48 protein-coding genes and 1 pseudogene (2 of these 49 cut by a window edge) are annotated in these 57671 nt (G+C 42.4%); 21 read left to right on the plus strand and 28 right to left on the minus strand.

The features are described 5' to 3' along the window. The 5 genes and pseudogenes from J8Z24_RS20630 to J8Z24_RS20650 all read left to right on the plus strand — a co-directional run. A protein-coding gene (locus J8Z24_RS20630) for an ABC transporter permease (protein WP_252095765.1) crosses the window boundary here: on the plus strand, nt 1–2433 show its 3' portion. 69 nt of this gene lie to the left of the window's left edge; the window shows 2433 of its 2502 coding nt (coding positions 70–2502); its start codon lies beyond the left edge, outside the window; it ends in the stop codon at nt 2431–2433. Nucleotides 2434–2583: 150 nt separating this feature from the next. Beyond that, a complete protein-coding gene (locus J8Z24_RS20635; protein ID WP_128732372.1) occupies nt 2584–3201 on the plus strand; it encodes an HAD family hydrolase in 618 nt (205 codons plus the stop codon). Nucleotides 3202–3681: 480 nt separating this feature from the next. Further along, the gene (locus J8Z24_RS20640) at nt 3682–4188 is read left to right on the plus strand and encodes a hypothetical protein (protein ID WP_128732371.1); all 507 of its coding nucleotides are present in this window, start codon (nt 3682–3684) and stop codon (nt 4186–4188) included. A 168-nt stretch (nt 4189–4356) separates the two neighbouring features. Then, nucleotides 4357–4512: pseudogene (locus J8Z24_RS20645) on the plus strand (NAD-dependent epimerase/dehydratase family protein); the annotation flags it as partial. Nucleotides 4513–4762: 250 nt separating this feature from the next. After that, the gene (locus J8Z24_RS20650) at nt 4763–7447 is read left to right on the plus strand and encodes a hypothetical protein (protein WP_252095766.1); all 2685 of its coding nucleotides are present in this window, start codon (nt 4763–4765) and stop codon (nt 7445–7447) included. A gap of 380 nt (nt 7448–7827) precedes the next feature. On the opposite strand, the gene J8Z24_RS20655 is transcribed toward J8Z24_RS20650, so the two are convergent. Continuing rightward, nucleotides 7828–8319, minus strand: a complete 492-nt coding sequence (locus J8Z24_RS20655; protein ID WP_252095767.1) for a VOC family protein — start codon at nt 8317–8319, stop codon at nt 7828–7830. Nucleotides 8320–8440: 121 nt separating this feature from the next. On the opposite strand from J8Z24_RS20655, the gene J8Z24_RS20660 reads away from it, so the two are divergent. Continuing rightward, nucleotides 8441–9334, plus strand: coding sequence for a LysR family transcriptional regulator (locus tag J8Z24_RS20660; protein ID WP_176032628.1), 894 nt, complete (start codon nt 8441–8443; stop codon nt 9332–9334). Nucleotides 9335–9477: 143 nt separating this feature from the next. Here the strand turns inward: J8Z24_RS20660 and J8Z24_RS20665 are convergent, their stop codons facing one another. The 7 genes from J8Z24_RS20665 to J8Z24_RS20695 form a co-directional block, all read right to left on the minus strand. Continuing rightward, complete coding sequence (locus tag J8Z24_RS20665) at nt 9478–10335, minus strand: YDG/SRA domain-containing protein (protein WP_176032627.1); 858 nt, start codon at nt 10333–10335, stop codon at nt 9478–9480. 896 nt (nt 10336–11231) lie between these two features. Continuing rightward, nucleotides 11232–11660 (minus strand): nuclear transport factor 2 family protein, encoded by a 429-nt coding sequence (locus J8Z24_RS20670; RefSeq protein ID WP_128732368.1) that lies wholly within the window; start codon nt 11658–11660, stop codon nt 11232–11234. 287 nt (nt 11661–11947) lie between these two features. Continuing rightward, entirely contained in the window at nt 11948–12760 is an 813-nt protein-coding gene (locus tag J8Z24_RS20675; RefSeq protein WP_176032626.1) for a hypothetical protein, read from the minus strand. A 210-nt stretch (nt 12761–12970) separates the two neighbouring features. Continuing rightward, nucleotides 12971–16132, minus strand: a complete 3162-nt coding sequence (locus J8Z24_RS20680) for an EAL domain-containing protein (protein ID WP_252095768.1) — start codon at nt 16130–16132, stop codon at nt 12971–12973. Next, complete coding sequence (locus J8Z24_RS20685) at nt 16122–17078, minus strand: cytochrome-c peroxidase (protein ID WP_147391304.1); 957 nt, start codon at nt 17076–17078, stop codon at nt 16122–16124. The genes J8Z24_RS20680 and J8Z24_RS20685 overlap by 11 nt, the downstream gene beginning before the upstream one ends. A gap of 102 nt (nt 17079–17180) precedes the next feature. Beyond that, nucleotides 17181–17753: an NAD(P)H-dependent oxidoreductase gene (locus J8Z24_RS20690; RefSeq protein WP_147391303.1), complete on the minus strand. Its 573-nt coding sequence runs from the start codon at nt 17751–17753 to the stop codon at nt 17181–17183. 64 nt (nt 17754–17817) lie between these two features. After that, complete coding sequence (locus J8Z24_RS20695; protein WP_252095769.1) at nt 17818–18192, minus strand: MerR family transcriptional regulator; 375 nt, start codon at nt 18190–18192, stop codon at nt 17818–17820. A gap of 277 nt (nt 18193–18469) precedes the next feature. Here J8Z24_RS20695 and J8Z24_RS20705 point away from each other — a divergent pair, with 277 nt between their 5' ends. The 3 genes from J8Z24_RS20705 (at nt 18470) to J8Z24_RS20715 (ending at nt 20231) form a co-directional block, all read left to right on the plus strand. Beyond that, a complete protein-coding gene (locus J8Z24_RS20705) occupies nt 18470–19111 on the plus strand; it encodes a glutathione S-transferase family protein (RefSeq protein WP_286037155.1) in 642 nt (213 codons plus the stop codon). A 30-nt stretch (nt 19112–19141) separates the two neighbouring features. Beyond that, nucleotides 19142–19510: a nuclear transport factor 2 family protein gene (locus J8Z24_RS20710; RefSeq protein ID WP_125251248.1), complete on the plus strand. Its 369-nt coding sequence runs from the start codon at nt 19142–19144 to the stop codon at nt 19508–19510. Between the two features lie 346 nt (nt 19511–19856). Beyond that, nucleotides 19857–20231, plus strand: coding sequence for a PH domain-containing protein (locus tag J8Z24_RS20715; protein ID WP_125251249.1), 375 nt, complete (start codon nt 19857–19859; stop codon nt 20229–20231). A gap of 55 nt (nt 20232–20286) precedes the next feature. On the opposite strand, the gene J8Z24_RS20720 is transcribed toward J8Z24_RS20715, so the two are convergent. From J8Z24_RS20720 to J8Z24_RS20730, 4 genes are all read right to left on the minus strand, one after another. Then, nucleotides 20287–20514 carry a hypothetical protein gene (locus J8Z24_RS20720; RefSeq protein WP_252095771.1) on the minus strand — a complete coding sequence of 76 codons (228 nt, stop codon included), beginning with the start codon at nt 20512–20514 and terminating at the stop codon, nt 20287–20289. Nucleotides 20515–20647: 133 nt separating this feature from the next. Then, the gene (locus tag J8Z24_RS20725; RefSeq protein ID WP_211091672.1) at nt 20648–21013 is read right to left on the minus strand and encodes a nuclear transport factor 2 family protein; all 366 of its coding nucleotides are present in this window, start codon (nt 21011–21013) and stop codon (nt 20648–20650) included. A gap of 30 nt (nt 21014–21043) precedes the next feature. Next, complete coding sequence (locus tag J8Z24_RS21880) at nt 21044–21166, minus strand: hypothetical protein (RefSeq protein WP_263972643.1); 123 nt, start codon at nt 21164–21166, stop codon at nt 21044–21046. Between the two features lie 11 nt (nt 21167–21177). Then, a complete protein-coding gene (locus tag J8Z24_RS20730) occupies nt 21178–21738 on the minus strand; it encodes a UCP032817 domain-containing protein (protein WP_125251251.1) in 561 nt (186 codons plus the stop codon). A 420-nt stretch (nt 21739–22158) separates the two neighbouring features. On the opposite strand from J8Z24_RS20730, the gene J8Z24_RS20735 reads away from it, so the two are divergent. After that, nucleotides 22159–23691 (plus strand): ATP-binding cassette domain-containing protein, encoded by a 1533-nt coding sequence (locus J8Z24_RS20735; protein WP_176032620.1) that lies wholly within the window; start codon nt 22159–22161, stop codon nt 23689–23691. A 129-nt stretch (nt 23692–23820) separates the two neighbouring features. Here J8Z24_RS20735 and J8Z24_RS20740 read toward each other — a convergent pair whose 3' ends face one another. From J8Z24_RS20740 to J8Z24_RS20750, 3 genes are read right to left on the minus strand one after another with little or no spacing between them, the layout of a single operon-like run. Beyond that, nucleotides 23821–24648 carry a DUF4198 domain-containing protein gene (locus J8Z24_RS20740; RefSeq protein WP_252095772.1) on the minus strand — a complete coding sequence of 276 codons (828 nt, stop codon included), beginning with the start codon at nt 24646–24648 and terminating at the stop codon, nt 23821–23823. Between the two features lie 2 nt (nt 24649–24650). Then, nucleotides 24651–25742: a PepSY-associated TM helix domain-containing protein gene (locus J8Z24_RS20745; protein WP_176032619.1), complete on the minus strand. Its 1092-nt coding sequence runs from the start codon at nt 25740–25742 to the stop codon at nt 24651–24653. Then, complete coding sequence (locus J8Z24_RS20750) at nt 25742–27736, minus strand: ligand-gated channel protein (protein ID WP_252096024.1); 1995 nt, start codon at nt 27734–27736, stop codon at nt 25742–25744. The genes J8Z24_RS20745 and J8Z24_RS20750 overlap by 1 nt, the downstream gene beginning before the upstream one ends. A 122-nt stretch (nt 27737–27858) precedes the next feature. Here J8Z24_RS20750 and J8Z24_RS20755 point away from each other — a divergent pair, with 122 nt between their 5' ends. Continuing rightward, a complete protein-coding gene (locus J8Z24_RS20755) occupies nt 27859–28794 on the plus strand; it encodes a LysR family transcriptional regulator (RefSeq protein WP_176032617.1) in 936 nt (311 codons plus the stop codon). Between the two features lie 23 nt (nt 28795–28817). On the opposite strand, the gene J8Z24_RS20760 is transcribed toward J8Z24_RS20755, so the two are convergent. From J8Z24_RS20760 to betI, 6 genes are all read right to left on the minus strand, one after another. Further along, nucleotides 28818–29126: a cupin domain-containing protein gene (locus J8Z24_RS20760; RefSeq protein WP_252095773.1), complete on the minus strand. Its 309-nt coding sequence runs from the start codon at nt 29124–29126 to the stop codon at nt 28818–28820. A 605-nt stretch (nt 29127–29731) separates the two neighbouring features. Then, nucleotides 29732–30433, minus strand: a complete 702-nt coding sequence (locus tag J8Z24_RS20765; protein WP_176032615.1) for a TorF family putative porin — start codon at nt 30431–30433, stop codon at nt 29732–29734. Between the two features lie 12 nt (nt 30434–30445). After that, a complete protein-coding gene (locus J8Z24_RS20770) occupies nt 30446–31663 on the minus strand; it encodes a BCCT family transporter (RefSeq protein WP_252095774.1) in 1218 nt (405 codons plus the stop codon). Between the two features lie 152 nt (nt 31664–31815). Beyond that, on the minus strand, nt 31816–33480 hold the full coding sequence (betA, locus tag J8Z24_RS20775) for a choline dehydrogenase (RefSeq protein WP_176032614.1): 1665 nt from the start codon (nt 33478–33480) through the stop codon (nt 31816–31818). Between the two features lie 12 nt (nt 33481–33492). Then, nucleotides 33493–34956, minus strand: a complete 1464-nt coding sequence (gene betB / locus J8Z24_RS20780; RefSeq protein WP_176032613.1) for a betaine-aldehyde dehydrogenase — start codon at nt 34954–34956, stop codon at nt 33493–33495. A gap of 1 nt (nt 34957) precedes the next feature. Continuing rightward, on the minus strand, nt 34958–35548 hold the full coding sequence (gene betI / locus J8Z24_RS20785; RefSeq protein WP_147389166.1) for a transcriptional regulator BetI: 591 nt from the start codon (nt 35546–35548) through the stop codon (nt 34958–34960). Between the two features lie 404 nt (nt 35549–35952). On the opposite strand from betI, the gene J8Z24_RS20790 reads away from it, so the two are divergent. Beyond that, nucleotides 35953–38076, plus strand: coding sequence for a TonB-dependent siderophore receptor (locus J8Z24_RS20790; protein ID WP_252095775.1), 2124 nt, complete (start codon nt 35953–35955; stop codon nt 38074–38076). A gap of 142 nt (nt 38077–38218) precedes the next feature. Here the strand turns inward: J8Z24_RS20790 and J8Z24_RS20795 are convergent, their stop codons facing one another. Next, nucleotides 38219–41323 carry an efflux RND transporter permease subunit gene (locus J8Z24_RS20795; RefSeq protein ID WP_252095776.1) on the minus strand — a complete coding sequence of 1035 codons (3105 nt, stop codon included), beginning with the start codon at nt 41321–41323 and terminating at the stop codon, nt 38219–38221. After that, on the minus strand, nt 41323–42492 hold the full coding sequence (locus J8Z24_RS20800) for an efflux RND transporter periplasmic adaptor subunit (protein ID WP_176032610.1): 1170 nt from the start codon (nt 42490–42492) through the stop codon (nt 41323–41325). The genes J8Z24_RS20795 and J8Z24_RS20800 overlap by 1 nt, the downstream gene beginning before the upstream one ends. Before the next feature lie 165 nt (nt 42493–42657). On the opposite strand from J8Z24_RS20800, the gene J8Z24_RS20805 reads away from it, so the two are divergent. The 6 genes from J8Z24_RS20805 to J8Z24_RS20830 all read left to right on the plus strand — a co-directional run bounded on the left by J8Z24_RS20805 (nt 42658) and on the right by J8Z24_RS20830 (nt 48895). Continuing rightward, nucleotides 42658–43479 (plus strand): nicotianamine synthase family protein, encoded by an 822-nt coding sequence (locus J8Z24_RS20805; protein WP_147389162.1) that lies wholly within the window; start codon nt 42658–42660, stop codon nt 43477–43479. 11 nt (nt 43480–43490) lie between these two features. Next, nucleotides 43491–44750, plus strand: coding sequence for an MDR family MFS transporter (locus J8Z24_RS20810; protein ID WP_225740825.1), 1260 nt, complete (start codon nt 43491–43493; stop codon nt 44748–44750). A 9-nt stretch (nt 44751–44759) separates the two neighbouring features. Beyond that, nucleotides 44760–45212, plus strand: a complete 453-nt coding sequence (locus J8Z24_RS20815) for a hypothetical protein (RefSeq protein ID WP_176032609.1) — start codon at nt 44760–44762, stop codon at nt 45210–45212. A gap of 150 nt (nt 45213–45362) precedes the next feature. Next, on the plus strand, nt 45363–46085 hold the full coding sequence (locus J8Z24_RS20820) for an ABC transporter ATP-binding protein (protein ID WP_125251268.1): 723 nt from the start codon (nt 45363–45365) through the stop codon (nt 46083–46085). Between the two features lie 25 nt (nt 46086–46110). Continuing rightward, nucleotides 46111–47550 (plus strand): ABC transporter permease, encoded by a 1440-nt coding sequence (locus J8Z24_RS20825; protein WP_128730439.1) that lies wholly within the window; start codon nt 46111–46113, stop codon nt 47548–47550. Then, nucleotides 47537–48895: a DUF3526 domain-containing protein gene (locus tag J8Z24_RS20830; RefSeq protein WP_128730440.1), complete on the plus strand. Its 1359-nt coding sequence runs from the start codon at nt 47537–47539 to the stop codon at nt 48893–48895. Before J8Z24_RS20825 ends, J8Z24_RS20830 begins: the two co-directional genes overlap by 14 nt. A 172-nt stretch (nt 48896–49067) precedes the next feature. Here the strand turns inward: J8Z24_RS20830 and J8Z24_RS20835 are convergent, their stop codons facing one another. The 4 genes from J8Z24_RS20835 to J8Z24_RS20845 form a co-directional block, all read right to left on the minus strand. Next, nucleotides 49068–49910 carry a substrate-binding periplasmic protein gene (locus J8Z24_RS20835; protein WP_176032607.1) on the minus strand — a complete coding sequence of 281 codons (843 nt, stop codon included), beginning with the start codon at nt 49908–49910 and terminating at the stop codon, nt 49068–49070. Nucleotides 49911–50374: 464 nt separating this feature from the next. Continuing rightward, a complete protein-coding gene (locus J8Z24_RS21885) occupies nt 50375–50503 on the minus strand; it encodes a hypothetical protein (RefSeq protein WP_263972642.1) in 129 nt (42 codons plus the stop codon). Between the two features lie 47 nt (nt 50504–50550). After that, nucleotides 50551–50805 (minus strand): hypothetical protein, encoded by a 255-nt coding sequence (locus J8Z24_RS20840; RefSeq protein ID WP_252095777.1) that lies wholly within the window; start codon nt 50803–50805, stop codon nt 50551–50553. Between the two features lie 56 nt (nt 50806–50861). Continuing rightward, the gene (locus tag J8Z24_RS20845; RefSeq protein WP_176032606.1) at nt 50862–51773 is read right to left on the minus strand and encodes a GlxA family transcriptional regulator; all 912 of its coding nucleotides are present in this window, start codon (nt 51771–51773) and stop codon (nt 50862–50864) included. Nucleotides 51774–51876: 103 nt separating this feature from the next. Between J8Z24_RS20845 and J8Z24_RS20850 the strand changes: the two genes are divergently transcribed. Further along, on the plus strand, nt 51877–52392 hold the full coding sequence (locus J8Z24_RS20850; RefSeq protein WP_147389156.1) for a cysteine hydrolase family protein: 516 nt from the start codon (nt 51877–51879) through the stop codon (nt 52390–52392). A 152-nt stretch (nt 52393–52544) separates the two neighbouring features. Here the strand turns inward: J8Z24_RS20850 and J8Z24_RS20855 are convergent, their stop codons facing one another. Further along, nucleotides 52545–54722: a malate synthase G gene (locus J8Z24_RS20855; RefSeq protein WP_147389155.1), complete on the minus strand. Its 2178-nt coding sequence runs from the start codon at nt 54720–54722 to the stop codon at nt 52545–52547. Nucleotides 54723–54969: 247 nt separating this feature from the next. Between J8Z24_RS20855 and J8Z24_RS20860 the strand changes: the two genes are divergently transcribed. Both J8Z24_RS20860 and J8Z24_RS20865 read left to right on the plus strand, forming a co-directional pair. Beyond that, nucleotides 54970–56574: an isocitrate lyase gene (locus tag J8Z24_RS20860; protein WP_128730442.1), complete on the plus strand. Its 1605-nt coding sequence runs from the start codon at nt 54970–54972 to the stop codon at nt 56572–56574. A 481-nt stretch (nt 56575–57055) separates the two neighbouring features. Further along, nucleotides 57056–57671, plus strand: partial view of an ATP-binding protein gene (locus tag J8Z24_RS20865; protein WP_252095778.1) — the 5' end (the start) only. It continues 1436 nt past the right edge of the window; the window shows 616 of its 2052 coding nt (coding positions 1–616); the start codon lies at nt 57056–57058; its stop codon lies beyond the right edge, outside the window.

Raw genomic sequence — 57671 nt, forward strand, 5'->3', positions numbered from 1 at the left:
GCAGCGATTGCGCTTGCTGTACTGACGGTGTTTAGCTTATCTTCGATTACCGAGCGGATCCGCTTGAATATAGAGCAAAAATCCGCAGATTTTATCGCAGCCGATAGAAGGCTATCGAGTAACCATGACTTTGATGACAGAGTCTTGACCACCGCACAAGATTTTGGCTTAAACACCGCAAAACAGGTCTACTTTGACTCTATGTTATTTGCCAATGACGAGCTCGTTTTAGGCTCGCTCAAAGCAGTGACAGATACTTATCCACTCAGAGGCGAGCTAACATTAAGAGATCAACTTGATGGAGAGAATTACCAAGCTCAAGCTGCGCCCAAAAAAGGCAATGTATGGCTCAGTGAAGGCTTATTTTACTCACTTGGTCTCAAAATTGGTGATGAGGTAGAAATAGGAGCTGGACAGTTTACTGTGAGTAAAGTACTCATTAACGAACCCGATGCCCCCTTCTTCTCACTCGCGGGGAATAAACGTGTACTTATTAATTATGACGATATCCCTGTGACTAAGGCTATTCAGCCAGGAAGTCGCGTATTTTATCGATTACTGTTTTCAGGCTCCGAGCAGCAGTTGGCAGACTACTACACATGGCTCAAACCACAACTCAAAAACAACCAGTCTTGGCAGGGAATAAAAGATAGACAGTCCCCTCTTGGAGAGAACTTAGCCCGATCAGAGAGCTTTTTACTCCTAGCGGGGTTATTCGGGATCATGCTCGCAGCGGTAGCAATGGCGGTTTCTGCAAAGCGCTACTGCGAACGTCAGTATGACCCAGTAGCCATGATGAAAACCTTAGGTGGAAGCAGAAAAACTATTCGCCGTATTTATCTGCTACACCTATCTTTGGTTACGTTTTTTTCTGTTATTTTGGGTCTTGCAATTGGCTATGTATTACAAAGCGTAGGAGCATCTTATCTAGTAACCTTTATGGATACCACCTTGCCGAAAGCTAGCTTTAGACCTTGGCTTCTGAGTATTGCGGTGGGAGTCGTCTGCGCCATGATGTTCTCGTTAAAGCCGTTATTAGATTTATTTGACATTCCGCCGCTACGCGTCCTTAGGCGCAACCTGGGAGACACCATTGCAGTTAGCCGGATCCATATGGCGCTCTCAGTGTTCACTATTTTTGGCTTAATGTGGCTATTTAGTCGTGATATTAAGATCACTGCGATTTTGTTCGGTGCAACTTCACTACTCATGGCGGTATTGTTCGTTATCTCACGACTGCTGTTTTCAGCAGGTCGAAAACTTGGACTAAGCCCGGGCTCAAGCTGGTCTTTGGCTATTGCTACCTTGCAAAAACGCGCTAATGCAAACGCGATACAGCTTATAAGCTTTGCTCTGGCTATCAAACTAATGCTGTTTTTAGTGGTGCTTAAAAACGACATGATCTCAGATTGGCAAATGCAAGTGCCACAAGACGCGCCAAATGCGTTCTTTATCAATATCTCGGAACAAGAAATTCAGCCAATGCAACAACAGCTGGATGACAGTGGTATTAAACATGAACATTTTTATCCCGTCTTTTTAGGTCGAGTCAATGCCCTAAACGGAGAAGTGTTTGCACGTCGAGTGTCACTTCAAGAAGGTGAAGAGAAAGACGATGAAGCGCGAGAAGGGGTAGGGCGAGAACTCAACCTAACATGGCTTAATACACTACCAGAGGGCAATGAAGTTGTTGACGGCCAATGGTTTGATGACTCTGATACACTTCAAGTTTCGGTTGCACAAGGACTTGCTGAACGTGTAGGAATTAAGGTCGGCGATACGCTTAGCTTTTTGATTAATAGTCAGACGCTTGACGCTAAAGTAACAAGTTTACGTAGTGTCAACTGGGGGTCGTTAAAGCCAAACTTTGTGATGATATTTAACGATCAAATTGCTGGCCAATTTCCAGTGACCTATTTTACTGCTGCTAAGTTAAAAGAAACAGACACGAAAGTAATCAGCCAATTTTTGAAAGATTACCCGACTATCAGCATGATAGATATTCAAAGTAGACTCAAACAAGCGCAGTCTATGATTTCTCAAGTCTCTTTGGCTATCAGTTTTGTCTTGAGTATTGTACTGATAAGTGGTGCTTTAGTTCTTATATCGCAAGTTCAAGCGAGCCTTGCAGAGCGGATGCAAGAGATTGTTATCTTGCGTACTCTTGGCGCCAAAGGGCGGCTCATTAAATTAGCAACACTTTACGAGTTTTTGCTACTCGGAGCACTCGCAGGACTCGTTGCAGCCGTTGTAAGCGACGTTACTCTGTTGGTGATCCAGATCCAAACCTTTGATGTTGATGGTCGATTGCATCCATATATATGGGTACTTGGACCTGCCACAGGTGCAACATTTGTAGCAACTATCGGCTATTTTATGGTTGCAAAGACCATGAAGCAAAACACCCAAGGCCTCTTACGCAAACTGGCTTAATACCGTTAACCAGAATCTAGACTCACCCATGTAAAGGTGAGTCTAAATAATGGGCCAAAACTCTCTCACCTTGATCTTTACAAACCCCAATTACGTACCTACCTTTAACTAGGGCTGCGCAGTACTAATGCAAAACCAAAGGATATCAAAATGGATAGGATACCGGTTAAAGGCATCATATTTGACTTAGATGGCACATTAGTGACATCGGAACTTGATTTTTCTCTTATTCGGGCACAGATTGGGTGTCCGTCAGGACATGATTTACTCAGTTATATCAACTCATTGCCATCTCCATATATGCGAGAAGAAGCAATGAATATAGTGCACCAACATGAGCTTTGCGACGCACAACATTGTGAAGTGATACCTGGGGTGAAGCCAGTGCTAACGCAGCTTTCTCAGATGGGTGTACCACTTGCTGTGGTCACCAGAAACTTTGCTAAAGCGGCACATTTAAAATTAAAAGCGACGGGACTCCCTATACCTCTGACACTCACCAGAGATGATGCCCCCGCCAAGCCAGATCCAACGGCACTCCTGCGAGTCGCCCAAACATGGCAAGTTCCTTCTTATCAATGTGTATATGTCGGAGATTACTTATATGATATACAGGCCGCACACAATGCTCAGATGCCTTCATGTCTATTTGCTCCTAACAATATACCGCATTACGCGGAGCAAGCAGATATTGTCATTAGGGACTTTTCACAACTTGTAGATGCGTTATGCACACTCGATATTAACAGGTGTCGAGATTTGGCTTGATACAAGTAGCAAGTTTTATATTGACTGTGCGCTTGTATCCTCTTTTAAAGCACCTCTATTGCTAACGTGTTTATTGGAGGTGTAGCACTCTATCTCTGTATTGTGAGGTAAGCGTAATCACTCAGATCCAACATTATACCAATTTGACTTAATACTTGCTCAGTTTGAAGGAGTAAATCTGACGCGAACAGCGTTAAAAATTTCTTATTTAGAACAACTAAATAGCAAAATTTTTGCCAGGTTATCGACAAGATTTTCTCGCCTCAAAGTAGACCACTTAATTAAGAAAATTGGTATTACCTAGCTACTGCATAATACCACTTTCTTTGTCACGAAAAGTGGTAAAAGTTCATACAGGTGTAGTAAAGTGGTGTGACGCTTTTTTGGCAAAAATAGGAAAGTCCGTCTTACTCATTTACTTTGGATGACTCATACTCTATCCAAATCTTAGATTACGTAAGGCAGTAGTTAGGATACATAATGATAAATAAAAACACGCTAATTGCAGTATATGAAAGTGTATTAATTACACTGCTTAACGAGCGCAAAAGCGCACTACATTTTTATATTAATCAAAACGCTTTTTCACATATGTCTCTCTCGGTTGAATTTTGGCACTATGATATTAATTGGCAAATTCACAGTCATCCAGAAACGCATTTTTCTCCTCACCAGCACTTTTTAGCTGCCCCATTTATTACCTTGTCTGACTTTGAGGAAGATCACTCTCACGTCTATGAATTAAGAGATATAATGGAGAGTTGGGAAAAGCTAGAGCAAGATGGTGATGGTACCTTAGAGGATATGTTATGTTTACTCTCACATGAAGCACTCGCTGAAGCATTAAATAAAAACACGGTTAAGTCGTTACTATTGACTCTTTTTTCAGAAAACCCAGCTTTACAAACAAAGTCACTGCATGAACTGGTCATCGTAAAGGATCCTGATGGCCGCTTTGATAAAAATTTCATGAATGTTGCTGCATAGCCGCCAACATTCATAAGGCACATCAATTTACCGTAAAATCTAGAGTCACGAAAAAGTGTAAGCCCCCTTTGTAAAGGGGCTTTACATAAACCAAAGCCCTTCCTTTGTATTGTAGCCTGACACTGAGGCGAATAGATTTAGGATTCACCTGATTGTTACCTGTGAGCAAGGAGGTGGTCGTTGCCATCAAGCTTAGACCGTGTATATGACTCCTCGGCAGGACAAGAAAAATTAAGTTGGTTACCCAAGCATAGTTTTGCTAGCGTGTTGGATATGTTAGATAGCGAAATAGCGGAGGTATTACCTGTTACAAAGAGCAGCTAGGAAGCTATTTACTTATGGCAGCTGCCATATGGGTTTCTTCAATTCATCGAGTTCAGAGTAAAATCGTTGAATAACTTTTAGGAAACCTACAAATTTAAAGGGGTTATCAGCGACGTTGCTTAGTCGTTTCACTTTGCTATTTCGTTGCCATATATCATAGTGTTTATTTAAGTATAAAATCCAACACAAATACCATATTGATAATTCAGTTCTGAATTAAGATAATTACTCAGGTCATAAGGAGATTAATATGAGAACCCATTTACTTTCTATTGTATTGGCTAATAGCATAAGTATGCACGCATTGGCCGATCAGTCGCATTTAGTCAATGCGGATTTTGAACAAGGCTATAACGAATTTACGGCCTCTAACCCACAAACAGCGCAATTAACTTTAAACCAAATTGAACCTATCTCTGGGCTACAAAGTTTGCAGCTCTCGTTAACTAACTGGAGTAGCGGTAGCTACAGCTATTTCTATCCTTGGGGGCAAGCACCAACGCTTTTAGGCGTGACGCTCAGGGCAAAAGTGAAGCTACTTAACCCAGTTCAAGGTGGAACATTACAGCTTCGCAGTTTAGTGAAGGTGAACAGTGGTCAACATATTCAAGACAGTATCAATTTGAATCCGTTCACAGAGCAAATTCAAACAATTTGTCAGCCCATCATATTGCCTGAAGATGAACAAGTTACAGGATACTCTATCGCCTTAGCGTTGCAAGGAGGTACAGCAGAGGTGTTGCTTGATGATGTGACATTAACCCCTAATTTGCCAAACGAAGCATGTGCCTCAGATATTGATGACGGTATACATAATAACCCCAGTTTAGAGCCAAGTTATTTGCTCCCCGCTGATAGAATAGCTCGGCTTGCTCAAGCCGCTCAGAAAGAAACCCCAGCTTGGCAAACTTTCCAGAGTAAGCTTGCTGCCAACCTTGCAAAAGAGCGTATATATAATACTTGGGACTACGCTGGCGCGTACGCGCTAAGCTATCGAATAACAGGAAATAAAATACATGGCACAAAAGCCAAGCAGCTATTTTTAGAGCGATACGTAAGTGAGCCGATCGTAGGGTGGCAGTATTACAGCAATCGAAACTTGTTTCGCTCACAGGCCCGTTGGTCGCAGTATACGTACGCATGGGCGAAGACCATGTTTAGTGAACAACAGCAACGGGATATTGAAGCGATCTTTGCGTTATGGGGCGACTACTGGCTTGATTACTTGGGCTATAGTGATGACTTTTCGAAAATGCGCTGGCAGGACACAGATGAAGTCACCTCGCTAGCGGAAAACCTTTCTTTACTGGGTATGACGCTACAAAACGCTCATGATCCTCAGATCCGGGAGAAAAGCACACAGTACTTAAACGCCGGAGATCGATTGTTAAAAGAATACGTTGTCGATAAGTTTATGGATGATGTTATGGCTGGCGGCGTATGGGCTGAGGGTATTGATTATAGCCCTGGTACTATGATGCACTGGATGCGCTTGTACATGTACAATAAAGAGCTACGTAATATTGATTATCCAAACGATTACGCAGAGCAGGTAGTACTGGCTTATCTCCATCAAACCTTGGCTGGTGGCACAGGTATGTACTTTTATGGTGATCAGGAGCATGTTGATGATTACGTGCCTCTCTCAGGTGATCATCGCTATGCCATGATGCTGCACTTAATCGCTATGGTCGAAAATCCAGAGCGCCGAATTCAGGCTCAAGCTTGGCTTGAACAAGTCATCGAAAAAGAGGGCTATCCAAACGGCTCAATGGACACGGGATTAGAGCGCGTGTTATTCGAACCAGAAGAACCAATCAGTGAGGCACCACAGCAGCCCGGCACATTTTTTTATGCGCCTGGAACAGGGCTAGTCGCATCACGTTCTGATTGGTCTCGTTCAGCAACCAACTTGTATTTTTTGAATAGCCCGGCGATTGTAGACCATCAACATTTCGATACACTCTCATTTGATATAGCTCATGCTGGAAAATGGATAACCAAAGAGATGACCGGGTATGGTAAGTTTGCTATTAACTCAACAGCCCATAATACCATCTTAATTGAGAATGCCACTCATGATGGCTCTTCTAATCCAGCACACAGAGCGGCTGGTCGTGGTCAATATGTTACTTTATACGATAGTCCTAAAATGAGCTTCATCGCAGCACGTGCCGAACAAACCTATAATATGTTGGGTTATTGGCAAGCAAGTTACGCGAAAAAAATCGCAAGACAACTGGTTTTTTTAAAGCCCAATATCGTTCTGGTTTACGATAGCATTGAAACTGAGCCAAGTGTGATCCGTGACTTAATGCAATATCATCAAGAACTTGGATTACAGGCAGGTGATCAGTACGTGCGCAGCGTGAAGCAAAATCAACGCTTTTTAGCACAACCTATATTCGATGGTGATAGGGTGTCGAGCATAAATGACGGGAAAGAGTTTATCTATCAGCCCATTTTACCTAAAGACTATACTTTATCGATAGTTGACGAGACTCAGTATTATCAAGATGTACTGACCTATCAGGCTCCATTGAACCAGCGTAAATGGCATACTCAATTAGAAGCAAATACCCCCCAAGTCAATAATGACCTGCTGTCAGTGTTAAGTTTTGCAGATGTAGGTGAGGTGCCTGAAGTTAATGTACAAGAACTTGATGAAGTATCGCCTTCTCATTTAGGGGTGTATGTGCAAGCTGCTGGAAGGGTAGATGAGATAGTCTTATTCAGCAAAGAATTGTTATCTCCATACGCACAAGATATTTATTTCACTCAGCCTGTCGAGTCTGGGGCAACGGTCCATATTAATGGATTAGCCGCAGGTCAACGTTATCAATTACTTCACGATGGGCAACAAGTACAATTGCGCGCTGATGAACAAGGAGAGATGCTCGTGAGCGAGCAGGGTATGCTTATTTTCCATCTCTAGTATTATTTTCATGAATTTTAAAAAGCCAGCTAAAGTCATTAGCTGGTTTTTTTGTATTAAGTGTCTATATGCCAAGAGCGTCTAATAGATGCCTTTGATTTTTGAGTTATACCTACTCGCCTAATTCAGTGCGTTATTTTGAGGCGATAAAATCTTGTCGATAAACCGCGAACACGTCCTGCTATCGCCAGGGTAGCTGCATCCTGTAGGCAAAGCGAATTTACGCACCAATAGCCGGTTATTGGGAGTGAATTCAACGCAGCTAGTGTCTGATTTGCTCCTTCACAATGAGCAATGTATTAACAATCATTGATATTAGGAAGGGTGAATCTCCCATAAATGTGACAAGCAAAAGGGTAGACAACTTCTACTCCTTTGTTTTATTCGTAGTCTGATGCGTAAGTATCTTCATAAGAGTGAGAGTAAAACTCGAATAGGTTACCAAATGGGTCTTCTAAATAAACCATTTGCGCTTGCTTGAGTTCATCTTCAGGGTGGTAACGATGAATATCCATACGAACTTTGCCACCATACTCTTCAACACGTTTAATCGCAGTATCAAACTGCTCTTTTGGCAGCTGTAAACAAAAATGAAAGATACCAAGGCGAGAAAAATCAACGTGATGGCGATCTTCGCGCTCAACCATTTCAAAAAGCTCAACACCAATACCATCAGAAGTGACTAAGTGAGCAATATTGAAGCCTTTGAAGCCCTCACCGAATACCGCAATACACATGCGACCAATCGCTGATTCTCGCTCTTCTATCACCTTGATGTTATTCATTACTATTCTGAGGCCTAGCGCTTTGGTGTAAAACTCAACCGCTTTGTCCATATTGCCAACCATAATACCGACATGATTCATTTTCATAAATTTCTCCAACATTTTTCAATAGCAACTCGACTTAGTCAGTAAATTCTATGGCGAGACATTGATTATATGAAATTATCAATTATTATTAATTCAATAATTTATTGTTATGGCTTTGTTTGTGCTCAATCCAGTTTGGTTAGAAACATTTATTACCTTAGTTGATACGGGGCATTTTACAAAAACCGCCGAGAAGCTGTATATGACTCAACCGGGAGTTAGCCAGCATATCAGCAAACTTGAGGAATCGTGTGGATATAATTTAATTAGAAGAGATAAGAAGTCATTCGCGGTTACCGAGCAAGGTCGGTTAGTGTACAACTATGCCAAAGCATTGATCAGGGAGGAAAAGCTGCTCTTTGAGCAATTAAATTTTGACGACCCTTTATCAGGAGAGTGTACTTTAGCATGTTCTGGCTCAGTAGCCTTATTGCTTTACCCAAAGTTATTACAACTTCAAGTTCAACACCCCAATATTCATATTAATATTAAAGCAGCACCAAATCATCAAATTTTGACTGACATCAAAAACGGCCAGATTGATCAAGGAATTGTAACCGATATACCCAATGAGAGTTTCTTTGATTTTGAAACGCTTGGTCAAGAAGAGCTCTGCTTGATTTTACCACAACAGGCCAATACTAGTGATCGATACGCGCCCTTACTTTTAGAGTTAGGACTAATCAATCACCCAGATGCCGAGCATTATTTATCTTTGTATTTTAAGCAATCCAAAGAGCAAGAACTAACACAACTAGATGTTAGTAAAATCCCTATCGTTGGTTCAATTAACCAAATTAGTCAAATCTTAGAGCCAATCGCTCAAGGTGTGGGCTTTACTGTGCTACCAAAAAGTGCTGTCGGCGGCTTTCATAGCCCTGAGCATTTACAAGTTTTGCGGCCAACACAGCCAGTAATGGAAAGTTTATATTTGGTCTGTAAAAAAAACAGAGCATTGCCCGCTCGTTATCACGCCTTTAATACAATTATTCGGCAGATATGGGCGTTTAACTGATACTAGTACTTAGCCAAAGTTCGGCTAAGTACCAATAACAGAAAAATGGCAAAATATAAGTTGAGTTGTTCTGGGCTGCAACGAGTGCCAGCGCTAATTTCAAGTGTAAACTTAAGACTGGTTATTGATGCAGAAGTCTTTTGTTAGGTATCTTTTAGATAATGTCTTCGATGGTACTTGATAAACTCCAAATTAATATGATGCTTTTTTACCACCCTAAGTTTACCCTCAATACCACCAATAAGTTCTAATTTATCACTTATAGTAAATCCACCATTATCAAACATAACATGATGGTTAGGGCATAGACACAAGAGATTGCTTTCTATATCAGGCCCATTATGTGGCTCACCCAAAGGCTTTATATGGGCTGCTTCAGCATACAAACCTGCGCTTGTTTCAATTGCAGTCCCACATACTTGGCATTTGTAATTATACCAAGACTTCACATTTTTAGCTTTTTGATAGTTTCTTACAATGCGATTTACGGTTGATGGTTTTCTATCTGGTGCGTTATATGGATTAGCAGGCTCTTTCACTATGTTGCCAGTAGATAAAGGCCCCTGAGCGATTAACCTGTACCTCCACACTTTATAACCTGATTTTCCTGTTTCGTACCAAAAGCTTTCTACGCTATAGAGTCCTACATAGAGGTAACCTTTTATGGGGCTTAATTCATGTTTATGTTTGTGTCCTCGGGTTACTCGGACCGGAAGGTTTTCTATTTTGTTTTTAGCTAAGGCTAAATTTACGCCATCTAGTTTTTGATCTGAAATTTGTTTACCATTTTTTTGGCCGCCAGCACCTGTATAAATGATAACGTCACCAAAATCTTCGTCATCTTCATATCCCCCTGATAGCACTATAGAGTCTGCTCCCTCGTTTTTTCCGCCACTTATTCCGGCAACTAAAGGGGAATGAACTTTAGCTCTAGCTAAAGATTTTCTATCATCAAAGAGATCACCTGGACTAATTCCATCTATCTCACCGAAAATGCGCATCTAAATCCTTGTATACATAACGCTTTGTTAAGTAATAGCGAGTTACTACTATATTCAAATAAAGTATGTGTAATGACTAAATTCAGCCGACCCCTAGTCGCTGAAAATTAGCTGCCTACATGGGTGATTTGTTATCCGTGTTTTACACAGACGCTTATACATCATCAGGTGTACAAATCCTTTTAAAAGGAAACTCGTACGGGCTGTTGCTACTCTTCCAAAGACACTCCGATCGCTCAAGTACTTCCTCGGTTAACCCACCAGAGAACATGACTTTCCTCTGCTATACCATCAACCAGATCCAGATTATCAACAAAATCTTTGATTTCCGGGGGACCCGATGGGTACCTCGCCAATGCTACATTCAACTATGCTAACTTCATTATTTTTTCCACATTTCCCTCCACCGATAAACTTTCCACTGCGTATAACAATTTGCAGGTGAGGCTTTGTAAACCCAACATCAATTCTAATTTAACATATTGAAAAGTATATTAAATAATAAAATGAATTTACTGTCTACAATTGGCGTTTCTCACCTACAGCTACCAACCAGATAACATACAAACCTCTACTATGAGCTTAGGAATAAACGACTACAGTTGAGTCTGCTAACGCTAAGCGACTTTTCATTGTCGCTAAAGCACCGAGAAACACCTAGCCTGCATCTAGAGTAATAACAAGTGTCTGGCTACTCAAATTTGAGAAAAGGGTAGAAATACATGCAAGCTCTTTCCGCTCTTTGACTGAATGAACACTATCACAATAAGATTGACACAGACTGCTGTTCATAGACAACACTGGAAGTGTGACGACGTCAAAGTGGCTTGGTAATCACACTTACTTATCAAACTGTTTAGTCTAAAGTTTATATTTTTATCGTAGCTCTTGTTGCATTAGAGTGTCACTCTAGACAGCGTGGCTATTCTTTCAGAATCACGACTTGGAAAGTCTGGGTCTACGTAAATGTACATTCTAGCTATCAAATTATCATTACATTCAAATACACTACAAAAGCGCCCTGATGATATATGATTATCCGGCCACTTTGTGCCATCGCGCATAACTCCGCCCTCTTGCCCTTCTACCACAACAGTATTCCCAGAGACAATAAAGTTAAATTGCTCAATATCATGCCAAATACTATTGAGTGAGCTCCCTATCTTGTCACCAAACTCTAGTAATGCTTGTTTGCCAACCGCATCGCCAAATTTGGGGAAAAAGAATGTAACTTCGTCGTGAAACAGGTCTATATAGGTCGGATCTCCAGCATCTATCTTTTCAAAGTAGGCTTTCACCAACGTGATAAGGCTGTTTTTTTCCATATTTGAATTACTCCTTGTAATTGGATTGTCGCCATAGTTAATTAGGGCGAAACGCCAAAAAGCAATATACACAGCTCAATAATCAGATAAAGAAATCTGGCTTTGAGTAAGAAGCCATACTCAAACGCGCAATTTTCAATAAGGTATGTGAGTTATCTGATACATATCTGTCTTGGCAGATTCATATTGAACCTGCCCATGACACCTGTACACTAGCTTTGGGTGAGTAGCCTTGCAAAATATCGTTGTTAACGAAGCATGCTCCCTTGGGGTAACTCGTAGATAAATTATGATTCAGGACATATCTCATCTGTGAGCTCAAATACCGCGTCAATCGCTCCGACACAAGAAAGGTAAACAGCCCGAGTTTTTCCATCAAGAAAGTATTTAAACAGGAGCTTTTTTTGATCGACCCATTTAGGGTAAAAGCTATGTTGTTCCGATGAGGAAATATAGACTTTAAACGGTTTATCTATTTTGCTTATCTCGTGCGTTTTTGAGCTATTTCCTGCACTATCCTTCTGCATTATACAATTATCATATTGATAATGTGACGTTTTAATACTCAAGGAGTGATGATCCCAGCTTTTTTCATCAATGTCCAACTGAGAGTCTTGTGTTATCGGTTTCGCATTACCGCTTAGTGGAACAAATTTATATTCAACTGTTGAGTCAAACCCGTCATCGAAAGAGTAATAGTACGACCACGTGCTGGAATACATTGAAGAATTAATGCGCTCGATAATTGCTTGCTGCTCTTTCTGGTGAATATCATTGGAAAAAAATCCAGAAGCATTTAAGATTTGTAACTGAGAAGGTATTTCAAATTTAGCGGGGTTCCCGATTAAATAAAGTGAGGAATTTTCTTTTTGCTCCTTCATTAATCGGTCGTCATCATCCCTTTTGTCAGCGGGAATAACTTGATTTCTATGGGAGCCTGCCAGAACAAGCTTAAACCCAGTTTTATTTACTAATGTCGTGGAGCACTCACTATCCAGCTTATCGGTTACTTTGGATTTGTGGAACACAGAGCTTATGAGCCCATCAACTTTCTTTAACTCCTTAAGCCCTTTCTCTATTTCTTCTGGTTCTATACACATATTAACTCTCCTTTCAACAATGGTTTAATTTGTGAAAGTGACCCTTTCACAAGAACCCCTAAAGCTAGCACGCATACAACTGACCATCCATTACACTTTATTACAAGTGAGCAGCTATGAAAGGTGCAGTAGCCAAATGAAATTGGCCACAACTTTAAAGCTTGCTCAATTGACGTTTAATAATATAAATACTTCCCCCAATAAAACCTCTTAATCCAACCACAACTTATGGCAGGTTCGCTCTGAAATCAGCGTGAAGCGTTCAACCCATTCGATCAAGCCCTCAATTGCCATTGGTTTTGCATATAAATACCCTTGAACATACTGACACCCCAAGTTTTTTAGACTGTCCAGCTGACCTTGCTGCTCTACACCTTCTGCAATCACCTTTAATGAAAGACTTTTTGCCATAGACAATATTGCATTGACTAAAACCGCTGCATCTTGGTTTTGATCAATATCTTGAATAAACCCTCTGTCTATCTTTAATGTATTGATTGGAAAGCGTTTGAGGTAACTCAGCGAAGAATAACCCGTTCCAAAATCATCAATGGCTAAATTCACGCCTGTTGCTCGCAAGCTTTGTAACCACTCAGTAACCGCTTTATCGTCTTCTAATAATATGCTTTCGGTAATTTCAAGGGTCAGATTTTCAGGATGAAACCCTGATTGCTGCATAATTTGCTTAATGATAGTGGCATTAAAGCCTAACCGATATTGTTGACTCGATACATTTACCGTCAGGTAGCAATTGAGTCCGATGGCTTTATTAAGCCTACGAATATCTCCACAGGCCTGTCCTAATAGCCACTCCCCCAAAGGTGCTATCAGACCACTTTCTTCAGCCACAGGAATAAATTCTGCGGGTGAGATATATTGACCAAAATCAGTCGGCCAACGCATTAAGGCCTCTACGCCATATAGTTGGCCTGTCACAATATCTATTATGGGTTGATAATGTACGGTTATCTTTTTATGTTCTAACGCCACTCGCAGGTGTTGTTCTAATTCAACTCGGCGATTAACCTGCTGCTGCATCTCTTGTGCAAAGAAATGGTACTGATTCCGCCCAGCCTCTTTGGCTTTATACATCGCTAAATCTGCCAGTCTTAACAGCTCTTTTTGATCTTTTGCATCACCTGGTAAAATTGCGATCCCAATACTTGCACCGGTGAAAACCTCAAACCCATTAATGACAAAGGGCTCACTCAATGCTTTGACGATTTTGTCGGCAACTTGTGCAGCGTGATCTGGATGTGTAATTTGGCTAAGCAGCAGCACAAATTCATCACCGCCAAAGCGGCTTAGTGTGTCGCTTTTGCGCAGTAATTCATTTAACCGTTTTGCAACAGAGATAAGCAATACATCACCCGCTTCGTGCCCCATGGTATCGTTGATGCGTTTAAATCTATCTAAATCAATAAATAGCACCGCACTTTGATGTTTTGTGCGACTCATTCTTTTGATGTCTTGCTCAATTCGTTCAAGTAACAACGTTCGATTTGGCAATCCGGTTAGCACATCATAATAGGCTTGGTATTCAATTTGTTCTTCTTGGGCTTTACGCTCTGTCATATCAGACAAAATAGCCACATACTGCTGTACCAATCCTTTATCGTCATAAACCACACTAATCGCTAACCATTCTGGATACAAAGTACCATCTTTGCGCTTATTCCATATTTCGCTTGCCCATTGACCTTGGGTATTCAGCGTACTCCACATTTGGTCATAAAAATGTCTGTCATGCTTTCCTGAACTCAGAATATTTGGCCGTTGGCCTAATACTTCATGTTCTTCGTATCCTGTGATTTTGGTGAATGCGGGGTTGACGGCTGTGATCTCCAACTTAGCATTTGTTGTCATGATCCCTTCTTGCGTCGCATTGAAAACCGCTGCCGCAGTTTTGAGCTGTGCGCTTGCACTTTTCTGTGCGGTTATGTCTTCTTTAATCGCGATAAAATTAATTATTTCCCCTTGCTGATTCTTAATCGGAGAAATTGAGGCATATTCCCAATAATAATCACCTGACTTACGACGATTAAAAAACTCTCCGCGCCAAACTTTACCTTGCTTGATAGTTCGCCACAGTGCTTTGTAGTCTGTAAAGCCTTGTTTAGACCCCAACACCTTCGGTGTCTGACCTTTTATTTCCGCAAGTGAGTAACCTGTTACTTGCTCAAACTTAGGGTTCACATACTCAATTCGAGCTCTTGGATCGGTAATAATGATAGAAGCAGGACTTTGCTCAATTGCATGACCCCACTTTCTTAGCTCTTCTTCAGCTTGTTTAAAGGGGGATACATTAACACTGACAAATACTTGGCCATTATTGTGCGTCTTTGTTTGCTTTATTTGAAGCCAAGTACCCAAAGCTGTTTGATGTAAATTGGAGTCAGCGTTGAATATGTCACCAAATTGATGCTGCCATTGTTCTAATTTACGGGGCATGGAGGATTGGTCTTCAACAGCAAAATGTTCACACCAAGCGCTATTACAAAGCAGTAAATTGCCAGAGCGGCTAAATAATGCAAACCCCTCAGTCAGGCGCGCAACAGCGTCAGATAATGTTCTGCTGGTGCTTAGAATTTTATTTTTAGCTGCATATAAACGATTTGCAAACACAATAAGTAATAAGAACAGCACAATTGCCAGCGTCAATAGTAGTTCATTTTGTTGTTTGGCTTTTTCTAATGTCTGGCTATGGTAACGATTGTAACTACTGTAAAGCGTAGTGAAAGTATCGCTACTGGGTAAATTGAGAAACCGTTGCCTTGCCTGCTTTAACTCTGCACTCCTTGTCACCGCGACATTAAAATGCTGATAAATTAGCTTTGCTACGTCACTTTCAGATGGAATATGTGGGATAGGCTCAATAGCAAATTCATATAGCTGCCCAAGCATTAAATTTGCAAGCGCTCGATTAGCCTTTGTTGCAAGTTCGGGGTCGCTTTGTTCGAGCTCTTTCACTAACTCAGGAAGGTAGAGCAAGCTGTTTTTAATACTGGCAGCAGCTGTTTTTATTGACTCAACTTGTAATACTTTTTCACTCAATAACGCCCGATACGCTTCATATTGCCGCAGTACATCTGGATCTGTATGGTTAAATAGCTCATGCTTCTGGGTTGTGTTTAGCTCATCAATGGCGTGTGCAAGTTGCGCTAACTCATCATATTGATTGAGCTGCGCACTCAACATTTGCAGTACCGCTGCATCAAGTTTGGCATCTATGCTTTTTGCTTCAATCAATAGTGAAACTCGAGCTTGATGCACATGACTATTTATTTCTTGTTGCGAGTAAAAATACGCAAAAAGCGCAATCGGTGCACACAGCAATAATGCTTGTACACCAATAAAAGCTTTATTCCTCATTTTGTCTTTCCAAATCCATTTCGTGATGATGTCCAGCTAAACTATTAATGAATGCAACTAACTTCTGCATGTCTGTGTCAGGGATTTTTCTGCCAAGCTGGTACCTGGCCATTGCCTCGATTGCCGACTCTAAACTTGTATGACTACCGTCATGAAAAAAGTACGCTTGTTTGCTCGCGAGTCGCAAGCTCGGCACCTTAAACACAAAGCGATCTTGCTCATTTCCAGTAACGTTAAAACGGCCAAAATCCGCTTTTTTAATTGGTGTATTCCTATCGCCAAAATAATCACCAAACGTACCCATTCTGGCAAACATATTACCGCCAACATTACGTCCCTGATGACAACTAATACAACCATAGCGCTTAAATAGCTCGTAGCCCGCGATTACCGACTCAGGTAATTTTACGCTGCTATCTTTGAGCCATAAATCGAACGGTGCATTGAGCGTAATTAACGACTCTTCAAAAGTCGCTATCGCATCTTTTACTGTGTGCGGGGTTATTCCTCGCGAGTACACTTTAGCAAACTGTGCGACCAACACTTTATCTTGATTTAACTTAGCGACGACTTCTGGCCAAGTCATATCATGTTCTTTTGGGTTTAAGATAGGAGAGTCAACCTGATCATACAGCGATTGTGCGCGGCCATCCCACGCTTGACGAATATTTAAAGCGGCATTGTAAACAGTGGGAGTTTTTAGCTCACCGAGCGCGTTATTAACTCCTCTGGAAAGGGGCTTTACATCTGCACCATGACTGGGCAATTGGTGGCATGATGCACAACTGACTTGATCTCCTCGAGAAAGTCGCTTATCAAAAAAAAGCGCTCTACCTAAGCTTACTTTATCCGCATTAAGCCCCGTTATAGGCTCAAGTGGCAAAATTGGTTCATTTGCAATTCCCAATAATGGAAACGCAAAAAGCAATAAACTCCAAATTCGCATACACTTCGCCCAAGTTGCCATCTTAATGTAAAAGATAGCAACATTCGGCGTTGCAAATTTTGATTTAAAATAAGCTTAGCAATAGAAGTTATGTTTTCTTGTTCACTCCCCCCGTACGGCTAAGCTTGTCACTTCACTTAGCCAGTTATCAATGACCTCTGAAGTTGCCAAATGGGCAGGGCCAAATAACGTGTATTGCGTTGGTGCTATGCCACAAAACCCGAGCGTTCCATGTGTAAGCTGAGTAATTAGTCCTTCAGCAGCCTGTTCCAAATGCGTTTGCGGCGCGTCAGAGGTTAGAATAACTCTTGCTGTTTTATTCGGTAAAAGCTTTTCAACTTCAGTACCTGTTTCACTGTATTTAAAAGCAAACCCGGGGAGTAATGTCCTATCGATTAGCCCTTTAAGCTTAGCTGGTAACGCCAGCCACCAAAGTGGGCTTACTATTACAATATGCTCTGCCCACAGTAGGTTTTGTTGGAATTGCTGTAGGCATGGCTCTACAACTTGGTTCGCTTCATAGCCATACATCAAATTGACTTCGAAGTGCATCTCATGGAGGTCCATTCTACGCACTTGATGTTGAGTGCTTGCTGCTCTAGCGTAACTTGTGGTGAGCGCATGACACAGGCTTTTGTTCTTGGGATTACCATTCAGTAACAGTATCTTTTTCATTTTCGTTTCCTTATCCAGTGACTAAGAAACGATTGTACTGTCTCCCCTTAACGGGAGAGTCAAGTTACTCTACCTGTGGCTGCCATGGTGTTAACTGTGGACATTCATCGAGCGATACGATGCAGTGTTCAATACGCTGTATCTTTTGCTGAAGCTCTGTAATTTGCTTTATGAAAGCAGCTTTAAGTTCGACTAGAAATGTGTTGATTTCGACCCAGTTAACTTGCCGCCCTGCAATTTTAATCACCTGCTGTAATTGCTTAATCGACACCCCAAGCAACTTTGCTTCTTTTATTAACAACAGCAGGTCGACATCCACTTGCGAATAAACACGATACTTACCAACTCGCTCAGGCGTAGGAATAATCCCTTTCTCTTCGTAAAAGCGAATAGCTTTGACTGACAGCCCAGTTAGCTCAGATAGCTTGCCAATATACATTTTTAATTCTCCCTGCTAAAAGCAAAATAATGGTTTACAGCCTCTGTAAAAGTTGTAACTATCGGGATGAAAACCAGCCACACGCAAATTAAAAGTAGCATCAAGGAATAGCAAAAGATGTATCAGTTATTTTATACCAATTTTCTTAATTAAGTGGTCTATTTTGAGGCAAGAAAATCTTTTCGATAACGAGGCAAAAATTTTGCTATTTAGTTGTTCTAAATGAGAAATTTTTAACGCTGTTAGCGTCAGATTTACTCCTTCAAATTGAGCAAGTATTAAGTCAAATTGGTATTACTATCCGCGTAATGCCAGTTGGGCACCACACCTTGTACTTGAGCACCTACAACTAGAGAAAAAACGACTCTTAGTCGATAGAAAAACACAACAACACAAGTCTACGACCTATTTAGAACTCAACCCAACAGGACGGATCCCAACATTAGTCGACGGCGATGATGTCATCTTTGAAAGTGCAGCAATTTGTTTGCATTTATGCGAAAAGCACCCTGAAGGCCAGCTCATCCCAGCGCCAGCAACCTCACAGCGAGCCACATTTTATCAGTGGCTTTTTTATTTAACCACCACAGTTCAGCCAGAGCTCATGCTGTATTTTTATCCTGAAAAGTATCAGCTGTCACCAAAGAACAATAAGACTATGTCTCAAGTCGCTGAGCAACGAGTCGGCGACATGTTTGCACTCATCGACAAGCAGTTAGCAACACATACCTACTTAGTTGGTGAGCAGCTCACGCTTTGTGATTATTATTTATTTATGTTGGCTCATTGGGCAAGTGGATTCAATACCGCGCCAAAGGACTATGTTAATTTGGGACGATTTATGCGGCTGATGGCACAGCACAAAGTGGTAAAAAGAGTGTGCGAAATTGAACAAACCGATCTAAGTTATTATAACTGAGTTATTATCCTGATATACCAAGGAGGAACGATGGAAACCTTAGTTAAAAACTATATCTCAGCCTACAATCAATTTGATATAGAGGGAATGTTAACCCTGCTCACCGATGATGTTGTGTTTGAAAACCTCGCCAATGGTGAAATTACAACACGTACAACCAGTAAAATGGAGTTTGCTGACTTAGCAAATCAGTCCGCAAAGGTATTTTCTGAACGCACTCAATCTTTAACCGCCGCCACGCAAGACAACGATCTGTTTATTGTTGATGTGACCTACAAAGCAAAATTAGCCCAAGACTTAGCCAATGGCATGAAAGCAGGGCAAAGCATTTCCTTGCAAGGCCGCTCAGAGTTTGCTTTTCGCGATGGCAAAATTTGTTTGATAAGAGATATAAGCTAACTTATTACTCCAAACCTCAGGTTATTTAACCTGAGGTTTGGATAAGGAATGAGCTAATTCATTGTTTTAAACTCACCTTAAATAACTTTCTTATCTAGCCAGAGAGTTTTAGGGATAACTAGGCGAATTTACGCACTAATAGCAGGCTATTGGAAGTGAATTCAACACAGTTAGCACTAAAACTGGCTGCTAGAAAGGCATTAATTATCCAAACTCAGGTTATTTATTTGGCAAAATCAGCGTGCTTTTCTATGCTGGTTTTGTCACTTTCATCATTAATTCACTTAGCAATGATGACTGTTGTGTGTTCAGCCTAAGAGCAATTTAAATCAAACGGAGAAGAATAATGGGACTATTAAGTGGTTTACTTGGTAATGCGAGCGAAGTAGACAGTAACGAAGTTGATAAGTTATTAGAAGATACACTTATCACCGGAGAAGAAGTTGCACAAGCTTACAAGGTGATCCGCGACTTATTTATTTTTACCAATAAACGCCTAATTTTAATCGACAAACAAGGTATGACTGGTAGCAAAGTAGAAATGCTCAGCATCCCGTATAGCAAAATTACGAAGTACAGCAAGGAATCTGCGGGTCACTTCGACCTTGATGCGGAATTGAAAATTTGGATCGGCTCAGATCCAACACCAATTAGTAAAGAATTTAAAGCAGGCGACAATATCAACCAAGTGTATAAAATCATTTCACAGTATTGTTTATAGCCGCGCTGTAGTAAAAAGGCACATGAGTGTTGTGCCTTTCTTTTCGGTAAACAAATTAAGTTAGTTTTCGCTCTGCACGCAGGTAAAAAACCGCAGAAAAGAGCAAGGAAACAAACACTTGATTCCAAAAGTTGGAGACAAAGGGAGCAGCAACAAACTGAGATGCGATATGCCAAATACTGAGGTTTAGCAGAAAACCAAGTACAAACCCATAGCCTTTGTATTGTGCAAGCAATTGCCCCAGCTCTTGCCTAAAGCGCTTATATTTAGCTACTTTGCTCATTTTTATACTCCAGTTATTGATTAAACAGAACTCAGTTTAAATAAGAAATTTTTAACGCTGTTAGCATCAACTTTACTCCTTCAAACGCAGCAAGTATTAAGGCTAATTGGTATTAGATGAACACATTATGTGACTATATCAATGTTGCACTATGACTTATCAGACGCCACTTATCATCACTGCACCGACACCAAGTAGAGTGCCTCTGGGCATGGTATGATCTCTCACCTAGAGCACTCTCAAGTGCTGAGATGTATGTAATGATCACCTGTGTACGACTCTGAGACACCAATTTATAATCCTCACTGACTATTTTATGCTTGCTAAGGTCTTCATGCTTTAACCCCGTTAGAATATCAGCTTTGGTCATCCCTTTGCTAAATAGGCCATCTTCATAAAATTCATCGTGAATATAATCCGAGATCCGTTCAATATCACTGCGCATTTGCGGTGTATGTAGCCCTTGTTCTAGGGCTACAATTTTTTCGAGTATGTCCATAAAAATAAGCTTGCTTTAAACTCAAAGCGTTTACTTTCTAGGCCATACACCAGCTAAACAAACGTCTGCAAACTTCTCAGCTTTTACTAATTCTATCACTACTTGAGCATGAGCCGCTTTGTTACTTTTTGCTCGATTTTTTAAATATGACATGTATATCTCCTTTACTCGTTGATCATAAAATGGTGCGCCCCAAGTTTTGGTAGCACAGATTGAAAAAACTGAATATCAAACAAGACCGCATGTTCTTTTGGTAACAGTGAGTCAACTTGAAATAAATAAGGGACTTGCGTTGTTGTGAGGGGATCTAGGTCTGAAGCCTGACAAGCAAGACAGTATGTTCTAATAATTGCCTGATAATGCTCGTTATATTCGATATTTTCTAATGGAGTTTGATGACCAAGTACTTCGCGCTTGCGCACTGGGTAGTGGTGAATAAACTGCCCAACCCCCTCGCAAAAGGACGCGTATTGATGTGTATGTAAAATAAAAGCATGAAACAGTTCGTCAACCAGCTTGCTTGCAGCGGCCACTTTATGAGGCGAAATGATGGTAAATATCAAGTAGTCTTTTAACCCTTCAACAACTACTTGTATTTCCTTTTCAGATAACCTTTGCCCAAAATGAGTTTCCACATGCCAATCAAACCACGCGAGCACAGCCTCATCAAATTCATAATTTTCGATAAAGCTCACAGCACTTTCCTTTCCTGCAATTGCTTTCATCAGATCCCTTCTCCATATTAGCAATCAATTTAAAATATACAGTTCCTACTGATTAGTCAAAAGGGAAATACAAACTATTAACATCAGGTAGTGTCTGCAAGCGCCTTACTATGTAATATCACAACCTTTTGACTAGGCATACTATCAAGCTCTTGACATTTATCTAAGTGTCTGCAAAATATCGTTTGAGTACTATTTATATTCGTCCACTTTCCCCTTATTAGGAGCTGCCATTACAATGAACAACTAAGCCCTTTGTAACTGACGAACTTATTATTAATTTTCAGTGCAAGGCTTATGGTTATCGTTGAGGCTTCTCAGACTAATCTATAGACTCTCATTTTCTATTTTACTGTTTATGGCTTTTACGAGTCTTTGTGCCTTTAGCCTTTTGCACTGCTGCAACTAGGAGCAGTAATTATGCCTTGGATACAGTTAAAGCAGGCAAGTTTTATCCTTGCAAATGGCCAATGTTTATTTTGCGATGTCGACTTAACAATAGAGCGACAATTTATTGCGATAACAGGCCCTAATGGGGCGGGCAAATCACACTTACTCAAAGCCCTATCCGGTGAACAGCCTCTAACCTCGGGCGAGCGCCTGACTCAGGGGGAGTCCTTTTATCTTCCACAAGATTCGAATACCCGTTTTAGTTACGTTTCAGAGCTACTTGGGCTTGAAGAAAAATTAGCAGCACTGCATCGCGCCCATCAGGGGTTAGCCTCTGAGCACGATTTTGACTTAATCGCAGATGATTGGCAGCTAGAATCAACTTGGCAAGCAGCACTTGCGCCGCTAGAACTCACTTTGGAAACCCCCTTTACGCAGCTAAGTCCAGGGGCAAAAATGCGAGCCTATATCGAAGTATTACAATCCCAGCCAGCAATTCTATTACTGGATGAGCCGAGCAATCATATGGACAGCAACAATAAGCACTGGTTAGCTGAACAGCTAAAGCACCACAAACATGGTGTGGTTGTCGTCACACACGATCCCATTTTATTGGATGAAGCCGACCATATACTTCACCTAAAACAGGGGGAACTAACTCATCACTCACATGGATTTAACGCTTTTAAAGAGGCGTTACTTCAAACCCAGACCCGACAAAAACAACAGCATTTAGCAAATCGCGCAGAGCAAAAAGCACTTAAACATGCTTTGATTGCAGTGGGTTTACAATATCAAAGGCAAGCCAATAAAGGGAAAGCACAAGTGCGCGCTGGTAGCCAAAGTAAACTGGTTGCTGACTTTAAGTCAGACAGAGGAAGTAAGCGTCATGCCGGACAAACCCATAAAATTCAGCAAGCTCAAGATAGAGTGAAAGAAAGTGCAGTGTATTATCGAGAAGACAAACAGCAGTTTCACTTTAATACCACTACTAGAGCGAAAGAAAAAATCCGCTTATGTGAAGCCAAACTGTGCTTTGGACCAGAAAAGACACTAAACCTTTTTGCGGATACAACACAAAAACTCAGAGTAACAGGAGATAACGGCATCGGAAAATCCACTTTGCTTAAAACCCTTGCCGGTAAGCTAGAGTTAAAGCGTGGAGAAATTCAGCGCCCCACAACATGTATTTACTTAGATCAGCATTGTGCTTGGCTTGAGCAAGGCAATAGTATTTTAGACATTGCCGTGCGCTTACTTGATACACCACATCATAATATCATCACCAGTTTTGCAAGCGTTGGTCTTAAATTAGATAAAATATCTTCGCCTATCATGAAACTAAGTGGTGGTGAAAAAATGAAAGCCGCGATTGTGTTAGTAGTGCAACTGCAAGGTTTTTTACTACTTGATGAACCCGACAATCACCTCGACTTAGAAGCACAGCAGGAGCTGGCTACCATGCTCAATCAGCTTCCTTGTGGATTTATACTGGTCTCTCACAATGAGCATTTTTGCAGTCAACTTACCAACATAAGAGCACTACCGCTGTGTGAGCAATAGTCAACTAAGAAAGAAAAGGGGGAGGAAGGAACGCCTCCCCCTTTGGGCACTTAGTGGCGTCTCTGTTATGACCACTAAATAAAATGGGCTGAGACGACTGCACGTCTCAAACCACATGGGGACGGTTAGCTAAAGCGGTAATACCTCAAGGGTAGTGACATAGCTGCCGGTACGCTTTGTAGCAGGTAGTTGTGCTTTGTCGTCTTCATATTCCACTTCAAACCAATACATGCCTGGCTCAGATAGTGTTAGCGTCACTTCACCTTTGGTATTCGTTGTATATTTGCTTGGTTGACTGTTATCACGGTACTTTTCATCTTGGCGTACCACTATCACTTCAGCACCCTTTGCAGGTTCACCATCCATCGTATATTGCAAGGTAATGGGTTCACCGGTGTACAAGTCATTAGGGTGAGTTACCGGGTTTAGTTCTAGCCCTTTGCCCGTTGGCTCAAGCGCAGTGTTATTGGGTGCCCCCAAAGTTACAAATACTTCTAATCGTCTTGCAACGTCGGCCACACTTAAATCTTTTGCCGTTTTTGGTACTTCTTTATTAAAGGCCTCTACTGAGCCAGTTTTTCCGCGCCCTGGCCAGTAGTGCTTTTTACCGTTTTCATCAGTCCAGCGCGCCACCAGCGAGCGACTTTGATTAAACACTTTGTAAGTGCCTTGCTGATTGAGCTCAATGTCAAATACACTGCGATACTTAAGTTTTGCGGCGTTCTTAAGTTCGACCTTGCTACCAGAGGGAGACAGTGCAGATAGACGCTCTAGTGGATAAGCATAATGATCTGGGTTAAAGATCCCATTGGCGATGGCAGCATCAAACGTGATCCATTCGCTGTCACCAGACACCACGGTGGTACTTGGCTTGATCCATACTCGGTGCGCTTCACTTAACGGGCTATATGCGGCTAAGGCAACTAAGACACCAGAAACTAACGTTGAAATTTTCACGATTAAGGCTCCATTGTTAAAATTGTTGTAGCGAGTTCAGATTTACCTTCTGCAATCACAGTGACAGGTGCAGTGATAGGTAAGGTCACTGGCAGTTTCAATACTTCACGACCTCCAAGCTCACGAGCAGCCTCGACAAACAGCGTGTATTCACCCGCAGGTAAAGCTTTAAACTCGTTGCGCCAAGGGGCTAAATCAATCTTTGCCGTACCTGGACGCCTTGTCGCACCAGTCACGCCATCTACAGGCATGGATAGGCTACGGCCGCTTCTACGCCACCATAGGCGTAAGTCTTTTAGCCACTTTTCACCTTCTTTATCCGCCATGTTTACGTCATACCAAACGGCAATATCGGCAACTCGCTGTTGTTTGCTGTTCGCCAGCCATACTGCTATATAAGGTGGGTGATATTCCGCGACGTTTAAACGCGGGATAGTGATTTCAACTTCATCAGCTTTAGCGTGCACGGGTACCATCAGCACTAGAACAGGTAATACAAAGCCTGCTGCGACGAGCGGCCAAGTCGACTTTCTTCCTCGTGAATGCTTGTATAAAAGCCATAATCCTGTAAGCGAAAACACTATACAAGCTACTGAAAACACATCAATAAACATACGCCATGCAAATCCTGTATTACGTCCTTTGTGAAGATCGTTAAGGTATGATACCCAACCACGATCTGTGATCTCTTGATAAAACTCACCGCTATCAAGGGCGACGCTAAACCAGCCATCACCACCAGCTCTTGGCAGCGCAACATACAATTCGTACTCGCTCCACTGCACTTGCTGTAGTGCAGGTAACGCCGTACCTGTGTGTGACTGATACCAAGATTGAAAGCTGCGTGGCAGCGCTGTTTGCTCTGCTGCCGCGTTAAGCTGGGTCAACAGAGCACTTGGCAGCACCGCTTCTTTAGCATATGTGGTAGGTGCAGCTTCTATCTGGCTTGCGTGATTTAAGGTGATCCCAGTCACGGCAAATAGCAGCATTCCCACCAAACACACGGCAGAGCTCATCCAATGCCAAGTGCGCCAATCAAACAGCTTTTTAAGTCGTCGATTCGACGACTTAGCCACTGAGCGAACTCGTGTCATTAAAAGCTCCACGCCAATGAAGCCCAATAGCGACGACCGTCTTCAAAGTAGCCGTATTCTGCTTCAGTAATTTCTTCATCGAAGAGGTTGTAAATCCCAAACCCAAGCTTGATCGCTTCGTTCAGCTGATAATTTGCACCTAAATCGGTTAGGTTGTACGAAGGTGCGACTAAGCTACTTTGCGAAGGCCCTGTTACCGGCTGGCTTTCTTCACCACGATAATGAAAGCGTAACCACGTGTTTAGCTCATCCGAATACTGATAATTAAGCGACGTTTGGAACAGATGTTTAGGTAACTGATTTAATGGGCTACCAGCGTACACTCCGGTTTTTTGCTCCGAATCTGTGTAGGTATAGTTTGCGCTAAGCGTTAGTTTTTCCGTCAATTGACCCGAGAAGCTAATTTCACCCCCTTGGGTCACGGCTTCATCAACGTTGACATAAGTTGTCGGTAACGAGCCAAACTCGTTAGGGCCGTCCGTACATTGAGTTAGTGGACACGACACCCGTGAAATTTTATCGTCAAACTCGTTATAAAATACCGTTGCGGAGGTGCTAACCCCTTTAGCAAGCTCAACGTACACACCTAGCTCATAGTTAATCGAAGTTTCAGGGTTTAAATCTGGATTACCGTAAATATTGCCACCACGGCTCACTTGACCCCACGCCGCCGTACTTTGACGCAAGTTCGGCGCTCTAAAGCCGGTTGAGATCCCTCCTTTAACCGTCACCGCGTCTGATGCAGTATAAACACCGTATAAACGCGGGCTGAGATGGCCGCCAAAGTTACCGTCTTTGTCGTAGCGTAGTCCCATAGTCAGGGCAAATGGTTCAACGATACGCCACTCATCCTCAGCAAATACCGACCACTGATCGTTGTCGACTTGCTGCAAATCACTAATGCGATTACTGGTTTTGTCGGTCAAATCTTCATTAAGATAAGCAACACCGATTGAGCTGGTATGAGACTCACCAAGCGGTAACGTCCAAAGAGACTGGAAATCTAGATTTTTAACCGTCATCTCACGGGATTTATTGTCAAACTCTTCATGTTTTAAATAACTACGAGAACTACCAAATGACCAGTAACCGTTATGTGTTAAAGAGATTGACTCACTATCGTATTCGGTTGTAGTGGACTCAGGACAACCACGGCGGCCACACGACTCACCTGGTGCAAGTGGTGCAACCGTTTTACCGAGTGTTGCATCAAGCGTTTGTGAGGCAATGCCATAATCCAATAACCATTCGTGTTCATCTGATGGGGTGTAGGCCAGCTTTACCTTCAGCGTGTCGGCATCGCGACCTCTAAAGCCAGACACGATTTCGTCTTCGTCTCTGTGCGTAGTTTGGCCGTAGATTTGTACCCCTAAGGTATCTTTGATTAGCGAGCCTGCAGCAAAAAAATTAGCCTGATATATATCACCTGAGCGGCTGCTCTCCTGGCTGGTTGCATCAACTCTGACTTCTCCATGCCACTGTCCAGGCGTTTTTTTAGTGATAATGTTAATTACACCACCAATTGCATCAGAGCCGTACAGCGAAGACATAGGCCCGCGCACAACTTCGATACGATCGATGGCAGCAACAGGAGGCGTCCATGCACCTTCAACACCAGGGCCGTCACTATTTGGCCGAGTCTCACGCGAACTTTGTCTTTGCCCGTCGACTAAAATAAGCGTGTACTGACTGCCCATGCCGCGAAGGCTAATATCTTCCCTGTCTCCGCCTCCAGTTACTACAACTCCGGGAACATCTGTCATGGCATCAGTAAGATCTCGATAAAAGCGCTGCTGAAGCGCTTCTTGATTGATAACGCTAACTGACGCCGGCGCATTTTTTAGCAGTTGCTCAAATCCAGAAGCGGATACGACGATCACTTCCACCTCTTCTTTTATTTCTGATTTTGCATCACTTTGTGCAAGTGAGGAAAAAGGCAGGGCAGCAGCAACAGCTAAAGAGAGTGGCGCCAAACTACGACAGGCCATCAACATCGAGAAACCTCCATGATAGAATACAAGATAAATAACAATTATTTTCATTTGTAATGGTATGATGATTGCGTATTTTGGAGCAATGCGGTTTTTCTTAAAGGTATTTTAAGCAGGTCTTAACAATGAATCAGAAATTGACTCGCGGACTCAAAGTGTTCGCAAAAACGGTAGAAGCTGGCAGTATGAGTAAAGCCGCTGACTTATTGCATATGACCACCTCGGCTGTCAGCCAGCAGATCAGCAAATTAGAGCAAGACATAGGTCTGAGCTTATTTAATCGAAATACTCGTAACCTCACGCTCACCGAAGCGGGCTCTATCTATTACAAATCCGCGATACAAATACTGCAAACTGCGAAGCAAGCGGAGCATGAACTCGAGTTATTACAACATACGCCATCTGGCATATTGAAGATTTCTGCCCCTATCGGGTTTGGAGGAGGGCTACTCAGTAAGCCACTGCGTTACTTAAGTGAGCAATTTCCACAAATAAAAGTCGATTTGATCCTCACCGACGAACCCATCGATATCATCACTGAAGGCGTCGACTTAGCTATCTGTATAGGCCCTTTACAGGACTCAAACCTTATCGCCCGTCATCTTGCTGACTGGCAGCTAATTCCATGCGTAAGTTGCCATCATCCTTTATCAAAACTCAATATTGAACATCCCGATAGCTTAGCGCCACATGCGCTCATCGGCCATACTAGTAGCAAACAGAATCCTTACCATTTAAGCCATCTACAAACCCACCAGCAAGTAGCGCTACCTGCTGCACGATTTATGGTAAACAATATGCAGGCTTGCATTCAGCTTACCTTAGATGGCATCGGTTATGGCGTATTACCAGAGCCAGAAATTAGGCATCACCTCTCATCAGGCAGGCTAAAAAGACTGTGTCCTGACTGGTCGCTAAGGGAATATAGTGTGTATGCAGTGACACCGCACCGCGATACGGTCGCAGCAAAAACGACCGCAGCAATTGAGAGTCTAAAAGAGTGGTTTACTGAAGTATCCAACGATAGCCAAGTGTTCGTTGGCGACTTTAATTTCATTTAGACTGAGTTGAGGTAAATGCCATTTTAATAAAAAATAGCGAGCCAAATAGTGGACTCTGAAGTGTCGGTGTAGCTCACTTTATGCTTTTGATGTGCGGGAATATTAAGGCTATCACCAGCCTTTAAGGTTACCTTGCTATCGTCTTCAAAAGTTAATTCACCACAGCCCTGTAATACCAATACCCATTCATTTTCGTCTTGGTCGTAATATCCAGAGCTTGGGGAGGTATGACCGTTTGATACTATTCGTTCAATTCGGATGTTTGGATGAGAGAGTACCATTTCAAAAACTTCTTCAGTTAAATCAGCTGGAATATCTTTAAGAAAGTTCATATTGTACTTAACCTGAAGTTTGGATAACTTAGTGGCACTTGCGTTTTGCTACCGCCCTGATACTTACCCACTATAAATACAGCGTATTTGCGCCAGCACCAAGACCTAGTAAGACATTAATTCTCCTAAGCTTAGGTTACCTAGTCAACGATCGAGAAATAATTTGCCGCAACAGCACGTCCGTTTATCTGGTCGCGGCAAATTGGGAGAATGGTACAACTTGATTAATAAAAATGTTCAATATATTGTTCTCAGTATGTCGAAACAAGCAATCAGGGGCGCACATCTCACCACCTAACTAAGTGACTCCACTCGGATTTATTACCCAGTTGTACAGTCACCAATAAAGTTACACAATTTAACAATGTTTGTAAAACAATATTTAACATTAAATAAACAATATCATTTTCTGCACTTCACTTTTCCACTACACCAAAAAATCCAGCCAACTTTCCCGTCACTCTTTTAGTCATACCAGTTACTTATACCAATTATCTTAATTAAGTGGTCTATTTTGAGGCGAGAAAACCGTGTCGATAGCCAAAAAAATACCAGCCTAAATTAGGCTGGTATTTCGGTCATCATCAAGTGACGCTTACAAAGCCTTATAAATCGAAGGTCCTTGATAAGGACAAAACGATACGCTCGTCAGCGGTATCCCAGTCTAGACTGGTATTCTCTGCTGCTACTTCAATATTAAAACCTTGCAATGCCGTTTGATAAGCTAATCGATAATGGTTGTATGACTTACCAGTGCCATCCCAACTATACTTATCTCCATCAAGGGAGTTGGACACATCAAAGCTAGCTCTTAACGCATGGCCTGGTGCAATTTCAAAAGTATGCGCCACCATCGCAATAGTATGACCCGCCTCAGTACCAAAGTAATCCCAGCTATACCAAAAGTTAAATTCTGTTTGGCCAAACTCACTGCTGTAACCAAATTTTGTGTAAATCTCAGGATAGTTGCCGTCACTCGAATCATCACCACCATGATATGAGTAATAGGCAATGCCATAATCAACACTCCAGCTTTGGTTCAACTCGACGAAGCGACCAACATAAAAATCCCACTCTACATCAGTGTCACCACCAAAATCGACATTAGACGCCCAGCTTCCAGCATATACACCGTTGGCAAACGCTTTATCAATGCTGCCTTGTAGCGCAGGGTCGCTCTGAGTTTGACTCACACCGTTAAAAGTATAATCAGACACACCTGTTAGTGTTGCTGACCAATCAGCCAGTGCACAATTGGATGCAAATACAAGTGGTATTGCACAAAGCGTTTTCTTTAAAGTTGTCATATCGTTGTATCCCTAATTTACAGATTCAATTTTTCTAAAGTCGATAAGGTTGTCTTTTGGTGAGCTATCAATCTTGCTCACGGTTTTGAATTTGCTATAAGCAATGTACGCAAAACACGAGAAGAACAAGCCAATGACCAGCGCACCAACCCATTGGATCTGCAAAAAGTTTAGTTTAAATAACAAGGTAAGCAGCGATAGTGCAACTATGTTAAGTAAAATATAGTTCCTTTTACCAAGGCGACTAACTGTTAAATTCAAATTATCAGTATATAAACGGATCAGTGAGTCAAGTGAGTTGATCACAAACACGATACCCACAAACACCATTGCAAAGTTCTTAATGCCAGCAGTTGGGATCCCAGCCTCATGATAGTGATAAAGCACACTAAACCATGCTGCGATAGGAATAGAAGGGAATATAAGCATCGCCGCCAACACTTGATACGTCTTCAAGCCGCCAACAAAACGCGATGTAAATTGCCCTATCATGATACTCCAAGCAAACCACCAAAATAGATAAAATTCATGATAATCATTAAGTGGTAATATGAACTGATCAATATTGGCAAAGTATCCACCGATGAGCGCCAGATTATTGGTATAACTCGACATTGCACTGTCACCAAAAACAAACGCTGATGCCCACATAAAGACGATCAGGCCAATAAATACCCAGGTCGTCGTGATGCTTAAAAAGCGCACGTATTTAAGGCTGGTACTTGAGTAAACGGCAAAGGCGATCGCTGCAAACACGATTAAATAGAAACTCGGAATAATTGACTCGCCATCACCTAAACTAGGTAAATACCAAGGTAGATTAGACAACAATAAGAAAGCGGTAAACGCGCAAGTTCCAATAATAACGATGTTATTAATGAATTTAACCCAAGGAATTTCAAAGAACTTCACTTTGGGCTCTATTACGCAGAAATAAAAACACGTAAGAAAGTAGAACCCCCAGATTAAAAACCCCCAAAAGCCAAACTCTATGGCCAGAGGATTTGTAAATGCGTACTCTGGGCTTGCTTTTATGTCTGCGTAACCCGCAAACTCCGTAAGCGGAAACATGATCAGGCCAACATCGAGGCCAGAAGTAAATAAAATAGCAATAAAAGTGAACGTTTTAACTGGTGTAACACCAACGCACTGAACATTTCCCCATTTTAATAAGATAAAGGCGACTGCTAATAGGGTGAAAATGATGCCTGCACTAAGCCATACTGTCATTGTCACCCTCCCAAAATAGATAGAAGTAACTCATTTTTTTCTCCGTTGTTTTTATGTACGTTATTCCCGCATTAATACAGTGCAAACTACTTGCACTGTATGCCACTGCAGGCCTCATATGGGGCACGAACTTTCCCATACGAGTGGCGAAACTACATCTCCGAACTACGTTGAACTTGTTGCCAGTTCTGTGTCATGACAACCTCTGCTTCCTCAAGGGCTAATGGCGGATTACCAAGGATCATATCCGCAGCCTTTTCCGCGACCATAATGGTTGGCGCATTGAGGTTACCGTTGGGAATTGTTGGGAAAATAGAAGAGTCGACAACGCGTAAACCCTGTACACCGTGAACGCGAGTTTGCGAGTCTACAACGGCCATTTCATCTTCTCCCATTTTGCATGAACAAGAAGGGTGGTAGGCACTTTCTACCGCTTGACGCACAAAGGCATCAATCTCTTCATCGGTTTGGATATGCTCACCAGGTTGGATCTCGCTTTGTCTAAAATCATCAAATGCACTTTGCTCAATGATTTCACGAGTCAACCTAACACAAGCTCTAAAGCCTTCGATATCCTCTTGCTCAGCTAAATAGTTAAACTGTATTTTCGGTGCAACCCTTGGATCCGCCGATTTAATCGTGACTTCACCACGGCTCTTTGGTTTATTGTGGCCAACATGAACTTGAAAACCATGACCATCAAATGCACTTTTTCCATCATAGCGAATAGCAGCAGGTAAAAAGTGGTACTGAAGATCCGGCCACTCAACGCCCGCTTTCGAACGAATAAAGGCACAAGATTCAAAGTGGTTAGTTGCACCTAGACCTGACTTATCAAGCAACCACCTGGCACCAATTAAGCCTTTAGAAATCAGTCCCAACTTACCATTTAAGGTGATCGGCTGCTTACACTTATATTGAAAATAGAATTCTAGATGATCTTGTAGGTTTTTACCCACACCTGGTAAGTGATGTTTCACTTCAACGCCTGCGGCAGTCAACGCGTCTTTATCACCAATGCCAGATAGTTGTAGTAAATGTGGTGAGCCAATTGAACCTGCGCTCAAGATCACTTCCTTCGCCGCATTCGCGGTTTTCAGGCTGCCCTTCACGCTATATTCGACACCCGTTGCAACTTTGTCCTCTAGCAACACTTTTTGTACCAGTGCTCCCGTTACAATCGTCAGATTGCTACGATGCTTGATAGGGTCCAAATAAGCTCTGCTTGATGAGCAGCGTTTACCGTCTTTGACGGTCATGTGCATTGGGCCAAAACCTTCTTGCTGCTTACCATTGTAGTCTTTGGTAAAGGCATAACCTGCTTGCTCTCCTGCACTGATAAACGCGCGATAGAGCGGATTTGCCATTTCATTACCATTATTGGTGCCAAGCGGACCTTGTTCACCACGGTACTGATCGCCACCTAAATACCAAGACTCAGCGCGCTTGAAATAAGGTAAGCAAGCCTGATAATCCCAGCCTTGTGCACCGTGGTCTTGCCACTCATCAAAATCTTTTGCGTGACCACGCACATACACCATGCCATTGATTGACGATGAGCCGCCAAGCACCTTGCCGCGAGGGCAATGCATAACGCGGTTGTCTAAATGCGGTTCAGGCTCTGTATGGAACTGCCAAGCATATTTATCGGTATTCATTGGAATAGATAGCGCGGTTGGCATCTGAATAAAAATGCTCTTATCACTACCACCCGTTTCGAGTAACAATACTTTGTGCGCGGGGTTTTCTGACAATCGGTTTGCAAGCACACAACCGGCAGAACCCGCACCTACGATAATATAATCAAAATCAGTCATAGTACTCCTCGATTAAAATGGGCTTTCAATATCACTCATACCTACATACACAGATTTTGTCTGGGTATATTGGTCTAGTGTCTCTACGCCATTTTCACGACCGATCCCAGACTGCTTATAGCCACCAACTGGCATTTCAGCGGGCGAGTTACCATAGCTATTGATCCAACAAATACCAGCCTCTAGCTGGTGGATCACACGGTGTGCACGTTTAATATCTTTACTAAATACACCCGCAGCCAGACCTAAGTGGGTGTTGTTCGCACGCTGAATGACTTCTTCCTCGTCATCGAATACCAATACAGACATCACTGGACCAAAGATTTCTTCTTTCACAATAGTCATCTCATCATGACAGTCGATAAATATCGTCGGCGCAACAAAGTAGCCGTTTGGTGCAGATGCAGGACTGATGGCTTCACCGCCTGTCAGTACAGTTGCCCCTTCGGCTTTACCTTTTGCGATATAGTCCATCACCAAGGTTTGATGTTGTTTTGAGATTAACGCACCAAGGTTAACGTTTGGATCGAGTGGATCACCGGCAATGATATTTTGCTCAGTGCGCTGTTTTAGCTCTGCCAAGAAGGCATCATATACACTGCGATGTACAAATACGCGCGTACAGTTAGTACACACTTCACCTTGAGTGTAGAAGTTGCCCAACATTGCAGCACTGATAGCTTGAGAAATATCTGCATCTTCAAAGACGATAAGCGGTGATTTGCCACCTAGCTCCATGGTAACTTCTTTTAAGTTGCTCGATGCGCTTTGCATGACTTTTTTACCCGTGCCAACTTCACCGGTAAAAGAGACTTTTTCAATATCAGGGTGTGTTGTGAGCCATTGACCCACTTCAGCGGCACCTTGCACTACATTGAATACGCCCGCAGGGACACCTGCTTCGATAAATATTTCAGCCAACTTTACCGCGCCAAGCGGCGTTTCTTCAGACGGTTTAAAAATCAGTGCATTACCAGCTGCCAGCGCAGGGCCTGACTTCCAGCATGCAATTTGCAGCGGGTAGTTCCACGCTCCGATGCCGGCACAGATACCTAATGGCTCTTTACGAGTATAGAAAAAATCACCGCCGACAGGTTGCTGGCTTCCAGTCTGAGCGGGTGCCAACCCTGCAAAATATTCAATCACGTCAGCGCCAGTTTGAATGTCTACACATTCAGCCTCTTGCCAAGGTTTACCTGTATCCAACACTTCAATTTTGGCAAGTTCATCATTACGCTCACGTAATAACGACACAGCCTTATGTAAGATGCGGCTGCGCTCAATTGGCGTCATTGCCGACCAAAGGGCAAAACCTGCTTTGGCACTTTCAATTGCAGCTTGCTGAATATGGCTATCAGCAACTTCTACTTCGTAGATCACTTCATCCGTTGCTGGATTTTTTACTGCAAACTTTTCGCCTGAGTGGTTCGCCAAAAATTGGCCATGAATAAAATTTTGATATACAGGGACTGTCACATTATCCTCCAAACTGCTTAATAAGTGATTGAATGTAGCGTTTTGCGAGCGTTTCGCTGTGATGAAACGCGTGATGGTCGGCTTTACTTAATACGGCTCTAAGCCATAGCCCGTCAATCATGCCTGCGGCAAGTTCTGCCGCTTCTTTTGCCTCAGCTCTTGGCATAAAAGCAGCCAATGACACTGCTAAGTTACTTTGCAATCGGCGACTGTTGACGTGCTGTAGTCGGTGTAATTCATTATCGTGCATAGATTGGGCCCAAAAGCTTAACCAAGTACGCGTCGTGTTGGACTGCTGCTGCACCATGGCAAAGTTAGCTTCCACGATGTACATCAATCGCTGTTCAGCACTACAACCGCCATAGGTTTTATCTAACAAACTATATTTTAGACTGTTTAATAAGTAGCGTACGGTTGCTTCAATTAAGCCTTGTTTACCACCAAAATAGTGGCTGATTATCCCCGAAGAGAGCCCCGCTCTTTTGCTGATACTATTAATTGTGGTTGCTTGTAATCCTAACTCGGCAACTGACTCTAGCGTGGCGTCAATTAGCTGCTGACGACGAACAGGTTCCATTCCGACTTTTGGCATAGCTTTTATTAATTGACCGTTCAATTAAAATAAAGCTTAGGGTGATCAAGATGAGACTTCAAGGTTGACTTTTTGTAAAAAGCCAATTTTTTGACGTTTGTACCTAGGTTAATCCCATGATAGCTAAGGGGTTTTGAAGGATTACAAAAAATCTCAAAAAAAATTTAAAAATCTGATATTTTGCAGGTATTTGCGATAACTTATCGCTTTAACAACTAATTCTCTTCGTGAAGAGCGATGCGCTTTACTGTATAAAACTCCCACATTTATTACTATTTTTAGCAACAATGACACAATACTTATATCACGAATACGCGACATTGATTACTGCTTAACACTTGACCTCATTCATGGTACAGTCACCACAAGCAAACGTTATATTATATCATAATGAAGGATTGATAATGACTCCCTTTCACTCTACCTGCCGTTTAAGTGTGATTGCCGTGTCTTTACTGGCAGCATTCTCAGTATCTGCCGATAATGGCATCGAAACCATTGAAGTTACAGGTGAACGCCAAGCCTATCGTGGTGATTTTACCCATCTAATGTCTCCCGAGGCTATATTCGAGTTTGACGCTGAGTTGATGGCACAAACGGGTATCACAGATTTAACACAGGTACTGGACATGTCAGCCTCTGTAAGTCGCCAAAATAGCCTTGGTGGCCTTTGGGACAGCTTTGCTATCCGAGGCTTTTTTGGTGATGAAAACGTCCCAAGTGGTTATTTAGTCAATGGCTTTAATGCTGGACGAGGATTCTCAGGGCCAAGAGATGTTTCTGGTATCGAGCGAGTTGAGGTATTAAAAGGACCAAAAGCGGCTTTATTTGGTCGTGGTGAGCCAGGAGGTTCAATTAACCTTGTTACCAAAAAGCCAACTTTCCAATCATCTAGTGAAATAGAGCTCACCGCAGGCAGCAGGGCTCACCGTAGAATAGAAGGTGACATAAATACTGTATTTTCTGATTCAGTCGCAGGTCGCTTCATTGGTTTCTACGAAGAAGAGGACAGCTTTCGTGATACCATCGAAACCCAAAAACACGGGATGATGGCATCGTTTGTGTTTGATCAAAGCTCAGACTCAAGCTGGCAGTACGATTTTGAGTATGCAGAGCAAGAGATCCCGTTTGACCGCGGGATCATAGCACCCAATGGCAACTTTGATTTTATGCCAATCGAGCGCTTTCTTGGTGAGCCAGGAGATGGCCCCACCACAACAATGGTGCACGGTCATCAACTGCAATGGCTATATGATTTAAATAATGACTGGCAACTGAGCTCTGCACTGGCTTTTAGACAAACAGAATTAGATAGTCTATCGAGCGATGCCGATATTTCACCGTCAAGACAAAAACTGTATCGTGATTTTCAAACGCTGACACGCCAACATCGCCAACGTGCTTACGATACCGATCAATATGTTGCACGCTTCGAACTCGCTGGAGATTTAGTGACAGGGTCAATTAAGCATCATATCATTGTTGGTGTAGATTATGACCGTTTTGAATTCGACCGTGATTATCGCGTTGCTCGAGCTCCCGCTTTAAGTACTAACCCAACCGATGCACAGTTGTATGCGATTAACATCCATCAACCAGTGTATGGTCAATATCCTTCACCAACCCCAAGCCCAGTCATTATTCGCCAGCAAAATCAATGGGCGACAGGTATCTATATTCAAGATCAAATCGCTCTGACTGAGGCACTGCAAATTCGCATTGGTGGTCGCTTCGACTGGCTAAAACAGACCACCGATGACAAGATAAGCATGAAAAGTGCAGATCAATCTGAACAGCACTTTAGCCCACAAATGGGTGTGGTATATCAGCTCAATGATAACTGGTCGCTCTACTCAACATACGGTGAAGGATACCGCTTAAATTTTGGCACTGATCATCAAGGAAACGGCTTTGATCCAAACCAAAGCGAATCAATAGAGGTTGGTAGTAAGTGGTCATTATTAGACAACAATGTCGACATTACACTGACATATTTTGATAGTGAACAAAGCAACATCATTGTGGCGGACGTACAAAACCCTGGATATAGCGCGGCGATTGGTGAAGCCACAAGTGAGGGGGTTGAGTTGGATATCATCGGTCAATTGCCTGCTGATGCCCAAATTCAATTTTCGTATACCTATCTAGATGCGCAGGTCAGTAAAGATTCTATAGATACAGGATTAGGTGTAGCCATCAGAAAGGGTGATGATCTACTTAATATTCCAGAAAATGCGGCGAGCATACAATTACGACAGCAATACACCGTATATGGTAATACTTTGTCCGCAGGTATTGGTGCGCAATATGTCGATGAGCGATTAGGCCAACGTGGTAGCGATTTTTACCTTCCTTCTTATGTTACAGTCAATTTATTTGCAGAGTATGCAATCAGTGACAGATGGTCTGTGAAAGCGCAGGTACATAACGCCTTTGACCGCGAGCATTTTACCAATTCATATTCACAGATGTGGGTACAGCCTGGTGAGCCTCGTAAGGTGCTGCTATCGACGTCTTATCAGTTCTAATCAGCGTCATTTTGTGTGTCCACGCTCTCCTTTGACTGGACACGCTCTTTTTACTTCAACAAGGCACATGCCTGACCTTTAAGTCTCAAGCCCAAATACATTTTGGGCTTTTTTTATGAGCTAAAAGCAGAGCTTGGAGTCCTTAAGCTACGCTATTGACAGACTTTTTAAACCCATAGAGAAATACCTGCTTAATATCTTCTAACATCATGTACAGGCACGGCACCATTATTAAAGTAACAACCGTCGCAAATAATACTGAAAAGCTCAAAGAAATCGCTGTTGGGATCACAAATTGAGCTTGTAAGCTTGATTCAAACATAATGGGGACGAGTCCCAGAAAGGTTGTCAATGAAGTAAGTAAAATGGCACGAAAGCGACCAATCCCAGCCTGGAGCACCGCTGATTTAGTACTTTGACCTACGGATCTCTGCGTGTTCACAACATCGGTCATGACTAAAGAGTCATTGATCACCACCCCAGCTGCAGCAACGATGCCAAAGACTGACATCATACTCAAGCTATAGCCAAGGAAGTAATGCCCCCACAATGCGCCCACAGCAGCAAAGGGGATCACAGACATCACGATTATTGGCTGAAGGTAACTTTTAAGAGGAAGTGCCAATAAACAGTAAACCACCAACAATCCAATCAGCCCAAACGTCAGTACCTCACTTTGCTCTTGGCGCTGATCTTCAAGTGCTATTCCAGGCTGAGTGGTAAGCCCACTGTGTGCTTGACTGAGTGCTGGTAAAAGTTGTGATTCAATCTGTTCGACCACCTTACCAATTGTATTATGCTGCTCATCAACGTCTGCGCTGATTGTGGCGACTTGATAACCTTGCTCCCGAGTGATGTCTGATAAGCCAGGCACCGCTACTGTTTTGGCAATATCGCCAAAAAAGACCTGTTCGCCGTTATCTAAAGTAATCAGTGTATAGGCAAGGGCGCTCAATTGATGACGCTGGGCTTTTGTTCCGCGTACTTTAAATACAACTTCTTGGCCTTCACGCATTACTCGCTGCACCTCAATACCATAAAAATGAGCAGCAACTTGTCGTGTCACCTCTTTTGCACTGAGCTGTAACTGATATGCGAGTGGCTTTAGCTGGATTTGATATTCAAGCTGCGCACTATCTAATGATGAGTAAACCCCATAAACACCGGCAGTCCGATTAAGCCTATCAACAAAATCACGACTGGCAGCATACAATGTGTTTGCGTCAGGGGCATATAAACGGTATTCAATATCACTTTTCTCAGCAATATCTATTACGTCAGACTCTATTGTCAGCTTTTTCACCCCTGGTATATCTGGTAATTGCGCTCGCCAGCGCTTTGCCAGCTCAAACGTATCAAAGGGACGTAACGCTTCGGCTACTAGAGGTACTACTACCTCAGCCTCTTTTAGGTGGTCAATACGGGTATACATTGCGTCCATCATAGGTTTGCCCGTCTCGGCTTGAATATCCTGCTCAACTTGCACGATGAGAGCTTCAATTTGTTCAACCGCAGCAAGCGTTTGCGCCTCAGATACAGCGTGATCCATCTGAATATTAATTGAAGGGTAATCGTGTGGTACTTTTGGTACCGCAGTAAAGCGCAGTAAACCACTGGCTAATAAGCAAATAGAAAATACTAACAGGCAAACAAAACCTACTATCACAGCATAACGATAGTGAATACAGCGTCTCAGAAGGGGCGCATAATAGTGGTGCAATAGGGAATAAAAACGGTCATTAAAGCGTTGACGCCAATGCGTCTTTGGTTTTGGCGCGAGTTGAACTGAGGCTAGATGAGCGGGCAAGATCAGCTTAGATTCGATCAAGCTAAATAATAAGCACAAAATACAAACCCCTGCGATAGCAATAAACTGTCCGGAGTTCGGCCCACTACTGAACATAAACGGCATAAAAATAGCGACTGTCGTGAGCACGCCGAAAGTAGCTGGCATTGCCACTTTTTTTGCACCTTGTACCACTTGTGCTGGAGAATGGCCGTTTAATTCAGTCTGCTCACAGATACTCTCTCCAATCACAATAGCATCATCCACCACTATGCCCAGCACCATGATAAACGCAAATAATGAAACTAAATTCATAGTGATACCAAATATCGGCATTAACCAAAATGCGCCAAGCATCGCAACAGGTAGACCTAACATCACCCACACAGCCAGTTTGGTGCGTAAAAACACGGCCAAAACAATAAATACCAAAAGGGCACCTTGCGCAAGATTATTCAGCATCATGGATAGTCGACCATCAAGGTACACTGTGACATCAACAAACTCGTACACTTGAAGATGTTCAGGCAAAGCTTTTCGTTTGAAGTCAATGTAAGCTTTTACTTGCGCAACAACATCGGTGAGCGATTGCGCCTTTTCGCCAAGCACCATGATGTAAACTGCTTGTTGGCCATTAAAACGCCCCGCATCTAACGTTTCTTGAAAACCATCTTTGATAATTGCAATATCGCCAAGTCGAACAATTTCCCCCAACGGTCCTGTAATAATGGGTATGTTTTTCAGATCATTACCCTGATAACCACGCTGTGCTAGTCGCAGGTAAATATTACCTCTAGCCGTTTTTATTTGACCCGCTGATAAGTTATCTGCATTCATTTGAATTGCCTGTACGACCTCAGATAGGCTCAGCGCGTATTTTTGTAGTTTGAGTGGAGTCAGCTCAATGGCTACCTCATAATCAGGGAGTGCTGATACCTCTACATGTGATATTCCCTCTAGTTGCAGCAGCTCCTGTTTAAACTCGTTTCCAAGCTTTTTCAGCTCAAGTGGGTCATCAGCTCCAGATAACACAACACTTAATGCCCGTTGACGCTGAGCACTTTCAACAATCTGCAACGGTTCCATAGCGGTAGGAAATGTCGCGATAGCATCTAATTTCATCTTGATTTCGTCTAGGCGATACGCCAAATCTTGGTCATTTTCTAATTCAATTTCTATCTTTGCTCTGGAAGCTGAAGCAAAACTAGTGAGACGCTTAATACCAACCTGTGACTGTAGTGCTTGCTCTATTTTGACCAGTATGTTTTCTTCAATTTCGTTAGCAGGTGCACCCAATAACGTGGCTGTAACGACGATTTTATTATTTTCAGATACCGGAAAGGTTTGTCGTTGGATCCCTTGATAGCTCAATAGCCCCATACAAACAATAAACAGCATTAACAAATTAGCCGCGACAGGGTGGTGTACAAAATAGCTAATGAGTTTACCTTGCGAACCCATTATTCATCTCCTTTAACAGCCAATTGCGTATGCGCCGAATTAGTGCGAACTTGCATGCCGGCTTGAGGATAGTCAGGTAAGTGAGTAACCAGCTGGTGGTCGGTATACGATGGTGCGCTTATCAATACACTATTGTGCTCCCTGCGTAGCACATTAACAGGAAACTGTACTAGCTGTTGCGTTGGACTCACTAACCAGAGCATTTCGTTTTTTATCCACTCCTGCGGAATTTTCAATACATTTTTCAGTATATTACCAGGCACTTGTGCCTGTAAGAACTGACCAAAGTGTATCGCGGGTAACGTGCTGTGTAAGGCATAAGGATCTTCTACTTTTATTACAAAGTAAGCCATTCTCGTGCGCTCACTTAATAGCCCTGTATGGCGTGTTAGTGTGCCTACACGCTGTATATCATCAGCTGTAATTGTCACTTCAGATACAGGCAAAGGTGGCAAAAATGGCAAATCAAATTGAGCGATAGGTACGTGCAGCTCTCCATAGCTCAGATTAACCACAATACCGAGCTGCTGACCGATGTTAATCACCTGCCCAAGTCCAGTATCACGACGTGTGATTAACGCATCATAGGGTGCGTAATACTTTGTTCTAGCTAGATTCTTTTGTGCCTGAGCAAGTCCAGCTTCAGCCGCTTTAAGATGTGCTCTAGCACTGGATACTTGAGGCTCTCTCAGCGCAAGCTCGGTAACATGAGGGTTATTTTCCCACTCTTTTTTTGCAACCTTTGCCAGTGCTAACTGTTCAGATAAGTGTGATTGTGCCAATGCCAATTCAGCCTGCTTGTTTAAAAGTTGGGTCTGATAATCAAACGGGTCTAGTCGCGCCAGCACCTCCCCTTTTTTAACTATTCCCCCAACAACAAACGCCTCATGCAGCCATACAACCTTTCCTGAAACTTCAAATGCAACATCTGTTTGCTCTGCGGGCTTTAATATTCCCGATAGTGACAAGCTTACTTGGTGATCAGTAACAGCTATGGGTACACTTGATACCAAAGGAAAAACCGCTTGCGATGTGTGTGTATTGGCAGGTACTTTTGTCACCCCAAACAATGCAAAGCAAGCTGTGACCCCCACCAACAATACGAGTATTAGGGCAGATACTCTCCCCCTAAACTGATGATAAAGAGACTTATTTTTATTTTCTTTCATCAAAAATTCTCAACATGATGCCTTGTGAAAATAGTAAATTATTTGTTTTTAAATTAACTAAGCCTCTCACTTAGCTAAAAATTTTTAAATAATTTTGTTTACACATAAATAACCAGTGAGTTATGTTATAACATAAAATAGGAACAGTATAGTAGTGACTTACTTATGACTTTAATGAATCACGTTGAAGACCATGCTTCACAAATTGTGGCAATGTATGAGCATATTCACAGTATGGAATCGTTGACGATAAATGCGCAAACAATGGCTACGTTTGACCAATTTTTGGGGTTGTTATCGAACGAACATGGCAGTGAATTTGCCACACAAGTGTTAGCACAAGCCAAAATAGAAGCAGTGAAGCCCCAAATCCAACATCTGTTTAGTATGGCATCCAGTTTATATGAACAGCACTGGGCACAACGCCTTGTGGCTAGTACCGCAGCTCAACAACTCCTGATTGAAGAGTATCCTTATTTTAATCACTATCAGCGTGCGACAGGGCTTGAGATAAACGCCGTCAAATCTTTAGCAGAGCAGCCCATAGAGCATGTACTAATGGTGGGCTCAGGCGCGTTGCCACTTACTTCGCTGGCACTACATCAGGCGGGCTTACAGGTTGATAACCTAGATATTCAACAAGATGACTTATTGTTAGGCAAACAGGTTTGTGATGCTCTTGCCAGTGGCAACGAAATGAATTTCATTCACAATGATATTTGTCAACAACAGAATTTGGCGAAATACGATGTGATCTGGCTCGCCGCTTTGGTCGGTGATGAGCAAATTAAAAACAGCATCATCACTCATTTATTTGAGCAAATGCGCCCCGGCGCACAACTCGTGGTAAGAACAGCATTCAATTTACGGACATTGTTATATCCAAGTGTTGATGAATCAGGGTTAGCACCGTTTCAACTGAAACTAAAAATTCAAACCTATGCTGACAATTTCCATTCTATTTTGATTGCACAAAAACCGATTTAGCTATGATCTCTATGTTTAACACCTACCTCAAACTTAGCAGTGAATACCGCTGGATGCTGTTTGCAGCCTTTATATTCAACCTTGGCTTTTACATGCTAATTCCATTTTTAGCAGGCTACCTAAAACAAGATCTATTACTAAGCGCGACACTGGTTGGCTTGGTCTTAGGTGTACGCTCGTTTTGCCAACAAGGGCTATTTTTAGTTGGCGGATTATTGGCTGATTTATTTGGAGTGAAAAAGCTTATTGTCGTCGGGTGTCTCCTACGAGCACTCGGTTTTTGTCTGTTTTTGTTTTCTCATATTGTTGAACTGCTTTTCTTAGCTGCCTTTTTAACCGGGTTTGCAGGGGCGTTATTCACTCCTGCTGCACAGTCTTACTTTTCAAAGCAAACCGAGCTGAGTCGCGCGCAAATGTTTGCGCTGGTTGGTGTTGCCAGAAATGGGGGAGAATTACTCGGCCCAGTCTGTGGTCTGATGTTGATAAGTGTTAGCTTTGATACCTTGTGTATAGTGTCAGCACTGCCTTTTGCACTCTTTGCGCTCATTTTTACTGTATTACTAAACGATAAATCCACAACCAAACACCAAGAAACCGCACAACCTAACGCAGATAGCACGGGTGTACGGGCAATGATCCAAGGTGTGTTGAGTAATCGCCCATTTATTCTGTTCTCACTGATCATGTCTGGCTATTTTATGTTAATAAATCAGATTTCGTTTGCGATCCCGCTTCACATTGTAAGTCAGTCAGGTACAACAAAAGAAGTCGCTTGGGTATTAACATTATGCGCGCTGATCTCAATCTGCTTTCAGTTCCCGGTCACCCGTTTATGTGAACGCTGGTTGTCGCCGAGTCAATGGATCAGTATAGGTATTGCACTAATGGGATTATCATTTGCCACCTTGCTTGTAGATTGGCCTTATCAATCGGGCATATTGTATTACTTACCACTTAGTCTATTAGCGACTGTATTTACACTCGGCACTATGGTGAGTTTCCCATTTATCATGAGTCAAATATCTTTACTTGCACAAGATAAGTCGGTCGCAACACATTACGGATTTTTCTATTTATTTGCAGGTGCAGGGTTAATCATTGGTAGCAGTGTAGTAGGGGCAGCCTTTGATTACACGGCTCATCACGACTATCTCGCTTGGTATAGCCTGATCATAATCGGTGTCGGCACGGCTTTACTTAACACTATGTTTATGTCTGCACACCAAGTTAACAACCACATTCAAACAACCAATCCATCTACATCAAAGTAAGGGTTAACCATGATTCAACTTACTCAAGCGCAGCAACGAGCCTATATGTCAGACTATCTTGAAAATGGCTGGCGTGAAGAGCGCATGTCTTTCAGTTCCGTGTCGTTGGAACCTGGATATATTGAGGGACGCGTTAATGTTGAGCACTTTCAAATGCCAGGAGATGGTCGTTTTCATTTCAGCGCACAAAGTGCCATGATTTGGATCTCTCAGCTCGGTATTATTTATGGATGTTGGGATAACCAACTAACCGAAAAAGTAGGAGAGGTCTACCTAAGAGATCTAGACATTAAGTTCAAACGCACCATCAATACCACTGAAGCCGTCAAATTTGAGGGTTTTTTTCCTAAACACTGCAAAAAACAATTATCAAGCGACCTTGTTTACTATAAAAATGCACAGATCCGTGTAGAGGGTGGTGCTTTTGCGGGCACGGCTAGCTTTCTGGTACCAATATGCTAACGCAGCAAATAAAAACTGTTCCTATTTAGATAAAAGATGATATGTTATAACCAAACATATCATTCTACAATTTGACCACATGCGCTCTGTATTCCTACCCCCAAGGCATCACTTTGCACATGTGGTTTTAATCACATCAGGGAGTTTTTTGTGTTAGAAGCCAAACAATTAACAAAATCTTTTACGGGAAAACGGGTGATCACGGATCTGAGCTTTAAAGTTGAGCAAGGTGAGATCATGTGTTTGTTGGGTGCAAACGGCGCGGGAAAAAGCACAACATTAAATATTTTTCTTAACTTTTTACAGCCCGATAGTGGACAGGCTCTGATTGATGGTGTGGAGGTAAATCAGCATACCAATAGCAAAGATAAGTTGGTGTATCTACCAGAGCAGGTAAACCTATATCAAGAGTTTAATGCCATTGATAATCTCAAATACTTGGCAAGCCTTGCTGGGCTAACTGTCAGTGAAACCCAAATTCATGCCGCGTTAGATGAAACAGGGCTTGAACAACAGGCAAGAAAACAGTCTTTAAAAAACTATTCTAAAGGAATGAGACAAAAAGTAGGGATAGCGTTTGCGATTATGCGCCAAGCAAAAGTGCTGTTATTAGATGAACCTACTTCAGGACTAGATCCAAGTGCAACCCTTGAATTTATTCGCATCATCGAGAGGCTTGCAAATAAGGGAGCTGCTATTTTAATGGTGACTCATGACTTTTATTGCGCACACACGCTTGCAGATAAAATCGGCATTATGGATAAAGGAAAATTGCTGACCCTACTTGATAATAAAAAGCTACCGCTAAGTAGTTTAGAAACCACTTACCACGAACTTATCTCTGGAACCGCGACGATCCGTGCAGCTAGTTAGTCTTTAAATAGGAATTGTCCCGTCTATGAATAATAAAATAATACAAATTTGTCGTCACGAGTTGGCTAGTAAGCGGAAAAGTCCGGTCTTATGGTTATTATTTGTGATGATCCAATTATTGCTGGTTGTTGCACTTTTTACTGGTTGGCAGCAGTACCAACAAAGCATGAATATGCAAACCAAAGCGCAGCAGCTGGTCGAGCAACAATGGAATGCACAACCTGATCGGCACCCACATCGCGTCGCGCATTTTGGTCACTTTGCATTTCGACCACCTAGCGCTCTTAGCTTCTTTGATCTAGGTGTTAATGCCTGGGTAGGCGACAGTATCTTCTTAGAAGCACATAAACAAAACAGTGCCAATTTTGCCACCGATCAGGACGGAGGAACATTACTGCGTTTTTCTGAGCTAAGTAGTGCCAATATTTTATTGCTGATCTGGCCGTTGCTGATTATTGCACTGGGCTTTGCAAGTGTTAGTGGAGAGAAAAAAAGCGGTACTCTTCGGCAATTAATGTCAATGGGTGTGCCATTTCGGGCACTGATCGCAGGCAAAAGCCTGAGTTATTTATGCTTGTCTGTTATTTTTATCTTGCCAGTGTTTGTGCTCGCACTCGGTCTTGCTGCCAGTACGGGCGCTCAGTTTTCATCGGAAGCCCCAATTAGACTGCTACTACTCTTTGCGCTTTACCTTGTATACTGCCTGTTCTGGATAGCTATTACCTTGCTTGTTTCAAGTACGGTAAAGGCACCAAAACAAGCATTGGTATTACTTACGTCAATATGGTTTATCCTCACAATACTTATGCCAAGAATGCTTGCTGAGTTTGCACATCACCAATATCCACATCAAAAGCGCAATGATTTCGAGCTTGCTGTAAAACTAGATAACCGGAAAGTCGGAAACAGTCATAACCCAGATGATCCCTATTTTAGTAAGTTTCGTGCAGATACACTGGAAAAATATGGCGTATCAACCGTAGAAGAACTGCCAATTAATTACAAAGGGCTAGTAATGCAAGAGGGAGAAAGGCTCAATGCTGAGATCTACAAAAAGCATTATCAGCAACAAATAGAAAAGTTTGAGTCACAGCAACAATTTGTCAGTCAATTCTACTGGTTAAATCCATACCTGTTTGTTCGAGACTTTTCGATGGCATTAACACGTACCGATACACGTCATTTTCTGGACTTTGAGCAACAAGCTGAAGCCCACAGATATGCCCGTATTCAAAAGCTCAATCAGTTGCACACTCATGAAATCCACCACCACAACGACAGGGCACAACGGGTTGATAAATCCTACTGGCAAACATTTGAAGCATTTACCTATGCCACACCACGCTTAAGTTGGTCTCTCAAGGTATTTTCCTTATCTTGGTTTTTGCCACTCATTGTTGTTGTGCTGCTATTTACTTTCTTAAATTCCAACAAGATGCAAAGGAGAATTTATGCTGCTGTTTAAACTCGAATGTAAGCGCTTGTTTGCAGGTACGGTTAATAAACTAGTACTCGTACTGTTTCTCCTATCTGGTATTTTTGCTATCTACCAAGGTGCATTGGGATACAAGTCTATACGTATTGACCAATATAAATCGACAGTGGTATTTCAAAAAGAGCGCGAGCATGTCAGTAGCCGTGAAGCTTTGCCTGAGCCTGGCTCTTTGGCTTATTACGCCAGCGCACCAACACAATGGCAGCTAAGTCCATGGGCTGCATTATTTGTGGGGGAAACTTCCTCTTCAATGGTCGCAGCGAAGATCCGCGCCACCGCATTACAGAGTCAAATATATAACCGTGAAATCGTCAATCCAAGCCAACAGCGCGCTGGTGGCTTAGATTTGGGGTTTGTATTGGTTTACTTTTTACCTTTGGTGATAGGGATACTCACTGTCACACTCATTTCTGATGAGCAACATGCTGGGCGCTGGCGCTTACTCAATGCCATGCCTCGTAGTGTATTTTCATTAGTGGGAAAACAAATTGCATTACGATTTGTTGTGATCTGGTTCATGGTTGCCCTGTTACTGATCAGTGCAGCACTATTATTGTCTTTACCTTTCGATATTTTCTTCTGGACAGTACTTGGTGCAACTAGTCTGTATATGGTGTTTTGGTTTGCACTGGCAGCCATTATCATGAGCTTCGGTAAAAATAGTGTGTTCAATAGCCTAACTTACCTCAGCAGTTGGGTGGTATTAGCGCTATTGTTACCAGGGGCTGTGCACTTATATTTGTCAAATCAGTACCACAGTGATGCGCCTCTTGAAATCACGCTACAGCAGCGTATGACACTCAATGATGGCTGGGATCAAGACAAGCAAGCAACGTTAGATGCTTTTGTGGCTAAAGAGAGCAAATGGAGTAATACAGCACCACTGGGGGAAGCATTTGATTGGAAGTGGTACTATGCCCAGCAACACATGAGTGACATTGCCGTTCAAGATCAAGTGGAAGCATATAGGCGCAGTAATGCAGCTCGTCAAAATCAGTTACAAAAGCTCAGTGTGCTATCTCCTGCACTGTTTTTTCAGCTTTCGTTGAATGAACTGGCCAAAACCAGTGGCAACTTTCAAATCAAATACCAACAACAAATAGCTGATTATCACCAAACAATTCGCCATTATTTTTACGACTTTTTGTTTTTTGATAAACAGGTAAGTCGCCAAGATATCGCTGACTTTCCAAAATTTGAACCACAGACCATGGTAGCGCAAGGTGGTTCATGGAAGTTGCCTTTAAGCACCGCAGTGGTAGCGCTGATGTTAATGATAGCTATTGTGAGGATCCGCAAAGTAAAAGTCATATAACCTTTTAACGTATATGGATAAGCACCGTCCATATACGTTATTCACCAAAGTATTGAAGAGTACGTAGCCCAAACTCAGGATAAGAAGTTAGTTAAGCTGAGGTTTGAATAAGAAACTTTTAACGCAGTTAGCGTCAGAGTTGCCCCTTCAAATTGAACAAGTATTAATGGTGTTAATGCGACTGCACTGGCAACAGATGAGTAAATTGGTTGGGTTCTGTCGTTGTATCAAGGATGAGACTAGATTGGTAGGTACTAACTAATAGCTCTATTTTGGGTTTTAACTGCACTATCGCATCGTTAATTTTACTGATTAATCTTGGGCTAAAAACGCCATTTCTGAGCAAAAAATGTACTTGATTATCGTGTACCACGTACGGCCAAGCTTTTGCAGAGTCTAACCCCTGCTCATTAATAAAATAACTACCAGTTATCACATCATCAACCACAAAGTCGACTCGGCGCTTCATCAGCATTTCTATCCTGCGCTTCGCGCTAGCAATACCAACAAACTGTTCTTTGTAGCGCGTATCATTTTTTAACGTAGCAAGCTCTTGACCATAGAAAGAGCCAATGCTTAACCCAATCGTTTTTGTCTGTTTGACAAGTGACTCTAAACTGGGAATTTCCATCGCAGGAGACAACGAGAATAAGCGCATTCGCTCAAAACGGTAGGGAAGGGTAAAATCACCGTAGCGCTCCCTATCTTTGGTATAGCTGACCATCACAGCAACATCAATGACCCCTTTTGTCATTTCTTCAAACGTCCGAGCGCTTGAAGGCAAGCGTATATAATTAGTACATATCGAGACATGTTGAAACACCATTTCAGCAATATCAACATCCAGACCCCAAGGCCCTAACTGATCAAAAGCCGTTAACGGTGGCCAATCTGCAACAACACCGATATTAACTGTTTTGCTGCATTCACTGGCATATGCAGGGGTAAATACCACTCCCCACACCAAGGTAGCCATGCCAATCAAGTTATTCACTGATATGTAATGCTTAACCATGGCACCTCGTGAGCAAGTCTATGACAATCGGCCTTATAGCATGACACTCCGTTCATTACATAGGCACAATCGATGTTAGTAACGATATATTTACCTAAAGCCTAGATTACAATGCCTGATTATTAAACTATTTAAATCAAAAAACACAACGATGCTCACTGGAGCAAAAGAGTGTGACGTAACCTCCCCGTTACATCGCGCATGTTTTAGCAACTCATGGCAGGTATTCGCATACCTCTGCAATATAGATATTAAATAGATGATCGATTCTAAAGGCGACCTCAAACGAAGGGGAATACTTGACAGCTTCAATGATCATAACCGCTCGCTTCGTAACGCCCAATTCGCTTAGCAAGTTCTTTTTGTGTCATCTTCCGCTCATAAAACGTAGCATTTTGCTTTTGTTTTTTATTGGTAAATCAGCCATAGACAGCTCCCAAACAATCTTTGACGAGCAGCCTTCCTTAACTGACCAATTCAGCGAGCAGAAATGCAATCACTAAAATATGAAGTGGTGCAAATAGTAGTTCAAATGGAAGTGCTTGCGGCCAATTTTGCGCTTCAACAGAATACTGGAAAATCGAGATACACACATCAACCTAAAGTACCCAATAGGCAAATTTTCCCCCTGGTAATGCAATCAACTTTCCCGCTCACCTAACGGCTTATCCATATCTCTATCGCTAACAGGGGGCAGTAGTAGCAGATCTACAATAGATGTCACCATAGCAATAACAATCACCTTGAGTAATAATCCTGACACCCAACTCGGAGCTCGACTTAACGGCTCCGTAGCCGCAGTTATTTCGCCTAGATAAATACAAGATATAGTAATCGTTAAATCACGGAAACTCTGCAAGTCTAAAAACGCTTTAATCTTGTTGCTGCTTTCCATATTATCTTCAATTTACTCAGGGCTAAGTATTTTTGCTTCAGGTAAAGTTCAAATAACTAGAAACGTTTTCGAAACTCGCTTGGCGTTAAGCCCATATACTTATTAAACACCTTACGGCAGGCCGTCGTATCTTCGTATCCTACCTGGTGCGCAATCCAATCAAATGGTTTGCTCGTGCTTTCTAATAAATCACACATTTTTTGCACCCGAAACCGTTGCAAATATTGATTAGGATTGAGTCCGAGTACCTTAGCAAAACGTCGCTGTAGGGTTCTTTGCGTTAGTAGGGCAATATCAGCCAGATCTGCAATTGAAATATTGTGGCCATAATGGATATTAATGTATTGCTGAGCTCGCTGCACAGCATCATCACCATGTTGAAAATTCGGTTGAAATTGATGATAGTAGCTCTGCTCCCGCTGAGCAGTATCTACCACTAGCGTTTTGCCTAACTTACGCATAACTAAGTGACCGCTGTATTTTTTGACTAGCTCTAATCCAAGATCAAGCCATGACATCATGCCACCAGCAGACATAATATCATTGTGATCTATTAAAATTTTACGCGTATCAACAGGCTGGTTAGGAAAGTGCCGTTTAAATTCCTCAGTTAACCCCCAATGCGTAGTAAGCAAACGCTGATGACTTAGCCCCGAGGCAGCGAGTATAAATGCTCCCGCACAAGCAGAAGCAATAACAGCACCTTGTCGATGTTGCTTATTTAACCAAGCAAGTAATTGAGGGTCAGGTGTAAGATAAAAATCAGAACTAACACTCGGCGGTAATAACACAATATTGTAATCCCCCTTTACAGCGCTACTGAAGGTGGCAACATGTGTTGTAAATCGGGTATTCAGCGACTCTTCGATACAAATTCTATCAGCTAGAAAAAACAGCTCTTCTAGACCATACACAGCCGACTTCATCACATGAGGGTAGTGACAAATCGCCACTTTGATTAGTTTCATCTGTATTGTCGAATTTAAACTCAAAAATGTCATTTTAGACACTGCAGTCAAAGTTACAACTCCAGCACAATACCTCTGTAAATTAACTAACGAGGTAAAAGAAATGAACAAATGTGCACTATTGGTGATCGACATTCAAAATGATTACTTTCCTGGAGGGCTTTTCCCGTTATGGAACACCGAAAATACACTAGCAAACATCAACAGCGCTATCAAAAAAGCAGCAGAGCAAAGCATGGAGATCATTTATGTCCAGCATATCGCTAATCCAGAACAAGAAAAAGCACCATTTTTCAATCCCGGCACTCGCGGTGTCGAACTTCATAATTGCCTACGCCAAGCACAAGAAAACGGCCACCATATCGTAAAGTCCTACGCTGATAGCTTTGAGCAAACTTCATTAAACGGTTTGCTCCAATCTAAAGATATCGATACTTTATATATCTGCGGCATGATGACACAAAACTGTGTAACACATACTGCGCTATCTAAATCGGCGGAGCAGTACAATGTTTGTATTCTCAGTGATTGCTGCACAGCCCCAGATGAAATGATCCACAAAATTGCACTCAGCGGTGTTTCAACACGAGTACCTTTTGTCACCGTATCGCAAATGTAGTCTATCACTACTAAATATAAGCAGAAGCTCGTAGTGATAAATCACGACCTACAAACCAAACGAAGATCGAGGTTTACCTCTACACAAGCATAACAACCAAAAAGGCCAGATTAACCAATCCTTGATTTGAGTGACATCGAAATGAAAAGGTACTAATTCGCCTGCTGCTTATAAGCTTGCCGATAGGTGTGAAGCAGCGGCTCGGTGTACCCATTGGGTTGTACTCGGCCTTCAAATACCAAAGATAATGCAGCTTTGTATGCAAGGTTTTCACTCAGAGGCTGATGCTCATTGAGCATTGGTTGGTAGAGGCTGTCACTTTCGTTTTGACCATCAACCACTGCAGCCATTCGCTTAAACGTCTTTTCTACCTGCTCTTCACTACAAATCCCATGATATAACCAGTTAGCAATATGCTGGCTTGAAATCCTAAGTGTTGCTCTATCTTCCATTAATCCAACATGATTGATATCTGGCACTTTTGAACACCCTACGCCTTGGTCTATCCAGCGTACCACGTAGCCCAAGATGCCCTGCGCGTTATTGTCTAATTCAGCTTGGATATCCTCAGCAGACAAATCGTTTTCTAACATCAACGGGGGCGTAAGTAAGTTATCAAGTGACGCCTGCTGGCGTGTTTTTATCTCAAGTTGGCGTGCAAACACATCCACATAGTGATAGTGCATCGCGTGGAGCGTTGCTGCGGTAGGAGAGGGCACCCACGCAGTATTAGCACCAGACTCAGGATGACCTTGCTTTTGCTCCATCATCAGCGCCATTTTATCTGGCATTGGCCACATGCCTTTGCCGATTTGTGCCTTTTTCCTAAAACCGGTTTTAAGACCAATATCCACATTTTGATCTTCATAAGCAGCTATCCAGGACTGGCCTTTAATCAATGTTTTTGGTAATACTGGGCCTGCTAACATTGAGGTATGAATTTCATCACCGGTTCTATCCAAAAAGCCGGTATTTATAAATACAACACGCTGTTTTGCAGCAGCAATACAAGCTTTTAAATTCACTGAAGTGCGACGCTCTTCGTCCATAATGCCCATCTTGATGGTATTTTTTGGCAGTGAAAGTAATGCTTCTACTCGACTAAACAAGGTATCAGTGAAGGCAACCTCTTCAGGACCATGCATCTTTGGCTTCACGATATTGATACTTGCTGCCGTCGAGTTTTTAAACGGGCTATTTCCCTGCAAATCATGCAGTGCTGCGGTGCTTGTCATGATGGCATCTAAGATCCCTTCAAACTGCTCATTTCCTTCTGCGTCCAGCACCGCTGGTGTTGTCATTAGGTGGCCAACGTTACGCACAAACATCATAGCGCGACCTTTTAGCGTAATACGCTGGCCTTGCGTATCTACGTAACTTCGGTCGGTATTTAGCGTCCTGGTCAATGATTTCTCTGACTTTTCGAAGGTCTCACTCAAGCTCCCTTTCATCAGACCTAACCAATTTTGATATACCAAGACTTTGTCTTTAGCATCCACCGCCGCAACAGAGTCCTCACAATCCATAATAGTCGTAAGTGCAGATTCGAGAACGACATCTTTGATCCCTGCTTTGTCAGCTTGCCCGACCGGATGATGTGGATCAATTTGGATCTCTATATGGAGATCATGATGACGCAGCAATATTGCACTTGGGTTTTGTGCTTCCCCCTGATAGCCCACTAGCTGCTCAGGCTGCTGCAATGATACTTGAGCGCTATCGTTTAGCGTGATCACCAAGTTTCCGTCCAGAATTGCATAGTTCGTACTTTCTATGTGAGAGCCCTTTGCTAACGGCAGCGCGTTATCAAGAAACTGCCTAGCATAAGCCATAACTTTAAATCCACGCGTTGGATTATAGTCTTGAGTACGTTCAGCGCCATCCTCTTCGCTAAGAACATCAGTACCATAGAGCGCATCATACAAAGATCCCCAGCGGGCATTAGCTGCATTTAGCGCAAATCTAGCATTACTCACAGGTACCACTAATTGCGGCCCTGCAGCACTGGCAATTTCAGGTTCTACATGTTTAGTTTCAATGACAAAATCTTCAGGTTCTGGCTGCAAATAGCCAATTGATTCAAGAAATGTCCGATATTCAGCAGCTTGCCAATCAGGGTGAGAGAGGTGGTAATCGTCAATTTGCTGTTGCAGGGTATCACGTTTGTTTAGTAACGCTTGGTTTTGCTTACCAAGTGCCGAAAAAATATCCGCAACACCTTGCCAAAATTGATTTACCGCTATCCCGGTGCCGGGAAGTAAAGATTGCTCGACAAACTGCGCCAGAGGAGTCGCAATTTGGAAGCCTGAATAAGTGACATACTTGCTCATGGAGAGTCCTTGATTAACATTTTTTGAACGGGATAGATCAAACATAAAACAATTTTTGGAAAAACGAACCCCTTTTCTCATTCACAAAAAATATACTCGTAATAATAACTATAAATTTAAAAAATCTAATTTATCGGCCTAGTGTTTAATTAAGCCCGCAGCCAACCACTCTCACATCAGGTGGCTTCGTGTAACAAACAACCAGAACTTAATTTGATTTATAGTACCCGTTCGAAGGAAGCTAATTATGTCTCAGTATCAAACTCAGTTAGATCATTTCTCTAGTCTATGTCAAAGCCAAGGAAAAACTTGGCAGTCTATCAGTCCTGAGTATGCCAGCCGTATGCACCTACAAAACCGCTTCAAAACCGGTTTGGACATCGCAAAATATACAGCCAAGGTGATGCGTGAAGATATGGCAGCATACGATGCTGATAGCAGCCAATATACGCAATCCCTTGGTTGCTGGCACGGCTTTACAGCGCAACAAATGATGATGGCAGTAAAGCGTCACAACAAAACCACGAAACGCTCTTACGTATACTTAAGTGGCTGGATGGTTGCTGCGCTGCGCTCAGAGTTTGGCCCACTGCCAGACCAAAGTATGCACGAAAAAACAGCAGTTCCAGCTTTGATTGAAGAGATCTACACCTTCCTCAAGCAAGCCGATGCGCGAGAGCTAGACCATCTCTACAAAGAGCTTGATGCAGCAAAAGCCAAAGGCCAAGACACAACCGAGATCCTTAACAAAATCGATAATTTCGAAACCCATGTAGTGCCTATCATTGCAGATATTGATGCCGGTTTTGGTAACGAAGAAGCAACCTACCTATTAGCTAAACAAATGATTGAAGCAGGTGCTTGTGCTATTCAAATCGAAAACCAAGTATCGGACGCAAAACAGTGTGGCCACCAAGCAGGTAAAGTAACGGTTCCCCATGAGGACTTTTTAGCTAAGATTAACGCTGTTCGATACGCATTCCTTGAGCTTGGTGTTGAAGATGGCGTGATCGTTGCCCGTACCGACTCATTGGGTGCAAGCTTGACGCAAAAAGTACCAGTCTCAAAAGCTGCTGGCGACCTTGCGAGTCAATACACCAGCTACTTAGACACCACGCCTGTGACCTCAGCCGCTGATTTACAAGAAGGTGAAATGGCAATTAAGCTGGGTGGCGAATTACAAAAACCGGTTCGCTTGGATAACGGCCTATATCAATTCAAAGCAGGTACAGAAAAAGATCGTGTGGTCCTAGACTGTGTAACTAGCTTGCAATCAGGTGCAGATCTATTATGGATTGAAACCGAAAAACCAAATATCGAGCAAATTGCCGAGCTGGTTAACCGCGTCCGTGAACAGGTACCTAACGCAAAGCTTGTGTACAACAACTCGCCTTCATTTAACTGGACATTGAAGTTCCGTGAGCAGGTATACCAGCAATGGCAAGAACAAGGTAAAGACTTATCAACATACCCTGATCCAAGCACAGATGCGAAGGTATTGATGGCTCCAGAATTAGACACAACCGAATTAGCTACAGAAGCTGATCGACTGGTGCAAAACTTCCAGCGGGATTCCGCAAGAGAAGCGGGGATTTTCCACCATCTAATTACACTGCCAACTTATCATACAGCAGCGCTAAGCACCGATATTCTGGCTGAAGGCTATTTTGGTGACGCGGGTATGCTTGCCTATGTACGCGATGTGCAACGACAAGAAATCCGTCGCGAGCAAGCATCAGTTAAACACCAAGACTTAGCTGGTTCTAATATAGGTGACACCCACAAAGAATACTTCTCTGGCGAAAATGCACTAAAAGCTGGCGGTGAAGCCAACACCATGAACCAGTTCTAACATTTGATTTATTTAGTTCCAAAATCAGTAAGGGCCGCAAGGCCCTTTTCAGAGCTTGAGATTATTAGATCAGGTTTTTACTAGCTTATCAGTCTCAGATCACCGCTTTACTAACCTTTGCTAGACAGATCATGTTTTTACTAACAACAATCAAATTTGGATCAGGATTTTATTAACCCAACAACAAACGATCCCGATCTTTTTATGAAGATCAAAGATCCTAGCTCAAAAATACTCACTTTTGACTTAAGCCACTTTTACAAACCAAAATTTTACTAACTAAATCTACGACAGGTCACATTTTTACTAACTTACTTAGTAAAATTTTGTTCTGAGAATATTCCAAGTCTTGTTCATCATATTATTAGCGCATGATTGATAAACATCAATTGTCACTGTAAACCCCCTTTACACTTTCCATATTTACCTCACTTTTTTGTGTAATGCTGCATGACAGACAAAAACGATATGAACTTAAAAGATGACTCTATTTAAGAATCTCACGCTTGCAGTGCTTATATTTTTTGCGCTGAGTTGTAATGCTGAAAATATAACGATAAAAGAAGTACAAGCACTAGAAATTGCCGGTCAGTACACCGAAGCGCTTGAAAAAATCAAAGAGCTGAGTAATACCGAAAATGATGAAACACGCTACCAAGCTATTTTTCTTCAAGCGATGATATATAGAAAGCAAGATTTATACGAAAAATCGATATCAACGCTTAACTTTATTGAAAAGCAATTCTTCCTAACTGAGATAAGAAAATATGAGCTATACCGAGAGATCGGCATCAACTATCGCAGCATCAGCAAATTAGCACTTGCTGAAGACTTTTATTTAAAAGCATTAGACTCAGCACAGTCAATGAACAAGCCAAACTTGATTGCACAAACCTATAATAACTTAGGAGTTGTCGCTGATCACAGGAACCTGCTCGCACAATCAATGCAGTATCATCTAAAGGCATATGAACTGCTTAAAGGAACAGACCAGTATGAAAAGCAAGGTGCCAATTTTTACAACCTTGGAGATATTTCTGTGCGTTTGGGGGACAAGGAAAATGCAGAGTATTTCTTTCAACAAGCGTTGATAGCAG

This window comes from Pseudoalteromonas sp. SCSIO 43201 (genome assembly GCF_023716725.1).
In the GTDB taxonomy this organism is placed as follows: domain Bacteria; phylum Pseudomonadota; class Gammaproteobacteria; order Enterobacterales; family Alteromonadaceae; genus Pseudoalteromonas; species Pseudoalteromonas peptidolytica.

Coding starts and splice junctions, on each gene's coding strand:
- J8Z24_RS20635 (WP_128732372.1), top strand. CDS start 2,584: ATGGATAGGATACCGGTTAAAGGCATCATATTTGACTTAGATGGCACA.
- J8Z24_RS20640 (WP_128732371.1), top strand. CDS start 3,682: ATGATAAATAAAAACACGCTAATTGCAGTATATGAAAGTGTATTAATT.
- J8Z24_RS20650 (WP_252095766.1), top strand. CDS start 4,763: ATGAGAACCCATTTACTTTCTATTGTATTGGCTAATAGCATAAGTATG.
- J8Z24_RS20655 (WP_252095767.1), bottom strand. CDS start 8,319: ATGAAAATGAATCATGTCGGTATTATGGTTGGCAATATGGACAAAGCG.
- J8Z24_RS20665 (WP_176032627.1), bottom strand. CDS start 10,335: ATGCGCATTTTCGGTGAGATAGATGGAATTAGTCCAGGTGATCTCTTT.
- J8Z24_RS20670 (WP_128732368.1), bottom strand. CDS start 11,660: ATGGAAAAAAACAGCCTTATCACGTTGGTGAAAGCCTACTTTGAAAAG.
- J8Z24_RS20675 (WP_176032626.1), bottom strand. CDS start 12,760: ATGTGTATAGAACCAGAAGAAATAGAGAAAGGGCTTAAGGAGTTAAAG.
- J8Z24_RS20680 (WP_252095768.1), bottom strand. CDS start 16,132: ATGAGGAATAAAGCTTTTATTGGTGTACAAGCATTATTGCTGTGTGCA.
- J8Z24_RS20685 (WP_147391304.1), bottom strand. CDS start 17,078: ATGCGAATTTGGAGTTTATTGCTTTTTGCGTTTCCATTATTGGGAATT.
- J8Z24_RS20690 (WP_147391303.1), bottom strand. CDS start 17,753: ATGAAAAAGATACTGTTACTGAATGGTAATCCCAAGAACAAAAGCCTG.
- J8Z24_RS20695 (WP_252095769.1), bottom strand. CDS start 18,192: ATGTATATTGGCAAGCTATCTGAGCTAACTGGGCTGTCAGTCAAAGCT.
- J8Z24_RS20710 (WP_125251248.1), top strand. CDS start 19,142: ATGGAAACCTTAGTTAAAAACTATATCTCAGCCTACAATCAATTTGAT.
- J8Z24_RS20715 (WP_125251249.1), top strand. CDS start 19,857: ATGGGACTATTAAGTGGTTTACTTGGTAATGCGAGCGAAGTAGACAGT.
- J8Z24_RS20720 (WP_252095771.1), bottom strand. CDS start 20,514: ATGAGCAAAGTAGCTAAATATAAGCGCTTTAGGCAAGAGCTGGGGCAA.
- J8Z24_RS20725 (WP_211091672.1), bottom strand. CDS start 21,013: ATGGACATACTCGAAAAAATTGTAGCCCTAGAACAAGGGCTACATACA.
- J8Z24_RS21880 (WP_263972643.1), bottom strand. CDS start 21,166: ATGTCATATTTAAAAAATCGAGCAAAAAGTAACAAAGCGGCTCATGCT.
- J8Z24_RS20730 (WP_125251251.1), bottom strand. CDS start 21,738: ATGAAAGCAATTGCAGGAAAGGAAAGTGCTGTGAGCTTTATCGAAAAT.
- J8Z24_RS20735 (WP_176032620.1), top strand. CDS start 22,159: ATGCCTTGGATACAGTTAAAGCAGGCAAGTTTTATCCTTGCAAATGGC.
- J8Z24_RS20745 (WP_176032619.1), bottom strand. CDS start 25,742: ATGACACGAGTTCGCTCAGTGGCTAAGTCGTCGAATCGACGACTTAAA.
- J8Z24_RS20750 (WP_252096024.1), bottom strand. CDS start 27,736: ATGTTGATGGCCTGTCGTAGTTTGGCGCCACTCTCTTTAGCTGTTGCT.
- J8Z24_RS20755 (WP_176032617.1), top strand. CDS start 27,859: ATGAATCAGAAATTGACTCGCGGACTCAAAGTGTTCGCAAAAACGGTA.
- J8Z24_RS20760 (WP_252095773.1), bottom strand. CDS start 29,126: ATGAACTTTCTTAAAGATATTCCAGCTGATTTAACTGAAGAAGTTTTT.
- J8Z24_RS20765 (WP_176032615.1), bottom strand. CDS start 30,433: ATGACAACTTTAAAGAAAACGCTTTGTGCAATACCACTTGTATTTGCA.
- J8Z24_RS20770 (WP_252095774.1), bottom strand. CDS start 31,663: ATGACAGTATGGCTTAGTGCAGGCATCATTTTCACCCTATTAGCAGTC.
- betA (WP_176032614.1), bottom strand. CDS start 33,480: ATGACTGATTTTGATTATATTATCGTAGGTGCGGGTTCTGCCGGTTGT.
- betI (WP_147389166.1), bottom strand. CDS start 35,548: ATGCCAAAAGTCGGAATGGAACCTGTTCGTCGTCAGCAGCTAATTGAC.
- J8Z24_RS20790 (WP_252095775.1), top strand. CDS start 35,953: ATGACTCCCTTTCACTCTACCTGCCGTTTAAGTGTGATTGCCGTGTCT.
- J8Z24_RS20795 (WP_252095776.1), bottom strand. CDS start 41,323: ATGGGTTCGCAAGGTAAACTCATTAGCTATTTTGTACACCACCCTGTC.
- J8Z24_RS20800 (WP_176032610.1), bottom strand. CDS start 42,492: ATGAAAGAAAATAAAAATAAGTCTCTTTATCATCAGTTTAGGGGGAGA.
- J8Z24_RS20805 (WP_147389162.1), top strand. CDS start 42,658: ATGACTTTAATGAATCACGTTGAAGACCATGCTTCACAAATTGTGGCA.
- J8Z24_RS20810 (WP_225740825.1), top strand. CDS start 43,491: ATGTTTAACACCTACCTCAAACTTAGCAGTGAATACCGCTGGATGCTG.
- J8Z24_RS20815 (WP_176032609.1), top strand. CDS start 44,760: ATGATTCAACTTACTCAAGCGCAGCAACGAGCCTATATGTCAGACTAT.
- J8Z24_RS20825 (WP_128730439.1), top strand. CDS start 46,111: ATGAATAATAAAATAATACAAATTTGTCGTCACGAGTTGGCTAGTAAG.
- J8Z24_RS20830 (WP_128730440.1), top strand. CDS start 47,537: ATGCTGCTGTTTAAACTCGAATGTAAGCGCTTGTTTGCAGGTACGGTT.
- J8Z24_RS20835 (WP_176032607.1), bottom strand. CDS start 49,910: ATGGTTAAGCATTACATATCAGTGAATAACTTGATTGGCATGGCTACC.
- J8Z24_RS20840 (WP_252095777.1), bottom strand. CDS start 50,805: ATGGAAAGCAGCAACAAGATTAAAGCGTTTTTAGACTTGCAGAGTTTC.
- J8Z24_RS20845 (WP_176032606.1), bottom strand. CDS start 51,773: ATGAAACTAATCAAAGTGGCGATTTGTCACTACCCTCATGTGATGAAG.
- J8Z24_RS20850 (WP_147389156.1), top strand. CDS start 51,877: ATGAACAAATGTGCACTATTGGTGATCGACATTCAAAATGATTACTTT.
- J8Z24_RS20855 (WP_147389155.1), bottom strand. CDS start 54,722: ATGAGCAAGTATGTCACTTATTCAGGCTTCCAAATTGCGACTCCTCTG.
- J8Z24_RS20860 (WP_128730442.1), top strand. CDS start 54,970: ATGTCTCAGTATCAAACTCAGTTAGATCATTTCTCTAGTCTATGTCAA.